33 protein-coding genes (1 of these 33 only partly in view) are annotated in these 51,266 nt (G+C 42.3%); 25 read left to right on the plus strand and 8 right to left on the minus strand.

The genetic code is table 11. The annotated features are described in order from the left end of the window. Window positions 1-227 carry the 5' portion of a CPBP family intramembrane glutamic endopeptidase gene (locus tag QTN47_RS19170; protein WP_369331023.1) on the minus strand. The gene continues 643 nt to the left of window position 1, outside the view, so only the first 227 of its 870 coding nucleotides appear in the window; it begins with the start codon at window positions 225-227; its stop codon lies beyond the left edge, outside the window. Window positions 228-978: 751 nt separating this feature from the next. Between QTN47_RS19170 and QTN47_RS19175 the strand changes: the two genes are divergently transcribed. Continuing rightward, window positions 979-1,548: a DUF502 domain-containing protein gene (locus QTN47_RS19175; protein WP_369331024.1), complete on the plus strand. Its 570-nt coding sequence runs from the start codon at window positions 979-981 to the stop codon at window positions 1,546-1,548. A 116-nt stretch (window positions 1,549-1,664) separates the two neighbouring features. Here the strand turns inward: QTN47_RS19175 and QTN47_RS19180 are convergent, their stop codons facing one another. Next, window positions 1,665-5,042: a glycosyl hydrolase gene (locus QTN47_RS19180; RefSeq protein ID WP_369331025.1), complete on the minus strand. Its 3,378-nt coding sequence runs from the start codon at window positions 5,040-5,042 to the stop codon at window positions 1,665-1,667. Window positions 5,043-5,793: 751 nt separating this feature from the next. On the opposite strand from QTN47_RS19180, the gene QTN47_RS19185 reads away from it, so the two are divergent. Further along, window positions 5,794-8,160 (plus strand): ABC transporter permease, encoded by a 2,367-nt coding sequence (locus QTN47_RS19185; protein WP_369331026.1) that lies wholly within the window; start codon window positions 5,794-5,796, stop codon window positions 8,158-8,160. Window positions 8,161-8,345: 185 nt separating this feature from the next. Here the strand turns inward: QTN47_RS19185 and QTN47_RS19190 are convergent, their stop codons facing one another. The 3 genes from QTN47_RS19190 to QTN47_RS19200 all read right to left on the minus strand — a co-directional run bounded on the left by QTN47_RS19190 (window position 8,346) and on the right by QTN47_RS19200 (window position 10,673). Further along, entirely contained in the window at window positions 8,346-9,575 is a 1,230-nt protein-coding gene (locus tag QTN47_RS19190; RefSeq protein ID WP_369331027.1) for an RNA polymerase sigma factor, read from the minus strand. 159 nt (window positions 9,576-9,734) lie between these two features. Beyond that, the gene (locus QTN47_RS19195) at window positions 9,735-10,079 is read right to left on the minus strand and encodes a YciI family protein (RefSeq protein WP_369331028.1); all 345 of its coding nucleotides are present in this window, start codon (window positions 10,077-10,079) and stop codon (window positions 9,735-9,737) included. 33 nt (window positions 10,080-10,112) lie between these two features. Then, entirely contained in the window at window positions 10,113-10,673 is a 561-nt protein-coding gene (locus tag QTN47_RS19200) for a dihydrofolate reductase family protein (protein WP_369331029.1), read from the minus strand. A gap of 654 nt (window positions 10,674-11,327) precedes the next feature. On the opposite strand from QTN47_RS19200, the gene QTN47_RS19205 reads away from it, so the two are divergent. From QTN47_RS19205 to QTN47_RS19215, 3 genes are all read left to right on the plus strand, one after another. Further along, a complete protein-coding gene (locus QTN47_RS19205) occupies window positions 11,328-13,754 on the plus strand; it encodes an ABC transporter permease (RefSeq protein ID WP_369331030.1) in 2,427 nt (808 codons plus the stop codon). A 254-nt stretch (window positions 13,755-14,008) separates the two neighbouring features. Beyond that, complete coding sequence (locus QTN47_RS19210) at window positions 14,009-16,378, plus strand: ABC transporter permease (protein ID WP_369331031.1); 2,370 nt, start codon at window positions 14,009-14,011, stop codon at window positions 16,376-16,378. A gap of 240 nt (window positions 16,379-16,618) precedes the next feature. Further along, entirely contained in the window at window positions 16,619-17,419 is an 801-nt protein-coding gene (locus QTN47_RS19215) for a class I SAM-dependent methyltransferase (RefSeq protein WP_369331032.1), read from the plus strand. Window positions 17,420-17,512: 93 nt separating this feature from the next. Here the strand turns inward: QTN47_RS19215 and QTN47_RS19220 are convergent, their stop codons facing one another. Both QTN47_RS19220 and QTN47_RS19225 read right to left on the minus strand, forming a co-directional pair. After that, complete coding sequence (locus tag QTN47_RS19220; RefSeq protein WP_369331033.1) at window positions 17,513-18,685, minus strand: NAD(P)-dependent malic enzyme; 1,173 nt, start codon at window positions 18,683-18,685, stop codon at window positions 17,513-17,515. A 364-nt stretch (window positions 18,686-19,049) separates the two neighbouring features. After that, window positions 19,050-19,709 (minus strand): DUF2306 domain-containing protein, encoded by a 660-nt coding sequence (locus QTN47_RS19225; protein WP_369331034.1) that lies wholly within the window; start codon window positions 19,707-19,709, stop codon window positions 19,050-19,052. 231 nt (window positions 19,710-19,940) lie between these two features. Here QTN47_RS19225 and QTN47_RS19230 point away from each other — a divergent pair, with 231 nt between their 5' ends. From QTN47_RS19230 to QTN47_RS19300, 15 genes are all read left to right on the plus strand, one after another. Continuing rightward, window positions 19,941-20,825, plus strand: coding sequence for an alpha/beta fold hydrolase (locus QTN47_RS19230; RefSeq protein WP_369331035.1), 885 nt, complete (start codon window positions 19,941-19,943; stop codon window positions 20,823-20,825). A 475-nt stretch (window positions 20,826-21,300) separates the two neighbouring features. Beyond that, window positions 21,301-22,467, plus strand: coding sequence for an FG-GAP repeat domain-containing protein (locus QTN47_RS19235; protein WP_369331036.1), 1,167 nt, complete (start codon window positions 21,301-21,303; stop codon window positions 22,465-22,467). Between the two features lie 498 nt (window positions 22,468-22,965). After that, entirely contained in the window at window positions 22,966-26,079 is a 3,114-nt protein-coding gene (locus QTN47_RS19240) for a SusC/RagA family TonB-linked outer membrane protein (RefSeq protein ID WP_369331037.1), read from the plus strand. 10 nt (window positions 26,080-26,089) lie between these two features. Beyond that, window positions 26,090-27,862: a RagB/SusD family nutrient uptake outer membrane protein gene (locus QTN47_RS19245; RefSeq protein WP_369331038.1), complete on the plus strand. Its 1,773-nt coding sequence runs from the start codon at window positions 26,090-26,092 to the stop codon at window positions 27,860-27,862. A gap of 81 nt (window positions 27,863-27,943) precedes the next feature. Continuing rightward, window positions 27,944-30,664 carry a c-type cytochrome gene (locus tag QTN47_RS19250; protein ID WP_369331039.1) on the plus strand — a complete coding sequence of 907 codons (2,721 nt, stop codon included), beginning with the start codon at window positions 27,944-27,946 and terminating at the stop codon, window positions 30,662-30,664. 195 nt (window positions 30,665-30,859) lie between these two features. Further along, window positions 30,860-32,113, plus strand: coding sequence for a class I mannose-6-phosphate isomerase (locus QTN47_RS19255; protein WP_369331040.1), 1,254 nt, complete (start codon window positions 30,860-30,862; stop codon window positions 32,111-32,113). Between the two features lie 129 nt (window positions 32,114-32,242). After that, entirely contained in the window at window positions 32,243-33,301 is a 1,059-nt protein-coding gene (locus tag QTN47_RS19260) for a sugar phosphate isomerase/epimerase family protein (protein ID WP_369331041.1), read from the plus strand. A gap of 211 nt (window positions 33,302-33,512) precedes the next feature. Then, the gene (locus QTN47_RS19265; RefSeq protein WP_369331042.1) at window positions 33,513-34,676 is read left to right on the plus strand and encodes a Gfo/Idh/MocA family protein; all 1,164 of its coding nucleotides are present in this window, start codon (window positions 33,513-33,515) and stop codon (window positions 34,674-34,676) included. Between the two features lie 45 nt (window positions 34,677-34,721). After that, window positions 34,722-35,456, plus strand: a complete 735-nt coding sequence (locus tag QTN47_RS19270) for a 3-keto-disaccharide hydrolase (RefSeq protein ID WP_369331043.1) — start codon at window positions 34,722-34,724, stop codon at window positions 35,454-35,456. A gap of 1,122 nt (window positions 35,457-36,578) precedes the next feature. Next, window positions 36,579-37,463 (plus strand): EboA domain-containing protein, encoded by an 885-nt coding sequence (locus QTN47_RS19275; RefSeq protein WP_369331044.1) that lies wholly within the window; start codon window positions 36,579-36,581, stop codon window positions 37,461-37,463. A 40-nt stretch (window positions 37,464-37,503) separates the two neighbouring features. Continuing rightward, on the plus strand, window positions 37,504-38,490 hold the full coding sequence (locus tag QTN47_RS19280; RefSeq protein WP_369331045.1) for a TatD family hydrolase: 987 nt from the start codon (window positions 37,504-37,506) through the stop codon (window positions 38,488-38,490). 8 nt (window positions 38,491-38,498) lie between these two features. After that, window positions 38,499-39,404 carry a UbiA-like protein EboC gene (gene eboC / locus QTN47_RS19285; protein WP_369331046.1) on the plus strand — a complete coding sequence of 302 codons (906 nt, stop codon included), beginning with the start codon at window positions 38,499-38,501 and terminating at the stop codon, window positions 39,402-39,404. Window positions 39,405-39,470: 66 nt separating this feature from the next. After that, complete coding sequence (locus QTN47_RS19290) at window positions 39,471-40,700, plus strand: 3-dehydroquinate synthase (protein ID WP_369331047.1); 1,230 nt, start codon at window positions 39,471-39,473, stop codon at window positions 40,698-40,700. Window positions 40,701-40,733: 33 nt separating this feature from the next. After that, on the plus strand, window positions 40,734-41,951 hold the full coding sequence (eboE, locus tag QTN47_RS19295; RefSeq protein WP_369331048.1) for a metabolite traffic protein EboE: 1,218 nt from the start codon (window positions 40,734-40,736) through the stop codon (window positions 41,949-41,951). Window positions 41,952-42,165: 214 nt separating this feature from the next. After that, complete coding sequence (locus tag QTN47_RS19300) at window positions 42,166-43,518, plus strand: alkaline phosphatase family protein (protein WP_369331049.1); 1,353 nt, start codon at window positions 42,166-42,168, stop codon at window positions 43,516-43,518. Window positions 43,519-43,736: 218 nt separating this feature from the next. Here QTN47_RS19300 and phhA read toward each other — a convergent pair whose 3' ends face one another. Then, the gene (phhA, locus tag QTN47_RS19305) at window positions 43,737-44,468 is read right to left on the minus strand and encodes a phenylalanine 4-monooxygenase (protein ID WP_369331050.1); all 732 of its coding nucleotides are present in this window, start codon (window positions 44,466-44,468) and stop codon (window positions 43,737-43,739) included. A 673-nt stretch (window positions 44,469-45,141) separates the two neighbouring features. Here phhA and hppD point away from each other — a divergent pair. The 5 genes from hppD to QTN47_RS19330 all read left to right on the plus strand — a co-directional run bounded on the left by hppD (window position 45,142) and on the right by QTN47_RS19330 (window position 50,651). Further along, complete coding sequence (gene hppD, locus QTN47_RS19310) at window positions 45,142-46,275, plus strand: 4-hydroxyphenylpyruvate dioxygenase (protein ID WP_369331051.1); 1,134 nt, start codon at window positions 45,142-45,144, stop codon at window positions 46,273-46,275. 72 nt (window positions 46,276-46,347) lie between these two features. Further along, on the plus strand, window positions 46,348-47,505 hold the full coding sequence (locus QTN47_RS19315) for a homogentisate 1,2-dioxygenase (RefSeq protein WP_369331052.1): 1,158 nt from the start codon (window positions 46,348-46,350) through the stop codon (window positions 47,503-47,505). 363 nt (window positions 47,506-47,868) lie between these two features. Continuing rightward, a complete protein-coding gene (locus QTN47_RS19320) occupies window positions 47,869-48,885 on the plus strand; it encodes a fumarylacetoacetate hydrolase family protein (protein ID WP_369331053.1) in 1,017 nt (338 codons plus the stop codon). Then, window positions 48,869-49,792: a flavin reductase family protein gene (locus QTN47_RS19325; RefSeq protein ID WP_369331054.1), complete on the plus strand. Its 924-nt coding sequence runs from the start codon at window positions 48,869-48,871 to the stop codon at window positions 49,790-49,792. The genes QTN47_RS19320 and QTN47_RS19325 overlap by 17 nt, the downstream gene beginning before the upstream one ends. Window positions 49,793-50,246: 454 nt before the next feature. Beyond that, complete coding sequence (locus QTN47_RS19330; RefSeq protein ID WP_369331055.1) at window positions 50,247-50,651, plus strand: VOC family protein; 405 nt, start codon at window positions 50,247-50,249, stop codon at window positions 50,649-50,651. The last annotated feature ends 615 nt before the right edge of the window (window positions 50,652-51,266 follow it).

Raw genomic sequence — 51,266 nt, forward strand, 5'->3', positions numbered from 1 at the left:
AGGATCCAGCCTATAGATATTTTTTTCTTTCTGCCAGGTAGGGATACCGGTTCTCTATATGTAAATGTCATTGCCAATACTGCGCCCGCGGGAATGATCATTGACAGGTATCCCATCCATATAAATGTACTTTCATGTCCGCCGGTAAATCCTATAAACAAGGATAATACTATACTTAACGAAAAAGTAATCACAATGTAAGCTCCTAAATGGTCGTTTTCTTTCATTGCATAAAGGCTGGTGCGTTAACTATAGGTGTATGGAGTTTATAACGGCATAAGGCATGACCCTATAATGATAATAAAAAGTAAGAAGGTTTGCAAGGCTTGAAAGATGCCGGTTGTCAGTAAAGCGTTGCCAATTCAATGTCGTAGTCAAGGGTTGTCAATATCAAGCGCTCATAAAATATCGCGATCAGATCAATATTCGGGAGACGTTTCCTGTCGCGCCAATGACAGATTTGGGTGTTGTGATTTTTTTCATTGCCGTTCCGCCTGCCCGATCAGTTCAGGCGGGCTTTAGCGAACGGAACATAAGGCTAACTTGAATATGGCTTTAGCCACACGTTATGATGTTGGGCTAAAGCCATGTTTAAATTCAATCACTATCCGTCGGTTAAAACCGACGGCAATGAATGAAAATCAACCACCTCCATAAACTGATTTGTCATTTGATTTTTGATTGTGGTTAACTAAATCCCCAGTCTAGGTGACAATGCGGTTACAGACTTCTTTATTATTATGTGCCAGCTATTAGGGCTGCTATGATTACTTTTTCTGATAAGCAAGGATCATCATGTATTCGACGAAGGGAGACATCTCCCAAAGTTGACGATGTATGTTTAACTAAATGACATTGAGTTGACAAATACTCAATTTTTAATGAACCAGAGCGGGGTTAAAACCGTTATATGTTGTATTCCTCCAATTGATACATCATGACAATTCGCTCCTTCGATAACTCTTTAAAAGATTATTTATGCAGAATTTCTTACAGCACATAAAATCCCGCGTGATTGCAGGCGTCATTTTCCTGATACCTGTATTTGTAATAATAATGATCGTGCAAAAATTGTGGAAGATCCTTTCCGGAAGCGGTCATTATGTGGCAAATATGCTTGGATTCAAACCCATATTTGGTAATAGTTCGGCCCAGATAGCAACCGGGTTACTACTGATATTGCTTTTTTATTTTTTTGGATGGCTTGTTAGATTCAGCATTTTAAACAGGTGGCGCGATTGGGTTGAAAATGCACTGCTGCAATATATACCGGGATACCTGACCTATAGGGCGCAGTTACAGGAAAAGATCAGTCCTACCGAAGATCCCCGTCAACCTGTTTTAATCGACACTTTAATGGGGAAGCGCCCGGGGCTTTTAATTGAGGAGTTGCCGAATGAGATGATAGTTTTCCTCCCGAATTCCCCCGATACCAATAATGGGGAAGTGCTGTTTGTTGAAAAAATTAAAGTGACCAAACTTGACATAAAGGCGCCGGTGTTTATGAAGAACATGCAGAAGTTTGGAAAAGGATTGATAGGGAAATAAAGTAAGAATTGCCAGGCTTGCCCATTTAAATACATTTCAAAATTAAAGCTGACGCCAAAATCTAAATCCCCCGGACAGTCGTGTCTTTTGATGATGCCAGGGGATTTTTGATTGGTTTATTTTTTCGCTGTCGTCAAGCCACCGTCCGTTGTTTTTTGTATGAGTTTTACGGGGCCCAATAAACCGGAAGGAAGCAACGGTGATCCTGACTGGTAGAAAGGCATGGTTGTGTAAGTAATTTTATTAATAACACCCGGCTGCTGATCGCCAATCAAACGGTTTACCCAAAGATTGGTGACCTTTACTTCAACTGTATTGTTCCCGGTTTTAAGTGCGCTTGTCACATTAACGCAGAATGGGTGTTTCCATACAATGCCTAAAGACTTTCCGTTTACAATCACTTCAGCCATATTCTTCACTTCACCAAGATCCAGCCATATCTGTGCGTTTTTTGAGAACCATTGTGCAGACGCATTGATTGTTTTGGTGTAAGTACCGGTTCCTGAGAAATATTTTACACCGTTATCCTGGTTGTCAGTCCACGAAGACAAAGTATTCACATTTACAGAGGTAGGCGCTCCGCGATCTTTTTGGAAACTGATGTTCCATGATTCGTTTATAGCCACTAATTCTTTTTCAGCTACAGAAGGCAGCGTGCGAGTGTTTGTTGCTGCTTTATCTTTAAATACTACAAATACAGCATCGTTGGGTTCCAGATGTAGTTTTGTTTTTGTCGTGCCATTTGCTATATTATAAGGCAGTGCTTCTTTCTCGCCTGTTTCAGCGTGCCAGAGTTCCGGAACTTTTCCTTCCATGCGGAAACTGATATCAAAGTCTTCTGTTCTGTCTGTGCGATTGTTGATCCAGTAAATATCGCGGTCGCTGGCTTTGCGATGTACATATAGAAGCCTGGAAGTTTGCTGAGGTTTGTTGTAAGTTACATCCGGCACAATGTTCAATGCAGTTAGTGTTTCGCTTACTGTTTTGTTGGCTATTACCCTGCTGTTGCCCGATCCCCAGATTGCTTGCACCAAAGATTTAAATTCATCGGGGCTGTCCTTTAAGCCGGTAACGGACTCCGGTACTATGCCGCTGATCGTTGCCCCGGCTTTTACCAGCTCGTTTATTTTCTTTAATACCGGTAATGACATTTGTCTTGCATTGCTATCTAACACAAGCACACGATAGTTCATACCGCTTGGTGTAACCAGTCTGCCATCTTTTACCGATAGCAGGTTGATGAGTGCATCTGCATTGATAAAGTCAAAATTATAACCTTCGGGAATTGCAGGTAACTTCTTTCCAAATAAGGCTGTAATGTTATTGTCTTCTCCGTAGTAATAAATGAGGTCAGCCACAAACTTGCCCTGCTGCAACATATAGCAACTGCGTGCAAGGTAGTTGGTCCATGCAATTGCCTGTTCGGCCCATGTTTCATGGCGGTTAAACCATTGGCCGAATGGTCCGAGTCCCAGGCCGGGTATTTTATTATCAACCGGTTGGTGAACGGAAGTATGAATGACAAACCTGTTCAGTCCGCTTGCAAGTTCAAGGTCGGCTGTTGGCTTTAACTTGTCCGGTGAGTATGACCATGCTGAACCGCCAATGCCCAATGCTGTAAGTGATTCCGCCGCAACCAGGTTTTGTCCGTAAATATGTGCTACAGATGCTGACTCGCGAATATCCGCTTCGTGCATCGTCTGTCCGCCGCCAATAGCGCCGGGCATCCATATGGCAGACATGGGTACGGCGGCACTACGTTTAATATCCATTCCGTCAGCAATAAGTGCCCGGCCGCTTTCATGCGATTCGGAGTAGCGCTTCATTCCATATTGCTGCAGAAGATCAGTTAGCTGATCGTAGTGATTGGAAGCAACGAGATCGCTTAATGTTTTTCTAAAATCCCACAGAAATTTTTCACTTGCTTCTGCGCTTTTGACTATGTGCCCTGTTAATACAGGCATCCAGGGCAACATGCTATAACCGCGTCTTGTCTCAAACTCCTGCAACATGTTTGCTGTCCAGTTTTGAGATCCTGCTTCCCAGCTGTCGGTTACCATATATTGTAAGCCTCCATTGTTGCCCATTAAACCATTCGTTGCATTTTTATATTGATCAAGATAGTTGGTGAAGTAGTTTTTTACAGCTGTGCGATCAAGCTTGTCAACTTCTAAGCCCGTTGCCCCGGGAGACGCAGGATGGTTGGTAATGCCCATCAACGAATATCCAAAACGAACAATGTTCCAATTCCCTGCAGGTGCGGTCCAGTTCAACACGCCGTCTGCATTCATCTTTGAGGTAATATCAATCACATCACCTGCTGCAATCGCATCAGTATTATCGCTTGCATTTGTCAATTGAGCATTGAGATTTGGTGCGGGAGAAAAAGCATCCTTCTCTTCAAACATATTTATACGTGTTGCTGTATGCAATACCACTTCCGCAATGTCTGTCCCCGCCGGTGGTTTGGGCGGTTCAGCTTTATTACCAAGCATTGCGCCAAAATTCATAGGAGGTGGCGGATTCTTAACTGTTACGCGAAAATACTTTGCAGTAGTTGTTGGTATGGCAACGGTTTGTTGCAAAACATTGCCTGCCGGTATGTAGCAGATCCATTTAAAATTAGTGCCATCGTCGCTTGCTTCAAGGCTGCGTGTATCTTTAAAATCGCCAAACATACCGAAAGGCCCTTTATTGCCGCCACCAACCATGGTGACTGCTTTTATAGTTTGCGGTTGTGCAAATGCGAATTGGATCCACGCAAACCCTTTGGATGTGTCAGCAGGCAAAAGATTTGCGGTTGTTAGATCTCCGTCTGTTAATTGTGATAACTCAAAATGTCCCGCACTTGAAGTGACCGTTGGTTTTAGCTCCATCAGCGTCTTATCATTATCAGGAAGCTTATAGGCAATGACTGCTATTTCTTTATAGAAAACCGGAGGTTCTGTTGCCGGGCCGCCAAGACTCAATTCTTCCTTCATATGCAGGTTTTGAAAAGGGCCGGTAACGGACGGTGGCTTTGCTAAAGCAATGGTGGAAGATCCGCCTTGTACTCTTGTTTCGCTCCACACAATTTTCTTCATGCCGTCCTCAGGCTTAACCCATGGGCCGCCACTTTCACTCCAGCCGGGCGAACCGGCAATGGCCATTTCAAGATGTAATGAATCGGCAAGTTGTGCAGTAAAGTGAAATGCATCTTTCCACTCTGGTGTCATATAGGTCAATCTTTTTTCAACGATCTGGGGTGTGTTAAGCGAGGCATCAAAATTTTGAAATCCACCAATGCCCGCGCGGTGCATCCATTCAAGATCTTTCCGTATGCCATCCTTCGTGACATTGCCATTCATCCAGTGCCACCAAACCCTCGGCTTCGCTGCATTTGGCGGCGAGCTGAAATTTGCATACATCGTATCACCTGAAGTCTTATTTGTTTTTTGGGAAAACACTGACAAGCATGCCAGCAGAGCTGCTGAGAAAACGATCGGGCGTTTCATTTTGGCAAGTTTTAGTAACTAAATCTAACAACAGGTTGTTGTAAAACCGTCATGAGCCGTCATGGTAGGAGAGAAGCTAATTGTGAAAAGGTTTGTGATCGCTACAAGCCATAAAGTAAAAGTGCGAATCGTGGAGGCTTCGCAGAGCAGCTCTGCTGAATTTATAAGTGCATAGGCTTAGTCCGTCGCCTCTGGCAACTTTCTTTTTCCGTTCTTTTGGCTTGATCCAAAGGACCCCCCGCCCGAATGATTACAGATCGGGCAGGAAAAGATCAAGACAAACATCCGCCCGGATGATTCCGTTCGGACAGGCGGATGCCTCCGTTCCCAAAGTACTGCGTGGACCGCCCGCGCCTCTCCAAAGTGCATCTTTGTTCTGTTTGCTTATCAGGTTCTACCCATCTATTTTAAAAGTTATATTGTCTAACCCCTTCTGTCGCCTGAAGTCAAAGTGTTGTTGGTCGATATCAATTTTCTACTTCGTAATTTGTAGTTTGTACTTGCCTTAACATCGTACATCTAAAATCGTACGTCATACATCATACATATAGCTTTACTTAAGTACCTCGTAACTCATGCCTTGTACTTTCCCCCACATCGTACATCTAAAATCGTACATCATACATGCACATCCGCACATCCGGTGTATCAAAAACGAACAATATAAATTATTTAATCAACGTAGTTATTTGGTTTGCAGTCAATTAAAGTTTGGTATTTTTCTGGTGCTTGAAAAAGCAATTATCTGAATATGCTGAAAAATTATTTTAGGATTGCCTGGCGGAACATGGTCAAGGACAGGCAGTTCGCTTTTTTGAATGTAATGGGATTGTCCTGCGGAATTGCTTGTGTGTTGTTGATTTATTTGTGGGTGGCTGATGAATTAAGCTTCGATAATTTTTTCGATAATAAGGATCGTGTTTACCAGTTGATGGAGCGTAGGTCTGCAGAAGGTGATGTGCAAGTGTCTGATGAATCGTCTGGCTTATTAAGTGAAGCAATGAAAGCGCAAATGCCCGAGATTGAATATGCCTCGCCATTAGCCCCTCCCGGGTGGTTTCAAAGATTTACACTTTCAGTAGGAGAAAAAAATATTAAGGCATCCGGACAATATTCAGGTAAGGATTATTTTAACATCTTTTCTTTTAAACTCCTTGAGGGAAAGAAAGAATCTGTACTTGCAGACAAAAATTCCATCGTTATTTCTGATGAGCTTGCGCGTAAACTATTTAACACGACAGAGAATTTAACCGGTAAGGCTGTTCACTTTCAGCACGAGAAAGATTTTTATGTGTCAGGCGTTTTTGAAAAAACACCGTATCATTCTTCTCAGCAATTTGATTTTGTTCTTTCATTTGAATATCTGAAAGACGTGCAGCCCTGGGTAAAAGAATGGACCAACCTCGGCCCGCATAATTTTGTGTTATTACGGAAGGGGACTGACGTCGCCGCATTTAATAAGAAAATCGCGGGCTTCATTAATATGCATGGAGGAGATAGTTCCCGCGTTGCCGTAGCAATGAAGTTTTCGGATATGTATTTATCCGGTTCGTTTAGTCATGGCGTTTCATCCGGCGGAAGGATGGCTTATGTGCGGTTGTTCTCTTTGATCGCTATATTTATTTTGATCATCGGCTGCATTAATTTCATGAACCTGTCTACTGCCAGGGCTTCCCGAAGAATGAAAGAGATTGGCATTAAGAAAGTTACCGGTGCTACGCGTGGTCAGCTAATTGCTCAATTCTTGTCTGAATCTACGTTGATGACATTGTTTTCCATGGCGCTCGCTTTGGTTATTGCAAGATTACTATTGCCACATTTCAATACACTAACAGGAAAACAAATCGAACTTAACCTCGGAATAGGATTGATTACAGCGTTAGCAGGTATCGCAATTTTTACGGGCTTGCTGGCGGGAAGTTATCCCGCCTTGTATCTGTCAAAATTCAATCCACTTACAGTTTTGAAAGGCAAGTTGAGTACATCCTTTGCAGAGATCGTTTCCCGCAAAGGCCTGGTGGTATTTCAGTTCACGCTTTCGGTTATTCTTATCGTTTCCGTGTTAGTGATTTATAAGCAGGTGAAATATTTGCAATCATCCGACCCCGGTTATAACAAGGATAATGTTGTAAAGTTTGACGGCGATGGGAAGATTGCCGGCGCTGAAGAGACCTTTATGGCTGAGCTAAAAAAGGTTCCGGGTGTGGTAAATGCCTGCTTTACCTACAATAATATGGTAGGTAGAAACTATGGTGATTATGGTATTGAATGGGATGGAAAAGATCCGGATGCGTCTGTCTATTTTGAAGGTTTCAGGGCTGGCTATGATTTTGTCGAAACCATGGGTATGCACGTGTTGAGCGGCAGAAGTTTTTCAAGAAATTATGGTACCGACAGTTCCAAAATAATTTTAAATGAAGCTGCAATAAAGGTGATGAATTTTAAAGATCCGGTTGGAAAAAATATCCGGCTTTTTGATAAGAGCATGCAGGTCGTTGGCGTAGTAAAAGATTTTCATTTCGAATCTATGCACGAGCTGGTGAAACCGTCTTATTACACATTATTAAATCCCGGGCAAGCCGGAACAAAAATAATGGTTAGAATAAAAGCGGGGGATCAGCAGAATACCTTAGCTGGTATTCAAAAGTTATATGAAACGTACAATCCGGCCTTTCCGTTTACTTATAGTTTTCTAAGTGAACTATATCAAAAGCAATATGAAACCGAAGTGAGGACAGCAGCGCTGGCAAAGTATTTTTCCGGATTGGCAATTCTTATTTCATGTCTTGGCCTGTTTGGATTGGCTGCATTTACGGCACAAAAAAGACAAAAGGAAATTGGAATTCGCAAAGTAGTAGGTGCATCTGTAAGTAATATCGCATTTATGTTGTCCAGGGATTTTCTGAACCTGGTAATAATTGCTATGTTGATTGCCTTTCCCATTGCGTGGTGGAGCGTGAATCAATGGTTGCAAGGTTTCGCATATCGTGTAAATATAGGTGCAGGTGTGTTTTTAATTGCTACTCTCTCCGTTCTTTTCATCACATTGTTAACAATCAGTTTTCAAGCTATAAAAGCCGCATTGGCAAATCCTGTAAAGAGTCTTCGTTCTGAATAAGCGATTTGATCAGGTGGATTATAAAAGGTGACAATTAAGAATGCCGGCGAAGTTAGTCGGCATTCGCTTTTTTTTTTTGATAATTGAAGGTGGATCATTGAAAATGATGAAGACGCAAATAGCACTGTGTGCTCTGTGTCTTCTCTGTCTCCACGCTACATATTTCCGTTTTCAATTCTCAATTCTCAATTATTGAAATGAGCATCTACCTTCTTTTGTACAGCTTGCCTGTCTACGGGAGTTTTTGCAAGCATCAATGCTTTGTCAAAATGTAGCTTTGATATTTCGTTATTGATGCCAGCGTATAATTCACCAAGCAGTAAATAATAGAAGAAATTATTGGTGAGCTGCAATTTTTCTGCTTCAGTAATCGCAGCTTCATTTCCGCGGGCTTTAGAGAGCGCATAAGTTCTGTTTAGAGCCGCAATAGGAGAGTATTCAATTTGCAATAACTGGTTATATAGCTGTAAAATATTATCCCATTTTTCTGTGCTGTCATTTTTCTGCGTATGCCAATAGGCGATCCCTGCTTCCAAATGATACTTTGAAATTTGGTCGCCACTTGCTGCACAATGCAGAAAGTAGCCTCCCTTACTTATCCAGTCGGGGTTCCATAAATTTATATCTTGCTCTTCATATAATACCAGTTCTCCACTTTCATTCATGCGCGCATCAAACCGGGAAATGTGAAAACACATTAAAGCAAGCAAAGCATTCGCTTGTGGCTTGTTGGTTAAGGTGTTTTCTACAAGCATTGTACATAGTCGAATCGCTTCAAGGCACAAATCTTTCTTTAACGGTGTGTTTTGACTAACAGAATAATAGCCTTCATTAAATAGCAGATAAATTGTTGTAAGTACAGGCTGTAATCTTTCTTCAATCTGAAATGCGTTGGGTAGTTCTATTGGAATATTTTCTTCCCGCAATTTTTCCTTTGCCCGGAAAAGCCTTTTGTTGATGGTTTCTTTATTAGATAGAAACGCGTCCGCAATCTCTTCAATGCCAAATCCACAAAGAATCCTGAGACATAAACCTACCTGAGCTTCGGTTGGAATTGACGGATGGCAGACTGCAAACATCATTTGCAGCTGACTGTCATTAATATGTAACGGGGATAGATCTATGTCGTCTTCGTAAACTTCATCCTGATTATCCTTTAACTGTTCGGATATTTTGTTCTCGAAGAGTGCATTGCGTTGCAAATGATTGATGGCTTTATTCTTCGCAACATTGTGCAGCCAGGCTGTTGGATTTTTAGGAACTCCTTCAATACCCCATGTTTGTGAAGCGACAAGAAAAGTATCGCTCGCAATGTCTTCTGCAATTTCAATTTGACGAAACCCAAAATGCTTGCACAAGACCGCTACAATCTTTCTGTATTCAGTTCTGAAAAGATGAGGTATTAACTCAGGCATAATTTAAGTCAAAAAGTAAAAATTCAAAAGTCAAAAATGTTGCCGCACTAAAAGCCTGTTTCACGCAAAGGTGAAAAATAAATTGTGTAAGTTGAAAATCCTGTCAAAAGCTTCATTCAGTGAACAGCCTTTTTACTTTTGAATTTTGACTTTCCTCTTTTATTTGTTTATCACTTTTCTCACTTCCACGCTATTACCCTCTCCCTTCAATATCGGGCATTCTTTGGCTATGGCAAGTGCGTCGTCAAAGTCTTTCGCTTTGATCATTATAAATCCCGCAAGAGATTCTTTTATCTCCACAAAGGGGCCGTCCGTTACCACGTTGTTGGGTTTTATTACTTTGCCTTCTGTAGACAAACCCTTGCCGCCAACAAATTTATCTTGTGCAGCAATGCCGCCAACCCAGTCATTGTACATTTTCATGTATACCTGTAATTGTTCGGGCGACGGTTGTGCTTCCCTGGTTAATAAATCCAGTCGCATTAAGATCAGGTACTCTTCCATGATGTTTGTTTTTATAAATGTTGAAGTGAATGTCTACTTTGAAACTGGCGCATAACAAGCCAGTATTCTACCGCTTTTAAATGTGTTTGTCTTCGTTAATTTAAGTTCAACCAGGTGGTTTAGCCCCTGGCAAAAAGAAGTGCCGCTGCCAATCAGCAATGGATCGATCATCAGCTGAAACTCGTCTATCAGCCCGTGTTCAGCAAACTGCGTTATAATTGAACCGCTTCCCAAAATAGCCATGTCTTTTCCGGGTGTGTTTTTTATTTTCCGTACTTCTTCAATTATATCGTCGCTGATGATCCTGGTGTTTTCCCATGTGGCTTTTTTCAACGTTCTGGAAAATACAATTTTTTCAGATTTGTTCATTCCTTCAGCAACCTCCGGCATCATCTGTCGGGCATTTTCTGTCGGCCAAAAACCTGCCATCATTTCGTAGGTCGTTCGGCCAAACAGGAGTATGCCGTCTGCGTGAAGCGCATCTTCTGCATATTTGCTTCCTTCTTCATCATGTGCGTGCCAGCTTGTGTCACCATCAGGGCCTTTAAAATACCCGTTTAATGTGGTGAAATTAAATACTGTTAGCTTTCTCATGGTAATCTCTTTTTAATTGAAAATTGATAGTTGAAAATTGAAAATGAACTGAGTGCTGCAAGTACGAGTTACGAAGTACGAAGTACACAAGTTTGATCCGGTTTACCTCGTGCAGATCTGTTTATAGCACAGTCTAATGATCTTGTCGGTCTTGCCACTAAAATATCTTGCCTTCATTTTCAATTAAAACCAGCGTTATAATTCTTTTGTTTGTTTATACTATTATAACAAACGAAAAACCAGGAATTGGACATACGAATGGAAAATTGATAATTGACAATTGAAAATGAACTGCAAACGCTCTGTGAATACGAATTACGCGGTACGAAATTTAGATTCGGCACATCTTTTCTTTTCATTCTCCTTCTCCTTTAACCTGGGCCACTAATTACTACCATCTCTTAATAATGATCATATCTGTAAAGGTTTTTGTTCATGACTGATAGAAGCATACTCATTCGCATATTTGCACATTTACTAATTTGCACATTTATCGTTCATTTTCAATTTTCAACTATCCATTTTCAATTAAAACCGTACATCGTTCGTATCAAAACCGAACATTTTACGTTTTAATTGCTATGTAAATTACTGGTTATAAAATTTTTACTTCGGGGCATATTGTTGGATGCGTTTGTTGGCAAATCCCAAACTATGTTCAAAACATACTTCAATATTGCGTTAAGGCAACTCCGCAAACAAAAAATGTATGCATTAATTAAAATCGGAGGTTTTGCTTTAAGCATAGCGGCATGCTTGTTAATTGCGCTGTATATACGGGATGAACTTAGTTATGATAAATCCTATCCTGATAATGACCGCATTTTCAGAATAACAGGTGAATACAATGACAAAGGCAATATGGAAACCGGTGCGGATTGGCCGCCGCCAATGGCAAAAGCACTAAAACAGGATTATCCGGAAGTTGAATATTCGGGCAGAATAATGCCGCATGAACTGTTCTATTGCGCCGGTAGCAACCAGGTGCGCAGGGTTGATGCGGAACAAAATACCTATGAAGACAAATTTACATTTGCAGATCAGTCTATTTTGGATATTCTACAGGTCCCCATGGTTTACGGTGACCGTGCAATGGCACTTGCCCAACCCCGTACAATGGTGATAGCAAAAAGCATTGCAGATAAATATTTTCCCAACGAAAACCCTGTTGGAAAATTAATGATCCTGAACAATGATAAGGACCGGATTTATAAAATTGGTGGTGTGATGAAAGATTTTCCTTCAACCAGCCATCTTCAATACAATTTTCTGCTGACACTTACGGGCTATGAGCTTTGGAAAGGCGAACAGGATGGCTGGATGAGCAGCAACTATTACACATATGTAAAGCTTCGCAAAGGCGCGAATCCGATACAATTCCAGGATAAATTAAAATCTGTCATCACCAGGTACTACGTCCCGGCGCTTAAAAGTGAAGGAAATGTTCAGGCTGATGAGATGGCTCAAAAGTTGCGTTTTCTGGTTCAACCTGTCGCAGATATTCATTTGCGGTCCTATAAAATAGATGATGGCCTGCATCACGGTGATATCCGTTTTGTGTGGTTGTTTGGCGCTATTGCATGTTTTATTTTATTAATTGCGTGTATCAATTTTGTAAACCTGTCAACGGCCAAATCTGCGAACAGGGCAAAAGAAGTAGGCTTAAGAAAGGTGCTGGGTTCATACAGGTCAGGGCTTGTACAGCAATTTCTTACCGAGTCCATGCTCTACAGTTGCTGTTCCTTTGTTTTGGGATTATTGATTGCATGGTTGTTATTGCCCTATTTTAATATGCTGGCAGGCAAATCTCTTTCTATGCCATGGACGAAATGGTGGCTGGTTCCTTTAATAACCGTTGCAATTGTTGCTACTGGTTTTTTTGCCGGCATCTATCCTTCACTGTATTTGTCTGCATTCAAACCAATACTGGTTTTAAAAGGCCAGCTGAGCAGGGGAAGCAAAAATTCTGTTTTACGAAACGGGCTGGTTGTGTTCCAGTTTTGTACATCCATTATACTGATAATTTCCACGCTGGTAATTTATAAACAAACGCATTACTTATTGAATGCGAAGATTGGTTTTGATAAAGACCAGGTGATGCTGATACAGGGGACAAACACGCTGGGAGAACATGTTAGAGAGTTTAAAAACGAATTGCTGAAGTTGTCGCAGGTGAAAAATGTGTCTGTGAGTGATTTTCTTCCGGTTTCAGGCACCAAACGCAATGGCAACACTTTTTGGAATACTGGGAAAAAAACGACTGATCCCGGTATATTCGCGCAAGCCTGGACTGTAGATGACAGCTACATTCAAACACTCGGAATCAAGTTGATTGCAGGCAGAAATTTTTCGCCGGAAATGCCATCCGATTCGCAGGCTGTTATTATCAATAAGACAATGGCTGAAAAACTTAACCTGAAAGATCCCGTAGGAAAGACAATCGAGAACTGGGGAAAGTATCCGATAATTGGCGTAGTAGAAGATTTTAATTTCGAAAGCATGCGCGGCAAGGTTGGTGCGTTAAGTATGCACTTGGGTAATAGTACAACTATTGTTTCTGTTAAGTTAAGCAGTAAAGAAGTAAAAGATGCTCTGCCGGCCATAAACAGTTTGTGGAAGAAGTTTGCGCCTACACAACCAATACGTTATACCTTCCTCGATGAAAATTTTAAAAACATGTATGCAGATGTACAGCGGATGGGTAACATCTTTACAAGTTTTGCCATACTGGCAATCGTAATTGCGTGTCTTGGCTTATTCGCACTTTCCGCTTTCATGGCTGAGCAACGCAATAAAGAAATTGGAATTCGCAAAGTATTGGGTGCTTCTGCAACAAATATAACAGCCATGCTATCCATAAGCTTTGTAAGATTGGTAATGCTGGCCATTTTAATTGCATCACCCATTGCCTGGTGGGGTATGAGTAAATGGCTGCAGGATTTTGCGTATCGTATCCAAATTGATTGGTGGATGGTTGCTTTGGCTGGCATTGTTGCGATAATGATTGCGTTGGCAACTGTAAGCTTTCAATCCATCAGAGCAGCGCTTGCTAATCCGGTTAAGAGTCTAAGATCGGAGTAGGATTTGATTAATTGACAATTCCTGCCCGACTGAAGTCGTTCAGGCGGGGAAAAATTGACAATTGAAAATGAAGCTAAATTGAAAGCTTTGTGTGACTCCTTGTATTCTCCTGCCTTTCCTCTGTTTAATTAAAAAAATACTTAAGGAAATGGGCAGTAGAGATACAAAAAATTTATCTGTGCTTCTGTGCCCCAGTGGCAAAAAAAACATGCTGAAGGCTAATTGCTGACAGCTCACAGCTAAATGCTACCGCTATGTTTAAGAACTATTTCAAAACCGCCTGGAGAAATCTTGCAAAGAACAAGGTTTATAGTTTTTTAAATATCCTCGGCCTTGCCATAGGCATGAGTGTTGCCATGCTGATAGGTTTATGGGTGCAGCATGAATTGAGCTACGATTCCTTTAACGTGAACCGTGAGCATATTGCTATGGTGATGAAAAAGACGCTGTTCAATAATGAGAAAGGTACACAGGCTGGCATATCGCTTCCGTTATATGATGAATTAAAAACAAATTATCCCGAAGTGAAACGGATCACCCGACTTGATTGGGGTGGTAATCACAGTCTTATGGTTGGTGACAAAAAGCTGAGCAGCAAAGGGCATTTTGCGGATCCGGATTTTTTGAGAATGTTTACTTTTCCGTTAGTTGAAGGACAAGCGGATCTTGTTTTGAAAGATCCTTATTCTATCGTGCTTACTCAATCATTGTCTAAAAGCCTGTTCGGAGATGCAGATCCTGTCGGAAAGTTTATTAAGCTGGATAATCAGCATAACGTTAAGGTGACAGGCGTACTAAAAGATGTTCCTAAAAATTCATCCATTGAATTTGATTTTTTATTGCCTTATGAATTGAATGTACTGACGGATAGTTTTGTGAAGAATTCGAAAGGTCAATGGCAAAATAATTTTCTTCAAAATTTTGTACAGCTGAATGACGGCGTGACGGTGGAGGCTTTCTCCAGGAAAATAGCACCGATCATTCAACAGAAATCAAAAGATAAAAAGGAGGGCACCTTGTTTGTCCATCCCATGAAGAAAGGGCATTTGTATAGTGAATTTAAAGACTGGATCAATATTGGCGGCACTATCGAATATGTAAAGCTGTTTGCGGTGATCGGCATTTTTGTACTGATTATTGCCTGCATCAACTTCATGAATTTAAGTACAGCTCGTTCTGAGAAAAGAGCCAAAGAAGTTGCTATAAGAAAAACGGTTGGCTCCCAAAGAAAACAGTTGGTCGTTCAGTTTTTAGGCGAGTCTGTAATTACTGCTCTTATTGCTTTTGTGTTGTCCTTGTTTATTGTTAAGCTAAGTCTGCCGTGGCTAAGTCAGTTGGGTTTTAAAGACGTGATCTTTAACTTTTCAAATTTGCCTTTGCTGTTAGTTTTGTTTGCAGGATGCGTTGTTACAGGACTTCTTGCCGGTAGTTACCCGGCGCTGTATCTCTCTGGATTCAAGCCGATCAAGGTGTTGAAAGGTACATTCAGCGCGGGAAAGGCGGCCAATCTTCCAAGAAAAATCCTGGTGGTAATACAGTTTAGTTTTTCCATCGCGCTCATTATTGGAACCATTATCGTCTTTCAGCAAATACAACATGCGCGCAACAGGCCATTGGGATACCGTCCGGATAACCTGATCTCTTTTGGCCTTTCCAATGATCTTACCAAAAATTTTGAACCGCTTAAAAGGGATTTGCTGGCAACCGGTTATCTTGAGGCTGTTAGTCGTTCGTCAAGCCCGATGACCGGTGTGTACAATCAATGGGATGATTTTTCATGGGAAGGTAAAGACCCGGACAGTCATCCACTCTTTTCTGCGATAATGATAGATCACGATTATGATAAAGCGTCAGGCGTTATTTTGAAAGAAGGACGTTTCTTTTCGAAAGAATTCCTTACAGATAGCAATGCTGTCGTTTTGAATGAAGCGGCAGTTAAACTAATGGGGTTTAAAAATCCTTTAGGTAAGATGATCAGGTTTGCCAATCAACCCATGACCGTTATTGGCGTTGTTCAAAACGTGATCATGGAGGATCCGTTCAGGTCCGTTATGCCTGCAATCATGTTATTCAGGCCCTATTTTATTTCACAAGGAATGATCCGCTTTAAAACTGGCACAAATCTGCAAAAAGCGCTCGCAGCCATTCAGCCGGTTATGGCAACATATAATCCCGCTTATCCTTTTGAATACAGGTTTGTGGATGAGGAGTTCAACAAGAAGTTCCAGGCAGAAAACCAGGTTGGTGCATTGTCCCGCATTTTCGCTGCGCTCGCTATTTTTATCAGTTGCCTGGGTTTGTTCGGATTGGCATCATTTATGGCTGAAAGGCGCACAAAAGAAATAGGTGTGCGGAAAGTGCTTGGCGCATCTGTTTCCCAATTATGGTTATTGCTATCAAAAGATTTCGTACTGCTCGTGTTTATCAGTTGCCTGATTGCATCTCCGCTGGCCTTATATTTTCTGCAGGACTGGTTGAAAAAATACGAATACCGCATAGAGATTAGTCCGTTAGTCTTTATATCCGCCGGCATCATCGCGATAATCATAACACTTGCAACGATCAGCTTCCAGGCCATTAAGGCCGCGTTGGCTAATCCGGTGAAAAGCTTGCGAACTGAATAAGTTGAAAGTTTTACGTGATACGTTGATCGTAGCGAAAAATTTGAACCACACAAAGAACACTAAGATGCACTAAGGAATGGTTGAAAAATCGTCCATGCTTCTCAATGTCTACCTGTCTGCGTGGTTGAAATGAAACTTCGTGCTTCTTTGCGCACTTCGTGTCTTCGTGTTTCAAAAAATCGCTGTGTTTCTCCGCGCCGTTGTGTCTCCGTGGTTCAAAAGCATTATATTGTGTTTCTTATGAGAATAGACGCAACAGAAAGAGCAAAGATGCCGGCAGGCACATCGAAAGTTTTAGATAGCAGGAGTTTACAAAACAGTTATTCCACATTGTTGCCCATCTTAAAAAAAGGCATGCGAGTGCTGGATGTTGGCTGCGGAACCGGCGCCATTTCTGCCGGCATAGCAGAAGTTGTTGGTGACGAAGGGCATGTTGCAGGCATCGATAGCAGCGATCACCTGATTGCGAAAGGTAAAGCCGACTTTGCTGATATCAAAAATCTTGAGCTCATTGAAGCGAACCTGTTTGAATATGATCCGCCCGGAAAATTTGATCTTATTGTTTCCGCACGTGTACTGCAATGGCTGAATAATCCTGAACAGGCTTTAGAGAAATTCAGGACGTTATTAAAACCCGGCGGACAGATCTCAATATTAGATTACAATCACACAAAGCTCGAATGGACGCCGGGACCTCCGGCAAGCATGAGAAAGTTTTACCAGGCATTTTTAGACTGGCGGGCTGATGCAGGTATGGATAACGAAATAGCAGATCATCTGCCTCAGCTTTTTGAAAAGCTGGGCTTTCATTCTATCGAAACAATCAATGCTGATGAAATAGCGGAGAAAGGAGAGGAGTCCTTCGCGGACAAACTCGGTCTATGGTCAAAAGTCGCTGAATTACGCGGTCCACAGGTTGTAAAAAGTGGGTTTGTTTCTGAGGAGGAGCGCCTTAAAGCAATTGATGAATATAACGCATGGATAAAAGAGGACGCTGAATCGATGATTGTTAAGTTGAAAGATGTGAGAGGGAAGGTATAAGAGCGACTACAATTATTTATCTAATCTTTCACGGGAAAATATAAAACAGAAAATGGCGATTTTTAATCGCCATTTTATATAAGAGACATTTCTTTACTTCCTTGCAACTCCCGTCATCCTTGCTGCTTCAGCAACGGCATAAGCTACATAAGTGGCCACCCGTTTGTCAAATACATCTGGTATAATATAATCTTCATGTAGCTCATCGGGTTTAATAATGCCTGCAATGGCTTTGGCTGCTGCTATTTTCATTTCATTGTTGATATCACTTGCCCGGCAATCAAGCGCTCCCCGGAAAATGCCAGGAAAAGCCAGTACATTATTGATTTGATTTGGAAAGTCTGATCTGCCTGTACCTACAATCCTTGCGCCTGCATGAAGCGCAACATCAGGCATTATTTCCGGCGTTGGGTTGGCCATCGCGAAAATGATCGGATCAACTGCCATGGATCTTACATCATCTTCGGTCAAAGCATCGGGAGCTGATACACCAATAAAAACATCGGCGCCTTTTATTACGTCTGAAAGCTTGCCTTTTTTCATTTGCAGGTTAGAGATTTTGGCTATTTCAGTTTTCTCTTTGTTCAAATAGTTCCGGCCTGCATAAATGGCTCCGGTCCGGTCGCATTGAATTACTTTTTTCAGGCCCATGTGCATCAATAATTTTGTTATCGCAATGCCGGCTGCGCCCGATCCGTTAACAATGACTTCTATATCGCGGATATCTTTATTTACGATTTTGAGTGCGTTAAGCATTGCAGCAAGTGTAACTACCGCGGTTCCATGTTGATCATCATGAAATACCGGAATGTCGCATTCCTCCTTCAATCTTTGCTCAATTTCAAAACATCGCGGTGCCGAAATATCTTCCAGGTTAATGCCGCCAAAGCTGCCAGAGAGTAATCTTACCGTGTTAATAATTTCGTCAACATTTTTAGATCGAATGCACAACGGAATTGCATCTATGCCTGCAAAAGTTTTGAACAAAGCGCATTTGCCTTCCATCACCGGCATGCCTGCTTCAGGACCGATATCCCCCAGGCCCAGAACAGCGGTGCCATCGGTAATAACAGCTACCAGGTTGCCTCTTCCTGTGTATGTGTACGATAATGTTGTGTCTTCAGCAATTGCCATGCACGGCTCTGCAACGCCTGGCGTGTACGCGATACTCAACTCTTCTCTTGTATTAATGGGCGCTTTACAGCTTATGCCAATTTTTCCTGCCCACTCCTCATGCTTTTGTAAAGCCTGCTTTTTTAATATCATATTGGAAATGCTTTTGCATTGAATTTTTGTTGTTGCCGAAACATGCGGGAATGTTTCAATGGCAACAGGCACCTTATTTAACGCCGTAATTAATCTGCGTTTTTTAGGGTGCACAAAATTATCAAACACAAAAGCCGGGAAACATGAATAATGTCATTGTTTGGGAATTTTGGTGCGAGGTGTAAGGTGTGAGGTATGGTGCCAGGGGCCGCCCGTCCGAACAGAATCATCATGGCGGATGTTTGCCTTGATCTTTTCCTGCCCGACTGTCGTCATTCAGGCGGGGGACTTTTGGATCAAGCCAAAAGAACATGAAAAAGAAACGGTTTTAACAAAGTTATCTGAGGTGAGTTCCAAAAGAAGTTTATAAATATGTTACCGGTCTCGTATAATTTATCCATACTTCAGCTACAATAAGATGAAGCGTAAAGCCAATCCAGAATGCGGTTCCAAAAAATACATGCGGAGATAAACCTGACAATCCGAAAAATAATCCAATTATCGGACGGATAGTGCTTACTGCCAGGCCGACTGCAAACGCTCGGATCATCCATTCACGATGAAGCGTTTGATTCTTTCTTAAAATATACCACCACGCGCGGCTTAATGCAACTAGAAAGAAGATCGCAAACAGCATGCTTCCGGCAGCTTCATTTATACCTCCGATAGGCATCATGATAAATGGCATACAAAGAGCGGAAATACCAACGATATATGAAGCGATGATAAATATTGTGCCGCTGATCCTGTGAAAGCGAACATGCCTGTTACGGATGCCTGGTATAAATTGCCAGGGACCAAGTATCATAAATAAGGACCCTGGCAGAATGTGCAACAATGTTATTGCCGGATGTTTTGCAAACCCTGTGTCAAAAGGCGGTTCTCCGTTTGGAGAAAATGAAGGAATAATGCCATAGATCGCGAGAATTCTTCTTGCAATCATTGCTATGCCGATTGTTACCAGAACAAACATTATAATGCGCAGTATGCCTGGCAGCTTTTGTATTTGTAATGATTTACTCATGTTGCCCTGCTTGTTTTTATGAAAGTAAGATCATTCAGTATCGGAAATTGATTTTTTATATGAAAGGCAAACACTGTGCGACAAAAGAATTGCAGGCCCGACTGTCGCAAACCACCCGCTAATTGTCGCTTTCAGTGGTTTAAAAAACATGATCTAAAAAGTAAGTTTGTATTTACGAAGCATACCTCAATATTGGGGCAAAAGAATCAAATCACTTTTAAAAATAGGGATATGTGTAGATCAATAAATTCTGTTCGTTTGGTAATAACAGCGTACGCAGTTATGCTGTTGTTTATCTTTAGTAATGCTCTGTTCGCTCAGAATAGCCAATTACAGACCGGTTACGCCAATGTGAACGGTCTTAAAATGTATTATGAAATGCAGGGTTCCGGAACGCCACTGATTTTGTTACATGGAGCTTTCATGAACACCGGAACCGCTTTCGGACAGTTGATGCCGGAATTGTCAAAAAAATATAAGGTAATTGCAGTTGATCTGCAGGGGCACGGGCGCACCGCGGATATCGACCGGCCATTTTCTTTTGAGAGTCTGGCGGACGACGTTGCATCGTTATTGAAGTTTTTAAAAATAGACAGCGCTAACATAATGGGTTATAGCCTTGGTGGTGGCGTTGCATTACAGGTAGCTATCCGGCATCCGGAAATTGTAAGAAAGCTTGTCATTGTTTCCGCTGTATATAAATTTGACGGATGGTATCCGGAGACAAGAACAATATTTCCAACCATTTCAGCGGAAGCGTTCTCCAAAACGCCTTTGAAAACACTTTATGACAGTATAGCTCCTGATCCAAAACATTTCGAACAATTTGTCAGTAAGATGCGTGATTTTGTTTCTAAGTCGTATGATTTTGGTGCAGACAAAGTAAAAGCCATTAAATCACCGGCATGCATCATTCTCGGCGACTCCGATGGTGTACAACCAGAACATGCTGCGGAGATGTTCCGGTTGCTGGGCGGCGGACAAATGGGCGATCTTCGTGGCCTTCCAAACTCGCGCCTCGCCATATTTCCAGCCACAACCCACGTCGGCATCATGATGCACACTGATTGGCTGCTGGCAGTTGTTCCGGATTTTCTTGATGCCCCGATCCATTGATGTGACGGTTTCACGCAACGAGCGCAAAGTAGCAGCGACGCAGCGAGACCTGGGTTGTTTTAAGTTATACGTTGTACGTTATACGTTTTTCTTAGCGAAGGGGTGATCGCAATCACAGCTTCGTGCCCTTTCTGCGCTTGCGCGTCTTAACTTCGTGTTTCTTGCGTACTTTGTGTCTTTGTGTTTCAAAATCTTCGTGCTCCTTTGCGTCTTAGCGGCTTTGTGGCAAAAAAACGTGTTTCTCCGTGCCCTTGTGCCTCCGTGGTTCCAACCCCTTTGTGCATCTTTGCGCCGTAGCGTCTTTGTGGCAAAACCTTCGTAGTGCTTCTCCATGTCGCTGTGCCTCTGTGGTTCAAAATCCCTTGTGTTTCTCTGTGTCCTTGTGTCTCCGTGGTTCCTAAACAAGCAGCACAGTACAGGACGACTTAACTAAACCTATCATATATCTTACGCGTGATTTGCATAAATTCCTGATATGTACAAAAGTTGTTTGCTTGCTATAGTCACTCTTATTTGCGTTTCCACATTTTCACAATCTAACGGACATACATCTGCGCAGCCCGCACGACCCGTGAAATTTGTCAAAAAACAGATCGCTGCAGAAAGTTTTGAATCAGCCGGCGTATTTGATGTCAATAATGATAAAATTCCCGATATAGTTTCAGGTGCATACTGGTATGAAGGACCAGGTTATTTTAAACGTCATTTTATTGGAGCGCCCAAACAATTCGGCGAATACTGGGACGACTTTTCAACCATTCCACTTGATGTTAATGGAGATGGTTTGACGGACTTCGTTACTGGCGGATGGTTTGGTAAAAGCCTGGTGTGGCGTGAAAATCCGGGTGCGGACAAAGAATGGAAAGAACACTTAATAGCTGAAGCAGGTAATATAGAAACAACACGTGGCTGGGATATTGATGGTGACGGTATTGTTGAAATTATACCCAATACACCTAATGATAATTTTGTTATCTACAAACTTGTTACTGATAATAATGGTAAAGGCACAGGAACATTTAAAGCATATAAAATTATGGATGGCAAGTCCGGTCACGGGCTCGGTTTCGGTGATATTAATGGTGATGGCACAAATGATTTTGTGTTAAGTGAAGGTTGGCTTGAAGCACCAAAAGATCCATATCAGGGTAAATGGACATTTCACAAGGATTTCAACCTCGGCACTTCGAGTGTACCTATCATTATTACCGATGTAAATGGTGATGGCACTGCGGATATCATAGTTGGGCAAGGACACGATTATGGTCTCGATTGGTATGAACAAAAGAAAGGTCAGAAATCTGCCTGGATCAAACACTCGATCGATCCATATAATTCACAGTTCCATACCATGCAATGGGTGGATATTGATGGTGACGGGAAAGATGAACTGGTGACCGGTAAACGTTACCGCGCACACAACGGAAATGATCCGGGTGAAACAGACCCGCTGGGTATTTATTATTATAAATGGAATGGAAGCGCTTTTACAAAACAAATCATTAGCTACGGCCCTTTTGGTGAGGGCAAAGGCGCAGGAATTTATTTTAGCATTAATGACCTGACAGGATCCGGCAAAAAAGATATTGTTGTTGCCGGTAAAGATGGTCTATATGTTTTTTATAATAAAGGTTCGGAATAAAAGACATCGGCTGCTCGATTGCTGTCAGATCAGCTGTATGTGAATTGGCTATTGGATAAATAAAAAAAAATTGCGAAAACGCATGAGGCGATTGGAATACCAAGACCATTATTAGCATGATATCCGAATAATAATCACAGTACCTTAAGTGAATAACTGAATATTAAATAATATAACTGCACATCTCTATAACTAGTTATATCGGTTGCTTAACCCCTGATCGTTTGAGCTGTGTTTTAATCACAATTTGAACGAGATGTTTTTTTATTGCATCAGGCTTTCAACTGTTTTTTTCAGCATAAATGATCGCATAATGATATGCTGTGTTCCTTTATTTATAAGCGTTTCGATAAAATGTTTAATAGTATGAACATAATAGTTTGATGCATTTTTTTTGTTTCGAAAAAAATAAAAATAAAACATGTTTATTTCAGGATGGCTCAGGACGGTTTAACGTAAAAGAGTTTCTAAGTTTATGTTCTAACAAACTATTGCTATATGAAAAGAGCTCACATTTCAGGTAAGTTTGTTGTAATACCCTTACAACGTTTACTATGCCTGCTCACTACATTTTTACTTGCTGCCGGCTTGCACGCGCAAGACGTAATTAAGGTTACCGGAACTGTTACAGATGCTTCAAAGAATGCACCCATTGCAGGTGTGTCGGTTGGTATCAAGGATGGAAAAGTTGCAACTGCAACCGATGATAAGGGAAGCTTTACAGTAAGCGTTAGCAAAAACGCAGTGCTTGTATTTTCTTTTATAGGTTTTGCATCTCAGGAGGTTGCTGTAAATGGCAAATCTGTTGTAAATGCAAGCTTAAAAGCTACTGAAAGTAATTTGAACGACGTGATTGTGGTTGGTTACGGCAGTACTAAAAAAGCTACTTTAACCGGTTCTGTTGCTTCAGTAAAAGGAGATGTATTGCAGAAGTCTCCCTTACCAAACGTGACCAACTCACTGGGTGGTCGTCTGCCTGGTTTGGTTGCTGTTACACGTACCGGCGAACCTGGTAACGATGCGTCTTTATTGAGAATAAGAGGATCGAATACATTAGGCGACAACTCTCCGTTAATTGTAGTTGACGGTATCGCTAACAGAAGTATTGACAGACTTGATCCTGCAGACATTGCTTCCGTAAACGTACTTAAAGATGCTTCCGCTGCCATCTATGGTGCGCAGGCTGCTAACGGTGTAATTCTTGTAACAACAAAACGCGGTTTGTCAGGTAAGCCACAGTTGCAGATCAACATGAATGGTGCGATGACTTCTCCAACTGTATTGCCTAAGATGGCTGATGCTGCAACCTATGCACAGTTGATCAATGAGATCAAACATTATGCAAATGAGCCACTGCGTTATACAGATGAAGACATCCAGAAGTATAAGGATGGTTCTGATCCCTGGGGACATCCAAATACAGACTGGTTTAAAGAAACAGTAAAGCCGTGGTCACCACAATACTATGGTAACATGTCACTAAGTGGTGGTTCTGATAATATCAAGTATCTTATCTCTATTGGTCACAATTACCAGGATGGAATGTACTACAATAGTGCAACCAATTATTCTCAAACAAATTTCAGAAGTAATATTGATGCGAAGATCTCAAACAGTATCAAGTTAAGTCTTGATCTGCAAGGTAACCAGGAAAACAGGAACTATTCCGGCATTACCGGGGAAGGTGCATTAAATCCTTTCTGGGCAATGAACCGTGCATATCCTTATCTGCCTGCAAGATGGCCCAACGGCTTGCCTGGTCCGGATGTTGAGTACGGTGCAAACTCTACAGTGATCGTAACGGATGCAACGGGCTACGATAAAAACATTGCTTATATTTTTCAAAGTAATTTGAAATTGGATATCAGCATACCATGGGTTAAAGGTTTAAGTGTCACAGGTAATGCATCTTTCGATAAAAACTTGCTTACCAGAAAGCTATTTCAAAAACCCTGGTACTTGTACACACTTACGGGATATGATGCAAATAACCAACCCATCCTTACAAAAGGCATCAGAGGGTTTTCTGATGCAAGGTTGACAGAATCTCTGAATAATACACAACGCACTACTCTTAATGCTTTGATCAATTATGAAACAACTATTGGTACCGATCATGCAGTTAAAGCATTATTGGGTACGGAACGTATTTCAGGTGATTTGATGTTCTTCTCCGCTTATCGCAGAAACTTTACTTCAACTGCACTTGATGAATTATTTGCTGGTGGTGATCTGTTAAAAGATAATACCGGTACAGCCAGCCAGAATGCGCGTTTAAATTACTTCGGTCGTGTGAACTATGCCTATCAGGGAAAATATCTTGCAGAATTTGTGTTCAGATATGATGGCTCTTACATCTTCCCCGAGCATAAACAGTACGGTTTCTTCCCTGGTGTATCACTAGGCTGGCGTGTCTCCCAGGAAAATTTTTGGAAGAACAATATCAGCTTCATCAATGAGTTGAAGATCCGTGGTTCTCTTGGCAGAACAGGTAATGACCGCATCGATCCATACCAGTTCCTGTCAAGCTATGGCTACAGCGGCACATATGTGTTCAATAGTGGTGTAGCTGTTAAACAGGTGAGTGAATTACGTATTCCCAATCCTGATGTTACCTGGGAAATTGCAGACCAGGGCAATATCGGTTTTGATGCACAATTGTTCAACGGAAAATTGTCTATCACCGCAGATTACTTCCACAACTATCGTTCAAATATCCTTTGGTGGAGAAACGCTTCAGTGCCTGCAACAACAGGTTTGTCATTGCCAAGACAGAACATTGGAGAGGTACTTAACCAGGGCTTTGAAACACAGGTAGGCTATAATAACCGTGCAGGTGCATTTACTTACGCGGTATCTGCTAACGTGGCGTATGCTAAAAATAAGATCATGTTCTGGGATGAAACGCCTGGTGTGCCAAGCTATCAGCAAACAACAGGACACCCGATGAATGCGCAGCTGTACTACCAGGCAATCGGCGTGTTCAGAGATCAGAAAGCAGTTGATAATTATCCGCACTGGGCCGGTGCCCGTCCTGGTGATTTGATCTTTGAAGATGTAAATAAAGATGGTAAAATAGATGGACTTGATCAGAAAAGAGACTATAAGACAGATATTCCAACTGTTACCGGCGGATTTTCATTCGATCTTGGCTATAAGAACTTTTATCTGTCAGGTTTGATCCAGGGAGCAGCAGGAGCAGAAAGATCTTACCGTACGTTCTCCGGAGAAGCCGGAAACTTTTTGGTACATGATATTGAAGGCCGCTGGACAGAAGATAACATTGATGCGAAGAAACCAAGAACATGGAACCGTAGTAAAGAATACTGGATGACAGATGGTGCGCCAAACAATACTTACTGGGTAAGAAGCAGTGATTACCTGAGATTGAAGAGTGTTGAACTGGGTTATAATTTTTCAAGCAGCCTGATTAAGAAATGGGGACTTACCGGACTGAGGATTTATGTAAGCGGTGCGAACCTGATTACCATTACAAAAATGCAGGACTTCGACCCTGAATCTCCTAACCAGGATGACAGATCAATTTGGGTAAATAGCCAGGTGTATCCGCTGATGAAGGTTTTAAACGCAGGTCTATCTGTTAATTTCTAAACACTGAACAATGAGAAACTTAAATAACTTATATAAATCGATTCTTTGCCTGGCTTTCATATTATCGTTTGCGTCCTGCGCAAAAGACTATCTGAATAAGAAGCCATTAGATCAGTTTTCTTCAGAAGATGTATGGGGCGATCCTGCACTTACGGAAGCTTTTGTAAATAAGATTTACGGAGATATCGGGTGGGGATGGGACTTCAATGCCGGTACTGTTGATGAGTCCCGCAGCCGCCAGGAAGCAAGCTTTGATATTGGTAACTGTCTTGTTACGCCTGACAACGCCAATAACTGGGGTAACTGGAACGGCAACTATGCTGACATTCGCGCTTGTAATATTTTTCTTGATAAAGTGTCTGAAATGACATTTGATAAAGCACTTGTAGACAGGATGACCGGTGAGGTTACATTCCTGCGCGCATGGGACTACCACAACCTTGTTAGTTATTTTGGCGGAGTACCGCTGGTTACAAAAGTGTATGGCCTGAATGATGATTTTAATATTGAACGCAGCTCTTATGAAGATTGCATCAACTTTATTGTAAGTGAGTGCGACAAGGCGGCAGCGTTATTACCTGATGTAGAGACAGGCGATAATCTTGGCCGTGCAACAAAAGGTGCAGCGCTTGCATTGAAAGCAAGAACATTGCTTTATGCAGCAAGTGATCAGCACAATCCAACAAAAAACCAATTTCTTACAAACGGTTTTTCCAATCCGGAGTTGCTGGGGTACAAAACAGACGATAAAATAAATCGCTGGACAGCGGCAAAGAATGCAGCTAAAGCAGTTATGGACATGAATCTTTATGGTTTATACCAGGCTGTTCCGGCTCCTGGTTCTTCTCCTGCAGACAATTACGCTTCTATCTTTACTTCCAAACTGCCTACCCAGGAGGATATTTTTATCCGCTTCTTCAATGCAGCTATTGGTAAAGGTGTTAACGGCTGGGACGTAACACCAAACGGATGGTATGGCAACGGTGGTGTAGGTGCTGTAAATGAATTGGTGGATTCTTATGAAATGAGCGATGGAACTAAATTCAGCAGGGACAACGCAGCCCAGGCAAAAGAGCCATACAAAAACAGGGACCCTCGTTTTTACGGAACAATTCTGTACGAAGGTGCCAAATGGAGGCCGCGCCCCAAAGACCTGCAGAGCCTTGATCCCGTTGGTGTTTTCCAGACAGGAACATGGGAAAAATGGGAAAATGGTCAAAAAGTAAATGTGTACGGACTTGATTCCCGTAACAGTGTTGCCAACTCATGGAACAACAATACTTCCGGCGCAACCATGAAGAAATACATTGATCCGAATGTTGATATCCAGGTAACTTATCAAGATTTAACCTTCAGATATTTCCGGTATGGAGAAATACTCTTAAATTACGCCGAAGCTTGCATTGAGTTAGGTCAGTATGAAGAAGCCAAGACTTACATGAATATGATTAGGACCAGAGCCGGAATGCCAAATATTCCAGCTTCAGAAACCGGAGATGCATTGCGCCAGCGCTTGCGTAACGAAAGACGAGTTGAACTTGCATATGAAGGACACAGATTTTTTGATGTTCGCAGATGGTTAATTGCAGACCAGGCTTATCATACCATGCACGGCGTGAGTGTTTTATACCCGCTGAATCCCGATCATACAACAGCAACGATACCCCAGATTACACCAATTGAAATTCAGTTAGGTGCGTGGTTAGACAAATGTTATTTCTTCCCCATCGCGAGAAGCGAGGTGAACAAGAATAACAAATTAGTGCAGAACCCAGGTTATTAATTTTATAAAGTATCATGTTGGTTTGGTCATTTAAAAATCAGATAAATGACCAAACCATTTTGAATTAAAACAAGCGCAACTATGAAGAAAAGGAGAAATTTTGATTGTCATTCCATGCTTAAAAAGCTGCAGTTATTTACGGGAGGGGCTTTATGTCTGTTGTATGTCTCTTGTAAAAACAGCAGCGATTTAAAGGCTGATTCAAAACTATCATCAGATCCCAAGGTGGCCAACCTTAAGCTGCCTGAAGGTTTTCACGCAGATCACCTGTATGGGCCTTCAGAAAACGAAGAAGGTTCATGGGTGTCCATGACATTCGATGACAAAGGCAGGCTGATCGCTTCAGATCAGTACGGTACATTGTATCGTATGCAATTGCCTGCAATTGGTGATACTGTTACCAAAGTAAAAATTGAACGTATCGCTGTTCCGGAAAAAGATACGGCAAACAACAAAGTAGATATCGGTTATGCGCACGGCTTGTTGTGGGCATTCAACAGCTTGTATGTGATGATCAATCACAACAGCGATAGTGCTTTTGAAAAAGGAAGTGGTTTGTACCGTTTGCAGGATACTAATGGTGACGATCAGTTTGATAAAATCACGTTGCTGAAAAAGCTGGAAGGCGAAGGTGAGCATGGTCCTCATAGTATTGTTTTATCCCCGGATAAAAAATCATTGTATGTAATTGCCGGTAACTTCACAAAGATCCCTGAGATGAATCGTTACCGCAGTAAACCAGATTCTAAAATTGACAACATTCTTCCGCTAGTTAAAGATCCTAACGGGCATGATAACACCGTAAACTGGCACGGCGGCTGGATTGCTCACGTTGATTCCACCGGTAACGACTGGGAACTGATCAGCTCTGGTTTCCGCAATCCATTTGACCTTGCGTTCAACGATGTTGGCGATATGTTTACTTATGATTCAGATATGGAGTGGGATTTTGGTACCCCATGGTATCGCCCTACTCGTATTTGTCACGTGACAAGCGGAAGTGAATTTGGATGGAGACCAGGTACAGACAAATGGTCACCGGTATTTCCTGATAACCTTCCTGCAATATTAAATGTTGGCCAGGGTTCACCAACAAACGTTGTATCCGGTGCCAATAGTCATTTTCCTGAAAAATACCGCAAGTCAATTTTTGCTTTTGACTGGAGTTTTGGTATCATCTACGCGATTCATCTTGACGCCGAAGGTGCTTCTTATAAAGCAAAAGGAGAGGAGTTTGTATCCGGTTCACCACTGCCATTAACAGATGGAGTTGTTGGTCCTGATGGAGCATTATATTTCCTCACAGGAGGTCGCAGACTGGAATCTGATCTTTATCGCGTTTACTATAAAGACAGTAAGGATAATACTGATGCGTTGAAAGCGCCTGAATTAACAGATGCACAAAAGCTTCGCAGAAAGCTGGAGGAGTACCATGGTGCGCCTAAAGCCGGTGCAGTAGATTTTGCATGGCCTTATTTGAAAGATAATGACAGGTTCATCCGTTTTGCAGCAAGAATTGCAGTAGAAAATAATCCTGTAAGTGAATGGAAAGCTAAAGCACTGGCAGAAAAAGATCCGGTTGCTTTAACACAGGCGATGATAGCCCTGGCCCGTAAAGGTGATCCTAATGATAAAGCTCAGGCATTAAATGCTTTGCAGCAGGTTGATTATGCAAAATTATCTGAATCACAGCAGATAGATCTGTTACGTGCATTTGAATTGGTATTCGCGCGTATGGGTGCGCCTGATGCTATTTCAAAAACGGCTGTAATTGCTTATTTGAATCCGCATTATCCTGCAAAAGGTGGTAATGAACTAAACAGGGAATTGAGCAAACTGCTTGGGTTCCTGGATGCGCCCGACTTTGTTGCTAAAACAGTTCCATTGTTGGCAGAAGCTAAAGATGATAACAGTTCCGGACAGGAAACATTTACAAAATCATCTGACCTTATCATGCGTAATCCGCAATACGGAATGGATATCGCAGGTATGCTTTCAAAAGTTCCGCCAATGCAGGCCACTTTCTATGCAACCGTTTTAAGCCAGGTAAAAACTGGTTGGACACCTCAAACGCAGGAGACTTATTTCAAATGGTTCAACAGTGCGTTTGATTACAAAGGGGGACACAGCTTTATAGGCTTTATTGATGGTGCAAGAAAGAAAGGTTTGGAAAATGTATCTAAAGATAAGTTTGCTTATTACGATAAAATGTCAGGCGAAACACTGGCCAATAGTTCTAATACAAACCTTGCAAAAGGCGCAATGCAACCAAAAGGTCCGTGGAGAAACTGGAAACTGGATGATGCAGTAAAAGTTGCAGACAGTGGTATCTATCACCGCAACTTTGAAAGAGGTAAAGCAATGTTCGCGGCTTCACTATGTATCTCTTGTCACAATATGCGTGGCGAAGGTGGAACGGCAGGCCCGGATCTTACGCAATTGGGTACGCGCTTCTCTTATAAAGACATGTTGGAAGCCATCATTGATCCCAGCAAAACAATTTCTGACCAATACGGTGCAACTGTGTTTTATCTGAAAGATGGTAGTTCTGTTGTAGGAAGATTGATCACACAGGAAGCTGGTAAATATGTCATTTCTCAGAATCCTTTTGCGCCTCAGACTGTAAGAGAAATTCCTAAAGATGATGTGTTACGTACGAGAGTTTCAGAAGTATCGCCAATGCTTCCGGGAATGATCAACAGGTTGAATCCCGAAGAATTAAAAGATTTGCTTGCTTACCTGAAAGCTGGTGGCAATCCCAAAGACACCATTTTCTCTGCAAAGGAAACTGCAGGAAAATAATTTTTAAACCACGAAGACACGAACAACACAAAGAAGCACAAAGAATTTATAGAAGAAGTTTTACGCAACCGACACAACAAAATGGCGACACGTTGAGGCTTTTTCCCATGGTTTACTCCGTGTTTCTTAGTGTTATTCGTGTCTCCGTGGTTTAACTGGTTCAAATAAAAAATGTATCACTTTAATACAAATAAAATGGAAACATTATCGCTTTCTCAAAACAATAACGGAAAAACTGCGACATTATCACTCGCACAAAAAGCATTGGAACAGGGACAAGGTATTTTGCGCCTGGCGCCTACATGGGTGCCTCGTTCATTTTGTGTGCCAGGTCGCAGAATAAAACTTCATCCCGATGATTATTATGTATTAGGTGGACAACGGGGTGGTATTGACGAAAGATGGCTTTCTTCAACAACACCGGCAAAGAATGGCCCCTTAACTGGTGAGCATGAGGGCCTGAGCTTTGTTGTGGTTAACGACGGCGATAAAGGAGAGAAAGTATTATTGAAAGATGCAATAGACGAATTAAAGGGAGAACTGATAGGTGACCGTATCTGGAATGAATACCAAAGCTGGCCAATGTATTCCAAGTTCTTCGATAATATGGGACCTTTGCCCCATCACGTGCATCACAATGATGAAAAGGCTGCTTTAATAGGTCAGAAAGGAAAGCCCGAGGCTTATTATTTTCCTCCTCAGTTGAACAACCATGGTGGTGATTTTCCTTATACATTTATTGGTATTGCGCCCGGTACAACCAAAGAGCAGATCCGCGAATGCCTGGTGAACTTTACAAAAGGAGATAACAAAATAACCAACTATTCACAGGCTTATAAATTAGAGCCGGGTACAGGTTGGGATGTACCTCCGGGATTATTGCACGCGCCGGGAAGTATGTGTACATATGAGCCACAAAAAGCTTCCGATGTGTTTGCCATGTATCAGTCATTGGTGAATGAAGCCATCATTCCTGAAGAGTTATTATGGAACGGATCACCAAAAGAAAGCGTAGGTGATTTTGATTCATTGATTGATGTGCTTGACTGGGAGCTGAATGTTGATCCCAATACAATGGAAAACAGGTTCATGGCTCCAAAACCTGTTAAGCCCGTTGAAGAAATGAAAGCAGAAGGTTATATTGAAAATTGGGTTTGCTACAAGTCTGATGCATTTAGTGCTAAAGAATTGACTGTATTCCCGGGTGAAACTGTTGTGATAAAAGACAGCGCTGCATACGGACTTATCATGATGCAGGGGCACGGACAAATGGGTGTGTGGGATATTGAAACACCAGCACTTATTCGTTATGGCCAGTTAACCAACGATGAATTCTTTGTAAGCGAAAAAGCAGCGAAGGATGGGGTGAAGATTGTAAACCTTTCTGCCACAGATCCTATCGTAATGCTAAAACATTTCGGCCCGAATAATCCTGATTTGGCGAAATGAGAAAATGGGTGAATGTGCAAATATGCAAATGCAAAGCACGTTGTTCTATTCGCGCATTGGCACACATGCACATTTGCATTTTTCAAATTTGCACATTTTCAAATTTGCACATTTAAAAATTCTAACGATATGCAACAAAATAACTATCCCAAACTGCATAATGCAACATGGCCCGGTATTGTTGGTAAAGGACCTGATTCCGAGCCACCGATTCCATTTGATACATTTCTTGAACTTACTTCAAAAGCAGAAGTTAACGGAGTGAAGTTTGACGGCATCGATATAGGATTATTAGAACCTCATTTTAAAATAGATGCATCTGATGATGACTGGAAAAGACTTGCTGATAAGTTGCAATCGCTTAACCTGAATGTTGGAAGCCTTGTGGCTCCGATATGGGGTGGTCCTGCTATGGGGTCCAAAGAAGACCGCGCAACTTTTGTAGAAATGGTGCGCAAATCATGCCAGATAGGGCAGAAACTAAAAGAACTAGGCGTAAGACATTACGGTGTGGTGCGCATTGATTCTGCATGCAAACCTGAAGACTGGTCAAAAGATCCTGTAAATAATACCCAATTGATTGCGCAGACTTTCCGCGAAGCATGTGATGTTGCTGCCGATTACGGAGAGCACCTTGCCGCAGAAGGTGAGATCTGTTGGGGCGGCATGCATAGCTGGAAGGCCATGATAGATACGCTAGAAGCAGTTGGTCGTCCTAATATCGGTTTCCAGGCAGATATGTCGCATACGCTGTTATACCTGTTGGGATATAACAGTCCGGAAGACAGGATTCTTCCTGAAAATTTTGATTGGAGCGATAAAAAAACATTGAATGACGGTTTAAGGAAATTAACCAATGCGCTTCGTCCGTGGACAATTGATTTCCACGTCGCACAAAATGATGGAACCGTACATGGCACTGGTTCTCATGATAAAACAGGCCGTCACTGCCTGGCTACAGATCCAAATGGTAAATTAGATATTACTGAAGCTGCTGGTTTCTGGCTTCGCGATGAGAATGGTAATCTCACCAAAGCCTTCCAGCACATTTGTTGGGATGGTTGTATGTTTCCCAATGAAGTGATGCTGCAACAAAAAACATGGAACGACATCCTGGCCGCAATGATTAAAGTTCGTGAGGCACATGGATGGTATGCTGAAGAGAAGAAGCTGGCGGGAGTGGTGTGAGGCGTGAGGTAACAGGTATCAGGTATCAGGTATCAGGTATCAGGTATCAGGTATGAGGTATGAGGTATGAGGTGTCAGGTATCAGCTATAAGGTGTAAGGAATAAGGTGTAAAATAAAAGGTATAAGGTATAAGGTATAAGGTATAAGGTACAAGGTATAAGACCTGAAACCTGATACCTGAAGCCTGACACCTTCTCAAAAAACATTCAAATGTCAAATAAAAAAGAATTACGAATAGGATTAATCGGGTGTGGTTTTATGGGAAGAACGCACTCCAACGGCTACAGACGTGTTCCCAATTTTTTTCCGGCGTTGCAATACACACCTGTGTTGCAGGCTGTTTGCGCGCGCAATGAAGCAAAGGCTCGTGCATTTGCAGATCAATGGGGATATGCTTCTGTTGAAACTGACTGGAAAAAATTAATTGCCCGCGATGATATCGATGCTGTGGATATATGTACGCCCAACGATACACATGCTGAAATAGCTATTGCAGCTGCTGAAGCAGGTAAGATGGTGTTGTGCGAAAAGCCGTTGGCCCGTACGCTGGCTGAATCGCAGGAAATGGTAGATGCTGTAGAAAAGGCTGGTGTGGCGAATACCGTATGGTATAACTATCGCCGTATTCCGGCAGTTACACTGGCCAAAAAAATTATTGAATCGGGAAAGCTTGGTCAGATTTATCACTACCGCGCAAACTTTTTGCAGGACTGGACAATCAATGCCAATCTTCCGCAAGGTGGTGAAGGCTTATGGCGCATGGACGCAAGTGTTGCGGGATCAGGCGTTACAGGTGATCTGCTTGCCCATTGCATCGATACAGCGATGTGGTTAAACGGAAGTATCAAAGATGTATCTGCTGTAACCGAAACATTTGTGAAAGAACGCATGCACCAGTTAACCGGTAAAGTTGAAAAAGTTGGTATTGATGATGCTTGTGTTTTCCATTGTCATTTTGAGAATGGATCACTGGGCTTGTTTGAATCAACAAGATATGCGCGCGGACATAAGGCATTATACACTTTCGAAATCAATGGTGCCAATGCATCTATCCGTTGGGATCTGCATGATTTGAACCGCCTTGAATTTTTTGATAATTCAGATGAATCAACACTCCGTGGCTGGCGCTCCATTCATGTCACTGATGGCGAACAACCATATATGGACAAATGGTGGGTGCCTGGTCTGGGCATTGGCTATGAGCACTCGTTCATTCACCAGGTGGCTGATTTTCTGCAAAGCCTGGAAACCGGTGGTCCTTGTAAACCTACCTTTAAAGAGGCATTGGAAACTCAGAAGGTTTGCGAAGCGGTGCTTGAATCTGCAAGTTCAAAAAGCTGGAAAGACACAGGAGTGAATGTTTGCATCAAATAAGATTAAGTCAATTTCAGTACTTATAACAATCAATCAAACTCAAACATGAAACACAAAAAAATATTCGTTCGTTCAGGAATAATATTGCTTGCCGGCGTGCTTTTCGGCATGCAGTCCTGCTACAGCCAAAGCAAAAAAGAAAAAGGTTTTGTAAAAATATTCGACGGTAAAACATTGAATGGTTGGGAAGCCGATACGGAATTCTGGCGCGTAGAAGACGGCGTGATCGTAGGTCAGGTTACCAAAGAAAAACCATTAAAAAACAATACTTTCCTGATTTGGAAAGGGGGGCAGCCCGGTGATTTTGAATTTGTTGCAGAATACAAGATCAGCCCGGAAGGTAACAGCGGCGTGCAATACCGTAGCGAGGCAGTTCCCGGTGTCCAGCACGGACTGAAAGGTTACCAGGCTGATATCGATGGTAAGAATACTTACACAGGTCAGAATTATGAAGAAAGAGGTCGCGGCTTTTTGGCCATGCGCGGACAGCAGGTGGATTTGAAGAACAACGAAAAGCCAATTGTAACGGGCTCCGTTGGAAATTCAGATTCTTTAAAAGCCCTGATCAAACCCGAGTGGAATGAGATCAGAATTGTTGCGAAAGGCAACAGGCTGAAGCATTATATCAACGGCGTGTTAATGAGCGATGCGACCGATGATGATACTGTGAACAGAAAATCTTCCGGCCTTATTGGTCTGCAGGTTCACGTAATGCCAACTATGAAAGTGGAATACAGGAACATACGTATTAAGGTAGAAGATAAAACAGCTTCGAGATAGAGGCCTGGCAAGTACGGGTTACGAAGCCCACCCGCGCCGGATGCGCATTCGGACGGGTACGAAGTACCTTGATTTGGTCAGGTTTTGTTTTCGGACAGCACGATTAAATAAAAAGGTATTTCTTCTGTAACATATCTAAAGACAGTTTTTGGAAGTCGGATTTTTTGGGTGAAGGGCTGATGGCGTTTGCGGTCAGCCTTTTTTTATTTGAGATATAGGTTAATGTCCTATCGACGAGAGAAGTTGGTTAACCACAATCAAGAGTAGCATGACAGATCTTTTCATTAAGATCAGGTTGTCTCCAATTCATTGCCGTCTGCTTTAGCTGACGGACATTGGTTGATCTTTTAAACAGGGCTTTAGTCCCCAAAATGGATAGTGTGGCTAAAGCCATCTTCAGTTAATTTCGTTTTCCGTCAGCTGAAGCAGACGGCAATGAAAAAAACAGCCTCCATGTCATTGGCAAAAGGCTGTTCAATTTTGGCCTGCTTTTAATTGAGTTTAATTTCCTACGGGAAAAATGGAAACATTCTTCTGGCGACTTCGCAGGTGATATTATAAGTAATTTTAATTGATGGAAAAGTCAAACCTGGAGCGAATTTTTTCCTCTGGCTACACAGACTCAAGGAAAACCGGAAGTTAATTTGATGAATCTAACGTAGCCTCATTTATGCACACTTTCCTCACAAAAATTATCTGAATTGAGAAACCAAGGCCCACTTAACATCTCCAATCGATTGCCCATAGGGCATCAAGCTCAGTAGCTTACAGAATTACGAAGCTTTATTGTCCGTAGGATATATACAATCATAGGAAGATCGGTACGTTCCCCTTTCTTTTTGATGGCTTTCGAAATTCGGGTAGAAATTAAATCAACGCGGTCGCATTTATGCATGCATTTTAAAACTATGCAGAGGGAATCCCGTTAATTATTCGATCGCTGGCTGCGTATAGCAGACTGATTGATGATCATGTAAAAATATTTTTTTGTCCGTCGGACATTTCTTCGGGCAGAAAAGCTGTTAGCCGATAGCTAAAAGCTGACAGCTATACGCCCAAATTCCCTATATTTACCATCTGCTTTTTAAGCGTATTTTAAAACTGATAACTCTAACGACTGGCATGTTTAATTATTCATGGGAGCAATTGACAAAAACAATTGCGGAAGTTGTATCGCAGAATGTTAGTGGTGAAATATGGAACTGGCTCCATGAAAACACTAACCAGGCAAACACAGGCAGGTTCAACAGAACTTTTGCAGCAATACCCTCCAAAACAGGTAAGGCATCTGTTTCTATTACCAATGATCAGCAAAAACAAATAGCATCTCTGTTACCGGGCTTTACGATCGAAGGATGGCCGGTTGACCGCCTTTGCCGCGTTTGGCTGCTCATGCAATTGGACGCTACCGACCAGCAAAAATATTTCCGCAGTATTGAAAATCTTTTTTTGACAGCTGATGTCAACGAGCAGGAAGCGCTTTATGCAAGTCTTCCGGTGCTTGCTTATCCCGAACTTTGGGCAAAGCGCTGCGCAGAAGGTATTCGCAGCAATATCGGAACGGTATTGCAGACCATCATTTGCGACAATCCATATCCGTCAGTTTACCTCGATGATAAGGCCTGGAATCAGCTTGTGCTAAAAGCTTTTTTCACAGAAAAACCAGTTCATCGCATCATTGGATTGGATAAGCGCAACAATAAAGAACTTGCCGATACACTAGTTGATTACGCGCACGAACGCTGGGCCGCAGGAAGAGCCATAAATCCGCAATTGTGGAGAGGCGTGGGACGTTTTATAAACGAAAATAATTTTGACGATATAAAAAGGGTATTCGATTCAACGGATAAAATAGAACAAGCGGCAGCAGCCCTGGCATGTAACGACGCGAATTATACCCCCGCAAAAGAACTGCTTCAATCGCATTCCCGCCTTGCGGACGAAATTAAAAATGACAGGCTAACATGGTGGATTCTTGGAGAAAGATACATGACAGTGTTAGCATAAAAATAAGGCTTCAATCATTTTATCAAATACTACTTAGATTATGTGTTGCAGTAACAACCTGACAGAAAAAGACCTGCTTCCCGGTAAACAGGATACTTCTTACCTGGAACGTATTAAAGGCATGCGTTTTTTTGATCCGCATATTCACATGACTTCGCGTACAACCGATGATTACCAGGCAATGGCTGATGCCGGTATCGTCGCAATTATAGAGCCTGCTTTCTGGTTGGGGCAGCCTCGTACCGGCGTTGATACTTTCAGGGATTATTACAGCAGCCTTGTCGGCTGGGAGCGTTTCCGGTCTTCCCAGTTCGGTATCAAACACTACTGTACTATCGGTCTTAATTCCCGCGAAGCAAACAATGAAGCATTAGCTGAGCAGGTAATGGAAATATTGCCGTTGTTTATTTATAAAGAAGGTGTAGTTGGTGTGGGTGAAATTGGTTTTGATGACCAGACGCCCGCCGAAGATAAATATTACCGTCTGCAACTGGAACTGGCGAAGGAAGCGTCCATGCCAGTGCAAATTCACACGCCGCACCGTGATAAGAAAAAAGGTACCAGCCGAAGTATGGATATTGCACTGGAGCACAACCTTGATCCGTACACCGTTATAGTTGACCACAATAATGAAGAAACGGTGAAAGAAGTGCTGGATCGCGGATTTTGGGCTGCATTCACCATTTATCCTTTCACCAAAATGGGTAACGAAAGAATGGTGGAGATTGTAAAACAGTACGGCACAGAACGTATCATGATCAATTCTGCTGCTGACTGGGGCATTAGCGATCCATTGGCTGTACCTAAGACGGCCGCGCTCATGAAAGATCATGGTTTTAGCGATGAAGATATCCGCATGGTAACGTACCAGAATGCGATCACCGCCTTTGCACAAAGCGGTCAGATTAATGTTGATGATTTCACAGTAGCACAGGGTATAGATCAAAGTGAAAAATTTGAGGGTAATACTATTCTGCGCGGCGGACAACAACCTCGTGTCGATAAAAATTCAATGATCATTAAATAGCAGAACGCGTGAAGAAAGTTGTCGGAATGCTCAGGCTCATGCGTTTGGCAAATATTATAACTGCCATTGCCGATATACTTGCGGGTGTTGCCATCGCAGGATTTACGGTAAATGGTAACTGGAATATTCAGCAATTGCAACCGGTGTTGCTGTTGGTTATTTCAACTACCGGCCTTTACGGCGGCGGAGTTGTGTTCAACGATGTTTTTGATGCAGCGCTGGACAAAGTGGAGCGGCCCGAGCGTCCAATTCCGAGTGGATTGATCAGTAAGGGTGCGGCAACTTCACTCGGGGCAATTCTTTTGCTCATTGGCATAGTGGCGGCATCGTTAGTACATCCCGGAAACTTATTTTCAGTCTCCACCATACTTGCCATCGTTACTGCGATATGTGCTTTGGTGTACGATAAATGGGGCAAGCATCAGTCTCTGTTCGGCCCGGTTAATATGGGATTGTGCCGGGGTGCGAACTTACTGCTTGGCATGAGCATCATTCCTGAAGCGATCACCGATCACTGGTACCTCGGTTTTATACCGGTTGTTTACATAGCAGCGATAACTATGATCAGCAGGGGAGAAGTGCATGGTGGAAAAAGGACAACTTTATATGCCGCTGTCAGCTTATATCTTATTGTGATTGCTTCGATTATTGCCGTTGCTTTCACGAACGGAGCAGGATGGCAGGTTGTTCCTTTTGTATTACTTTTCGGAATAATGATATTTCCACCTTTAAGAAAGGCGATACGTCAACCCGCAGGGCCATTGATTGGTAAAGCCGTTAAAGCAGGAGTGATCGCATTGATCATTATGAATGCTGCGTGGGCGGCTGCATTTGGTATGATTTACCTGGCACTATTGATATTGGTATTATTGCCCGTATCAATTGGGCTTGCAAAGCTTTTTGCGGTTACTTAATATTTTTTTATCATTACTAATTGTGTCGAAATAAAATGTACAATCAATTTGATATAAATACCGGTTTTGGCACATTTTCATAACGTAAAACATACAACTTATTACGTAGAACTTATTATGCAACAATTAACTGATACTTTGATGGAGACGAATGCAACCGTTGTGCGGCAGTCATTCAGTGTGAAGTTTGCATACGATGTGTACTTTACAACGCATTTGTTTGACGGGAAGAATACGCTGCTGAAAGATTTTTTACATCAACACAAAAGCGATACCGTTAAGAAGATTTTTTTTGTGGTGGATGAAGGTGTGATGAATCACCACGGATATCTGGATGAGCAGATAAGAAATTATTTCTCCCACGAAACAAGCATTGCTCTTGTGGACGAAATAATGGTTGTTCCGGGAGGGGAAGCAGCAAAAAATACGGAGAGCCTTTTGTTAAAGATTGTTGATGCTGTTGATAAATACAGCATTGATCGTCATTCATATATTGTGGCAATTGGTGGCGGTGCAGTGTTAGATCTTGTTGGTTATGCTGCTGCAATCTCACATCGGGGCATCAGGCATGTCCGCATTCCTACAACGGTTTTGTCGCAGGATGATTCAGCGATCGGCGTTAAGAATGGAGTGAACTATAAAGGAAAGAAAAACTTCCTGGGCACGTTTGCCCCTCCTGTGGCTGTGTTCAATGATTTTTATTTTCTTACTACATTAACAGATGCTGAGTGGCGCTCCGGAATTTCCGAAGCAGTGAAAGTTGCATTGATAAAGGATGCACCGTTTTTTGCGTGGTTGAAAGAAAATGCGACTGTGCTTGCTGCCAGAAACATGGAGGCAATGAAATACCTGGTACAACGGAGTGCGGCTTTGCACATGGAGCACATTGCCAGTGGTGATCCTTTTGAAATGGGCTCCTCCCGTCCGTTGGATTTTGGTCATTGGAGTGCTCATAAACTCGAGCAACTTTCAGGGTTTACAGTTAAACATGGTGAAGCCGTTGCGCTGGGTATAGCACTGGATAGCGCCTATTCTTTTGTTTCAGGCAGACTTTCGGAAGATGATGCAAAAAGTATTGTGGATGTGCTGTTAGATCTGGGCTTTTCAATTTCGCATCCACTGATGGAAATAAAAGATGAATCAAGTCCTGTCATAAAAGGATTGGAAGAATTCAGGGAACACCTTGGTGGCAAGCTCACTATTATGTTGCTGTCGGCTATCGGGCAGGGTGAAGAAGTGCATGAACTTGATATAGCGCTTTTACAAAAAGCCTCAGCATGGCTGGGCACCATATGAAAACAATTTTCTTAAACACAAGAACAAGTTAAAATGCTTACTAGTTACGGTCACCTGACATATTGCAGTAATATTCATGCCGGAGAAAGCTGGCACGATCATTTTGCAAAGCTGCAAGAGCATATTCCACAGATAAAAGAACAATTATCTCCCGGCAGGGCTTTTGGTATCGGCTTGCGTTTATCCAACGAAGCCAGTATAGAACTGCTGAAAGATAATAACCTGCCGGTGTTTCAGGATTGGTTGAAGCAACATGATTGTTATGTTTTTACCATGAATGGTTTTCCTTACGGGGGCTTTCATAACACCAGGGTAAAAGACAATGTGCATGCGCCTGACTGGACAACCGTTGATCGTGTTGAATACACTAAAAGACTGATTCAGATATTAGCAGCCTTAGTGCCCGAAGGGATGGATGGAGGTATATCAACCTCACCATTGTCCTACCGGTTTTGGCATACTGCTGCTGACTTGCCCAATGTCTTTACAACTGCAACAAATCATATTCTTGAGATAGTAGATTACCTGATTGAAGTAAAAGCTCAAACAGGCAAATTAATTCACCTTGATATTGAACCAGAGCCAGACGGATTGTTGGGTGAAGGAAAAGAATTTATCGACTGGTATACACAATACCTGCTACCATTAGGAACAAAGCATTTACAGGAACGGAATGGCATATTGGAAGATGCTGCCGAGGCTGCAATTAAACAGCACATTCAATTGTGTTATGATGTTTGCCATTTTGCGATCTGTTACGAAGACCATGCAGAGATGGTGCGTCAGATAAAATCACTTGGTATTAAAACCGGTAAGATTCAGATCAGTGCGGCTCTGAAAGCCAAATTACCTGCAGAGCCCGGTGAGCGTACTGAAGTAATTGATGCCTTTGAACGCTTTAATGAGCCGGTTTATCTTCACCAGGTTGTTGCTAAACAAACAGATAGTGAATTGATCCGTTATGCAGACATGCCGGAGGCGCTTGCAGATAAGGATAATCTTGACGTGACTGAATGGAGAGCGCATTTTCACGTGCCGCTATTCATTGAGCAATATGATGTATTACAGTCAACACAACAGGACATCCGTAAAGTGCTGGCCCTGCATCGTCACCAGTCTTTTACTTCACATCTTGAAGTAGAAACTTATACCTGGGAAGTGTTGCCTGAAGAAATGCGCATGCCGATCACGCAGTCAATTATCCGTGAAATGGAATGGGTGAGTAAATTGTTGTGCTGCAGCAGCATATGAAGACCGTAAGATTGTAAGATCGTAAGACGTGTAAGATGGGCAAGATGGGCAAGATGTACGAAATGATAAGAATGCAAGATAGAAAAGTAAGATAAGAACGCAGTCTGCCTTCGTTTCAAATCCCGAAGCCCGCCTGACCGGACGGGCGGGGGGTGATATTATACATTCGATAAATTTGATGATTTGTAGAACTGGTAAAATTTAAACTCCACCGATGAAAAAAACAGTTGTTATTGATATTGTTGGTTTGTCTTCTTCCGTAATAGGTGAACACACGCCATTCATTAAAAATTACCTCGAAAAAAAACATTTCAATACAATTGATCCGATGCTGCCGGCGGTAACCACTAGCGTGCAGTCAACTTATATAACAGGTAAATGGCCTTCTGAGCATGGTATTGTAGGCAATGGCTGGTATGATCATACCGATAGCGAGATCAAATTCTGGAAGCAATCAAACAAATTGGTAAAGGCCGAAAAAATCTGGGAACGCGCCAGGAAAGAAGATCCTTCTTTCACTGTATCAAAAATGTTCTGGTGGTACAATATGTACTCAAGTGCTGATTACGCTGTAACACCACGTCCGAATTACCTGGCCGATGGCCGTAAAATGCCGGATTGTTATTCAGTGCCGGCAGAACTGCGTGATGAATTGCAGAAAGAATTGGGTCAGTTCCCTTTATTCAAATTCTGGGGTCCAGGTGCAGATGTTACCTCCACTAAATGGATCGCAGATGCATCTGTTTACACGGACAAAAAATATGATCCCACTTTAACGCTGATCTATCTGCCGCATTTAGATTATTGTCTCCAAAAATATGGTAGCGATGCGGCTGCTATTGCAAAAGAGCTTGGTGAAATTGATAATATTGTAAAGGATCTGGTTGAATATTACACCTCTAAAAATGCCAGGATAATCCTGCTTTCAGAATATGGTATTAACGCTGTCAGCCGGCCTGTTCACATCAACAGGCTGCTGCGTGAACATAATTTATTGGGCATTCGTGTAGAACGGGGACTTGAATTGCTGGATGCCGGCGTTTCAAAAGCCTTTGCTGTTTCTGATCATCAGGTGGCGCATATCTACATAAATGATCCCTCCGTTAGGGAAAAGGTTAAAAAGCTTGTCACAGGTTTGCCCGGTGTACAGTTGGTGTTAGATAAAGAGCAACAAAAAGAATATCATATAGATCATGAAAGAAGCGGTGATCTCGTTCTAATGGCAGATGAACGAAGCTGGTTCACTTATTATTTCTGGCTGGATGATGCAGTCGCCCCTGACTATGCAAGGGTTGTTGATATTCACAAAAAGCCGGGGTATGATCCTGTCGAGTTATTTATGACCTCAAAAGCAAGAGCTGCTTACAAGTTGTTGCGTAAGAAAGCCGGCTTCCGTTATGTGATGGATGTAATTCCATTAGATGCCACATTAGTAAAAGGCTCTCATGGCGCCGTTGTCAGTGATAAAGCCTATCATCCGGTATTAGTGACAGATCTGCCTGTAAGTAAAGATCATTTAGAGGCAGTGGATGTGTATGATGTTATCTGGCAACATTTGACGAATTAAGCAACAATAAAAATTGCCTGTAATTTCTTCGATATTTCTCTACCGGATGAAATTACAGGCAATACTTCTTTTAAAAGTAACTTCTGGCTTCCTCTGTAAAATAAAAAATACAGTTACACAGAGTCACACGGAGAAGGCACTGAGCTACACAGAGAATGCGATCAGATCTTTCAGGCTTTTTGAATTTTTACTTTTGAATTTTGACTTTTTCCTCATTTTCAATTATCCATTCTCTTAAACTTCTCCAAAAGATACTCTTCCAGCCCTTCTTCCGCGTCTTCCAGTTCCTGCAAAGAATCAACTACAAAATATTGTTTCTGAAAACTATCTTTTATGTAAGGCGTTTCTACAATTTTTGCCACATTAAACGGAACGTGTGCAGGTTCATCGGAAAGCGAATATTTGGTTTCAGCAATAGAAGAAAGAATTCCTGCGCCATAAATTTTCAGGTCGTCTTTATCCCTCACCAGGCCAAACTCAATGGTGTACCAGTATAACCTTGCAATTGCCTCTATTATATCTTCATTATTGCTGTTGCGGATTACAATGCCAGCCAGCACATGCAGATAGCTGCAAATAAAAGGATCTGTAAGCAACGGGATATGTCCAAAAACATCATGAAACATATCCGGCTCCTCGAGGTAATCTAACTGCTCAGGCTTCCGCAGCCAGTTGGTTGTGCCAAACTTATTGTCATACAACTGTTCAAAAAACAAGAGGTTGTCAATTAACCCGGGAACCGGGTAAATCGACCACCCGGTGAGTTTAGCAAGTCGCTGGTTAATATCATCAAAATCCGGAATGGTATCAGCCGTGAAGCCCAATTCCTGAACGCCTTTCCAAAAATGCGGGTAGGCAAACTGTTGAACGGCCTTAACCTGTCTATCAAATAAGATGGACCAGGTCTGATAATCTGTGGCAGAATATGATGGAGTTGATTGTGTTAACATACGGCAAGTTTTAGCTAGATCAGTGAAGAATAATAATTTGACCGGAGCGTTAAAGGGCGGAGCATAAATCGCCCCATGCTGAAGTAGTATTTGCTAAACAGGCCTTCTTTTACGAACTTTTTTCTCTACTGACCTGAAGTGGATCATAGGCAATAAATCTTTGTAAAGTTATCTTTTTTTGTCAGCAACAGCAAGACAGTGAATAGTGAATGGTCAATAGTGAAAGGTGCAGCCTTTAAACTGTTCGGGAAACCCCGAAAAATTAACATAGTGTTTTCTGATTACAATAAAGCCTAGCCCTGAAAAGGCTGGCCACATGTAATTACTGCTACACATTTCACTATTCACCATTCACTATTGACTTTTTGCCTTCCGAACCTGACTGCATGAAAGGGACCTGCTCGCACCCTTCACTATTCACCATTCACTATTGACTATTCACGATTGACATCGTGAATTTCCTCGTACATTTGCAATAGCTAAACACATTCTTCATGAGACCCGATTATTCTCATAAGATCTTTTCTGATGAACGCACCGGCTATATCTTCCTGGTATTAACGCTTGCTACCGACTCGGTTCGTTAAGTTGTTGCGGCTTGGTTTTTGTTCGACCTGGTATGTATTGAGAAATGCGTACATCAGGCATTTTCTAACGACTAACGATATTCCATATGAACACACCTATCACGGAAAAGCAGTCTGCAACTGTTGAACACGATTTTCTTCAGTTAAATGGTACCGATCATATAGAACTGTATGTAGGTAATGCCAAACAGTCTGCGCTTTACTATAAAACAGCTTTTGGTTTTCAATCCCTGGCGTACGCAGGGCCGGAAACCGGCGTACGGGACAGGGCTTCTTATGTGCTTTCGCAGGGTAAAATAAGATTGGTGTTAACATCGCCGTTATCCTCCAATCACGTTATTGCCCGGCATATTCAAAAGCATGGCGACGGTGTAAAAATGCTTGCGCTATCGGTTGATGATGCATATGAAGCTTTCGAAGAAACTACACGAAGAGGCGCGGAAACATATATGGAACCGGTTACATTAAAAGATGAAGATGGCATTGCGCGCATCAGCGGTATAAAGACTTACGGCGAAACCGTGCATTTGTTTGTAGAGCGGAAGGATTACAAAGGTGTTTTTCTCCCCGGCTATAAGCCATGGAAAAGTAACTACCAGCCAACGGAGACCGGATTGCTGTATGTTGATCACTGTGTTGGCAATGTTGGTTGGAACAGGATGTTACCTGTTGTAAAATGGTACGAAGATGTGATGGGCTTTACCAACATTTTATCCTTTGATGACAAACAAATCAATACGGAATACTCCGCTTTGATGAGTAAGGTGATGAGTAACGGTAATGGCTTTGTGAAATTCCCAATCAATGAACCGGCGGAAGGAAAGAAAAAGTCTCAGGTGGAAGAGTACCTGGAATTTTATGAAGGTGAAGGTGTACAGCACATTGCGGTTGCTACCAGTGATATTATTACCACGGTAAAGGCCATGAAATCCCGTGGTGTTGAGTTTCTAAGCACACCACCAGGTACGTATTACGAACAGTTGGCTGAGAGGGTTGGCAAGATTGACGAAAGCGTTCTTGCGTTGAAGGAGCTGGGAGTTTTGGTAGACAGGGATGATGAAGGGTACCTCTTGCAAATATTTACAAAACCGGTTCAGGATCGTCCTACGCTCTTCTTTGAAGTCATTCACCGAAAAGGCGCAAAAAGCTTTGGTGCAGGAAACTTTAAAGCATTGTTCGAAGCGATCGAAAGAGAACAGGCGTTGAGAGGGAACCTGTAGGCAACTATTAATGCTTAATACTTAATGCCTGAAACCAGACACCTGATGCCTGATACCTCAAACCTATTTATTATGCCATATTACTATTCGCTTGGACAAATACCACACAAACGGCACACGCAATTTCGCAAGCCGGACGGAAGTTTATATTCGGAACAATTATTTTCAACCGAAGGATTTTCGAGTGACTCATCTTTGCTCTACCATCATCACCCGCCGACACAGATCATTAAAACCGAAGACGCGAAGCAAGTATCGCCCATACCAGCTGAACACCAACTACTGCAGCATCGTTGCTTTAAAGGCTTCGATATTAAACCGGCAGAAGACTACCTGGAGAGTCGAAATACGGTGTTGATGAACAATGATTGTCATATTGTTTTGGCCGCGCCACAAAAAAGCATGTCCGGATATTTTTATAAAAATGCGGACGCGGATGAACTCATTTTTATTCATGAAGGAAGTGGTGTGTTGCATACTTCTTACGGGAAAATTCCTTTCGGTTACGGCGATTACCTGGTAGTGCCGCGAGGAACCACTTATCAGATAGAATTTGCAACTACGCAGAACCGGTTGTTTATTGTTGAATCCTTCAGTCCCATTCGTTTTCCCAAAAAATACCTAAGCAAAAATGGGCAATTGCTGGAACATTCGCCTTACTGTGAAAGAGATATCCGTCCCCCACAAGTACTCGAAACAGTTACTGATGAGGGCGATTATTTTATCAAGGTAAAGAAGAGTGGTTGGCTATACAGCATGCACTATAAAGCACATCCGTTTGATGTGATTGGCTGGGATGGTTGTTGTTATCCTTTTGCGTTCAGTATTCATGACTTTGAGCCGATTACGGGTCGCGTACACCAACCGCCGCCAGTACACCAGACTTTTGAAGCAAATAATTTTGTTGTATGTTCTTTCGTGCCCCGCTTGTTTGATTATCATCCGCAGTCAATTCCCGCGCCATACAATCATAGCAATATAGATAGCGATGAAGTGATTTATTATGTAGATGGTGATTTTATGAGCCGGAAAAATGTATTTCGCGGAATGATCACACTGCATCCTTCCGGGATACCGCACGGGCCACACCCGGGCGCAGTTCAGAAAAGCATCGGAGCAAAAGAAACCAAAGAATTGGCAGTAATGATTGACACATTTCATCCGCTTCATTTAACAACACAGGCAAAAGAAATTGAAGATCCGGGCTATACGATGAGTTGGGCGGAATAGCAATTGAAAATGGAGAATTGATAATTGACAATGGCGAACATGCAAATGGGGGAATATGCAAATGTGCAAATGTGGGAATATGCAAATTTGCGAATTGTTAGCAATTGAAAGTGAGGAATTGAATATATCGCTTGTTATTAGAATAGATATTACAGAATGACCGATCGGGAAAGTTAGCGATGTAGAATGGCAAACGAATTTGCAAAAGGATTTTAAGCTCCGTAGGAACTGCCTGTTTGTAGCAAGAAAACTGGTATTCCATTCGGCTCCGTCGGAGCCTCCGGTAAAATGGGTCAGGGAGTTTAAGATCGTATATCGTTTGAATGGTTTGATCTATATTTTAATAACCGCACAACATCTTTCATGAAACTGATTTCTTATTTACATAGGAACGGCAAAGAGCAATTGGCAATCCTGGTTGATGACCTGGTGTATAATATGCAGGATCTGCATAAAGGACTTGTGGGTGATATGGATTCGTTTTTGAAGCATTGGGCAGCACAATATCCTTTGGCTTTACAGGCTTATAAACATTTGGCAGAACAGCCGGACATAAAGGGCATACCGTTACGCGATTTGCGTTTGCTTTCACCCGTAACCCACCCAACGTCACTGAGAGACGGGTACGCGTTCAGGCAACACGTTGAATCTGCCAGGCGTAACCGCGGCGCGCAGATGATTGCACAGTTTGATGAATATCCCGTGTTCTACTTTAGCAATCATCAATCGGTACAGGGCGCCGGCGAGATTAAATGCATGCCGGATCATTTTCAAAAACTGGATTTCGAATTGGAATGCGCCATTGTTGTTTGCAGGAAAGGGAGAAACATTAAAGCAAATGAAGCAGCCGACTATATCGGAGGCCTGATGGTCATGAACGACATAAGTGCCCGTACGTTACAGATGGAAGAGATGTTGTTGAACCTGGGGCCTGCAAAAGGAAAAGATTTTGCAACTATATTAGGTCCCTGGCTGGTAACAACAGAAGAATTAAAGGCTTATGAAGTGCCTTGTAAACCAGGCCATATTGGTCAGAGCTGGAATCTTGCTATGACTGCAAAAGTGAATGGAAATGAAGTCAGTCGCGGTAATCTGTCAGATATGGATTGGACATTTGCCGAATTAATTGAAAGAGCGAGTTACGGCGTAACCTTGTCTCCCGGTGATGTAATAGGCAGCGGCACTGTCGGGACTGGCTGTTTTTTGGAATTGAATGGTACCGGTAAACTTCATGATGGCAATTACAAAGAACAATGGCTGCAGGCTGGTGATACTATCGAACTTGAGATAGCGGAATTGGGTAAGCTGGTAAATAAAATAACTGCAGAGACGATTGATCACTCCATTCTTGAAAATAAAAAGCATGCTGTTAAATCTTAAAGATCTGAATGCAGCCTCCCGGCAACGTTATCTTCAACATGCTGTAGCGCCTCGCCCCATTGCTTTTGCGAGCACCATAGGTAAGGATGGTGCAATCAATCTAAGTCCGTTTAGTTTCTTCAATCTGTTTTCAACCAATCCACCTATCGTTATTTTCTCTCCATGCCGACGGGTACGTGACAATACAGTCAAACACACATTGCTGAATGTAATGGAGGTGCCCGAAGTTGCAATTAATATTGTAGATATAAATATGGTGCAGCAGGTGAGCCTGAGTTCCTGCGAATATGAAAGGGGCGTAAATGAATTTAGAAAAGCAGGATTTACTGAGGAAGCTTCCGTATACATAAAGCCGCCCCTTGTTAAGGAAAGTAAGGTAAAATTTGAGTGCAAAGTTCTTGAAATAAAACACCTGGGCATTGAAGGCGGCGCGGGCAACCTGATCTTTTGCGAGATCATCTGCATGCACATTGCAGAGGAAATTCTGGATGAACAGGGAATGATTGATCCCCGAAAACTCAACCAGGTTGCGCGGTTAGGTGATAACTGGTATGCTGTTGTTACTTCAGACAACCTGTTTGAAGTTGAGAAACCGAATGTCCGGTTAGGGATTGGAATCGACGCTCTTCCTGCATTCATTCGAAATAGCAAAATACTGACTGGTAATCAATTGGGGAAACTTGCCAACGTATCCGTCTTGCCTGAAGCAGATCCGGCTTTTGCAGACGAGCAAGTTACGACAATGCTAATGCATTTGGCCCACCACAATAAAATGAATAAACTCGAAACCTATATCGGTGAATTGCTTAATGAAGACAAAGTAAGTGATGCCTGGCAGGTGATACTGTTGTTGTTGAAAAGCATAGAGCCTAAAACCCAAAGCGCAAAACCAGCTAATGAAAGATAATGTCCTATATTTTTTGCAAGCTTTGTGATCTTAGGTGCTTAAGTGCTTCCTTTTAGTTCTTTGTGCTCCTTTGCGTCCTTCGTGTTAGTGGATCAAAAAAATATCTGTGTTTAGTTTCGCCGTCCATGCCTCAACGGTTCAAAATCCCTGTAATTCATGATACTATTTCAAAATATTATTGTGGAGGGCCGTTAATAATCATCACGCTGTTTTGCTTACGCCCCTTCAGATACTTTACGAAGTTTATTTTACACATTGTGTTATTTTGTTCCAATGACTGTGTCTTTCAGCGCGAAGCTGGCTATTGTTATTATGAACGGTGGCTTGCCCAATTTGTAGGAGAATTGAGTTCAATTATTCCGCTCCACCTTTCACTATTGACTATTCACCATTCACTCTATTGCCTTCCTCACATCTTCCTTGTATCTTGTCTCTTCAACAATCCTCATCCGTTATGGTCTTCAAAAATGCAATAAGCTGGTTCGAAATACCGACGACCGACATAGACCGCGCTCAGAAGTTTTATGAAGCAATATTTGAGATTGAAATGGTGCCGCTTGATGTGCAGGAACTTACAATGCGACTCTTCCCGGTTGAGACTCCCATGAGTATCGGCGGGGCGCTTTGCCATCATCCGGAATTTTATAAACCTTCTTCAACAGATGGACCTTTGATTTACTTAAATGGCAATCCGGACGTACAGAATATTCTTGATAGGATAGAAGCTGCCGGCGGCAAGATCGTCGTTCCTAAAACACAAATAACGCCGGAATATGGCTATATGGCCATCTTCATCGATACCGAAGGTAATCGCATAGCCTTGCACTCCGTGCCGGAGGTTGAAGGGCCTAAAGCGTAAAGCCGAGAGCCCAAAACCTGCCGAAGTCTTGTTTCACGCGGCGGGCGCGAAGAAGCTGCGACGCAGCGAGGTTGGAAACACGAAGGCACAAAGAACACCAAGAAGCACAAAGATTTTGAAACATAGATTCTTCGTCAGGAGGAAGCGTCATCAGGTACACACACTCACTTTAGTTCTAAGCTTTGAGCTTTAGGCTTTAAGCTTAAACCTTTGTGCTTCCTTGCGCCCTTAGCGTCTTTGTGGCAAAATCGTCGTGCCTCGTTCGTGTCGCTTGTGCCTCCGTGGTTCCAAAGCTTTGAGCTTTAGGCTTTAAGCTTAAACCTTTGTGCTTCCTTGTGCCCTTAGCGTCTTTGTGGCAAAATCGTCGTGCCTCGTTCGTGTCGCTTGTGCCTCCGTGATTCCAAAGCTTTGAGCTTTAGGCTTTAAGCTTAAACCTTTGTGCTTCCTTGTGCCCTTAGCGTCTTTATGGCAAAATCGTCGTGCCTCGTTCGTGTCGCTTGTGCCTCCGTGGTTCCAAAGCTTTGAGCTTTAGGCTTTAAGCTTAAACCTTTGTGCTTCCTTGCGCCCTTAGCGTCTTTGTGGCAAAATCGTCGTGCCTCGTTCGTGTCGCTTGTG

It is taken from the genome of Danxiaibacter flavus (genome assembly GCF_041060425.1).
Taxonomy (GTDB): Bacteria; Bacteroidota; Bacteroidia; order Chitinophagales; family Chitinophagaceae; genus Danxiaibacter; species Danxiaibacter flavus.

What these genes read in the sequence shown, in the direction of transcription:
- QTN47_RS19175 (WP_369331024.1), top strand. Translation starts at nt 979, where the DNA reads ATGCAGAATTTCTTACAGCACATAAAATCCCGCGTGATTGCAGGCGTC.
- QTN47_RS19180 (WP_369331025.1), bottom strand. Translation starts at nt 5,042, where the DNA reads ATGAAACGCCCGATCGTTTTCTCAGCAGCTCTGCTGGCATGCTTGTCA.
- QTN47_RS19185 (WP_369331026.1), top strand. Translation starts at nt 5,794, where the DNA reads ATGCTGAAAAATTATTTTAGGATTGCCTGGCGGAACATGGTCAAGGAC.
- QTN47_RS19190 (WP_369331027.1), bottom strand. Translation starts at nt 9,575, where the DNA reads ATGCCTGAGTTAATACCTCATCTTTTCAGAACTGAATACAGAAAGATT.
- QTN47_RS19195 (WP_369331028.1), bottom strand. Translation starts at nt 10,079, where the DNA reads ATGGAAGAGTACCTGATCTTAATGCGACTGGATTTATTAACCAGGGAA.
- QTN47_RS19200 (WP_369331029.1), bottom strand. Translation starts at nt 10,673, where the DNA reads ATGAGAAAGCTAACAGTATTTAATTTCACCACATTAAACGGGTATTTT.
- QTN47_RS19205 (WP_369331030.1), top strand. Translation starts at nt 11,328, where the DNA reads ATGTTCAAAACATACTTCAATATTGCGTTAAGGCAACTCCGCAAACAA.
- QTN47_RS19210 (WP_369331031.1), top strand. Translation starts at nt 14,009, where the DNA reads ATGTTTAAGAACTATTTCAAAACCGCCTGGAGAAATCTTGCAAAGAAC.
- QTN47_RS19215 (WP_369331032.1), top strand. Translation starts at nt 16,619, where the DNA reads ATGAGAATAGACGCAACAGAAAGAGCAAAGATGCCGGCAGGCACATCG.
- QTN47_RS19220 (WP_369331033.1), bottom strand. Translation starts at nt 18,685, where the DNA reads ATGATATTAAAAAAGCAGGCTTTACAAAAGCATGAGGAGTGGGCAGGA.
- QTN47_RS19225 (WP_369331034.1), bottom strand. Translation starts at nt 19,709, where the DNA reads ATGAGTAAATCATTACAAATACAAAAGCTGCCAGGCATACTGCGCATT.
- QTN47_RS19230 (WP_369331035.1), top strand. Translation starts at nt 19,941, where the DNA reads ATGTGTAGATCAATAAATTCTGTTCGTTTGGTAATAACAGCGTACGCA.
- QTN47_RS19235 (WP_369331036.1), top strand. Translation starts at nt 21,301, where the DNA reads ATGTACAAAAGTTGTTTGCTTGCTATAGTCACTCTTATTTGCGTTTCC.
- QTN47_RS19240 (WP_369331037.1), top strand. Translation starts at nt 22,966, where the DNA reads ATGAAAAGAGCTCACATTTCAGGTAAGTTTGTTGTAATACCCTTACAA.
- QTN47_RS19245 (WP_369331038.1), top strand. Translation starts at nt 26,090, where the DNA reads ATGAGAAACTTAAATAACTTATATAAATCGATTCTTTGCCTGGCTTTC.
- QTN47_RS19250 (WP_369331039.1), top strand. Translation starts at nt 27,944, where the DNA reads ATGAAGAAAAGGAGAAATTTTGATTGTCATTCCATGCTTAAAAAGCTG.
- QTN47_RS19255 (WP_369331040.1), top strand. Translation starts at nt 30,860, where the DNA reads ATGGAAACATTATCGCTTTCTCAAAACAATAACGGAAAAACTGCGACA.
- QTN47_RS19260 (WP_369331041.1), top strand. Translation starts at nt 32,243, where the DNA reads ATGCAACAAAATAACTATCCCAAACTGCATAATGCAACATGGCCCGGT.
- QTN47_RS19265 (WP_369331042.1), top strand. Translation starts at nt 33,513, where the DNA reads ATGTCAAATAAAAAAGAATTACGAATAGGATTAATCGGGTGTGGTTTT.
- QTN47_RS19270 (WP_369331043.1), top strand. Translation starts at nt 34,722, where the DNA reads ATGAAACACAAAAAAATATTCGTTCGTTCAGGAATAATATTGCTTGCC.
- QTN47_RS19275 (WP_369331044.1), top strand. Translation starts at nt 36,579, where the DNA reads ATGTTTAATTATTCATGGGAGCAATTGACAAAAACAATTGCGGAAGTT.
- QTN47_RS19280 (WP_369331045.1), top strand. Translation starts at nt 37,504, where the DNA reads ATGTGTTGCAGTAACAACCTGACAGAAAAAGACCTGCTTCCCGGTAAA.
- eboE (WP_369331048.1), top strand. Translation starts at nt 40,734, where the DNA reads ATGCTTACTAGTTACGGTCACCTGACATATTGCAGTAATATTCATGCC.
- QTN47_RS19300 (WP_369331049.1), top strand. Translation starts at nt 42,166, where the DNA reads ATGAAAAAAACAGTTGTTATTGATATTGTTGGTTTGTCTTCTTCCGTA.
- phhA (WP_369331050.1), bottom strand. Translation starts at nt 44,468, where the DNA reads ATGTTAACACAATCAACTCCATCATATTCTGCCACAGATTATCAGACC.
- hppD (WP_369331051.1), top strand. Translation starts at nt 45,142, where the DNA reads ATGAACACACCTATCACGGAAAAGCAGTCTGCAACTGTTGAACACGAT.
- QTN47_RS19315 (WP_369331052.1), top strand. Translation starts at nt 46,348, where the DNA reads ATGCCATATTACTATTCGCTTGGACAAATACCACACAAACGGCACACG.
- QTN47_RS19320 (WP_369331053.1), top strand. Translation starts at nt 47,869, where the DNA reads ATGAAACTGATTTCTTATTTACATAGGAACGGCAAAGAGCAATTGGCA.
- QTN47_RS19325 (WP_369331054.1), top strand. Translation starts at nt 48,869, where the DNA reads ATGCTGTTAAATCTTAAAGATCTGAATGCAGCCTCCCGGCAACGTTAT.
- QTN47_RS19330 (WP_369331055.1), top strand. Translation starts at nt 50,247, where the DNA reads ATGGTCTTCAAAAATGCAATAAGCTGGTTCGAAATACCGACGACCGAC.